Annotated in this window: 55 protein-coding genes and 1 pseudogene (1 of these 56 running past the window's edge); 29 read left to right on the top strand and 27 right to left on the bottom strand. The window is 70.4% G+C overall.

Annotation, left to right across the window (positions count from 1 at the left end; genetic code table 11):
• On the top strand, window positions 1-386 hold a 386-nt coding region (locus tag ACFPZ3_RS17735; protein WP_379515222.1), incomplete at its 5' end, for an SDR family oxidoreductase.
• Between the two features lie 7 nt (window positions 387-393).
• Here the strand turns inward: ACFPZ3_RS17735 and ACFPZ3_RS17740 are convergent.
• A complete protein-coding gene (locus ACFPZ3_RS17740; RefSeq protein WP_379515223.1) occupies window positions 394-1,797 on the bottom strand; it encodes an aldehyde dehydrogenase family protein in 1,404 nt (467 codons plus the stop codon).
• 98 nt (window positions 1,798-1,895) lie between these two features.
• Window positions 1,896-2,516: a mycothiol-dependent nitroreductase Rv2466c family protein gene (locus tag ACFPZ3_RS17745; RefSeq protein ID WP_379515224.1), complete on the bottom strand. Its 621-nt coding sequence runs from the start codon at window positions 2,514-2,516 to the stop codon at window positions 1,896-1,898.
• Between the two features lie 89 nt (window positions 2,517-2,605).
• Here ACFPZ3_RS17745 and pepN point away from each other — a divergent pair, with 89 nt between their 5' ends.
• The 3 genes from pepN to ACFPZ3_RS17760 all read left to right on the top strand — a co-directional run bounded on the left by pepN (window position 2,606) and on the right by ACFPZ3_RS17760 (window position 7,553).
• Complete coding sequence (gene pepN, locus ACFPZ3_RS17750; RefSeq protein WP_379515225.1) at window positions 2,606-5,170, top strand: aminopeptidase N; 2,565 nt, start codon at window positions 2,606-2,608, stop codon at window positions 5,168-5,170.
• An 82-nt stretch (window positions 5,171-5,252) separates the two neighbouring features.
• Complete coding sequence (locus ACFPZ3_RS17755; RefSeq protein WP_379515226.1) at window positions 5,253-6,539, top strand: serine/threonine-protein kinase; 1,287 nt, start codon at window positions 5,253-5,255, stop codon at window positions 6,537-6,539.
• Window positions 6,540-6,602: 63 nt separating this feature from the next.
• Window positions 6,603-7,553, top strand: a complete 951-nt coding sequence (locus tag ACFPZ3_RS17760) for a hypothetical protein (RefSeq protein WP_379515227.1) — start codon at window positions 6,603-6,605, stop codon at window positions 7,551-7,553.
• Window positions 7,554-7,605: 52 nt separating this feature from the next.
• On the opposite strand, the gene ACFPZ3_RS17765 is transcribed toward ACFPZ3_RS17760, so the two are convergent.
• Together ACFPZ3_RS17765 and ACFPZ3_RS17770 are read right to left on the bottom strand one after the other, a co-directional pair.
• Window positions 7,606-7,968: a TPM domain-containing protein gene (locus ACFPZ3_RS17765; protein WP_379515228.1), complete on the bottom strand. Its 363-nt coding sequence runs from the start codon at window positions 7,966-7,968 to the stop codon at window positions 7,606-7,608.
• A gap of 7 nt (window positions 7,969-7,975) precedes the next feature.
• Entirely contained in the window at window positions 7,976-8,266 is a 291-nt protein-coding gene (locus ACFPZ3_RS17770; RefSeq protein ID WP_379515229.1) for a hypothetical protein, read from the bottom strand.
• Window positions 8,267-8,459: 193 nt separating this feature from the next.
• Here ACFPZ3_RS17770 and ACFPZ3_RS17775 point away from each other — a divergent pair, with 193 nt between their 5' ends.
• Window positions 8,460-9,287 carry a nuclease-related domain-containing protein gene (locus tag ACFPZ3_RS17775; RefSeq protein ID WP_379515230.1) on the top strand — a complete coding sequence of 276 codons (828 nt, stop codon included), beginning with the start codon at window positions 8,460-8,462 and terminating at the stop codon, window positions 9,285-9,287.
• On the opposite strand, the gene ACFPZ3_RS17780 is transcribed toward ACFPZ3_RS17775, so the two are convergent.
• Window positions 9,272-9,973, bottom strand: coding sequence for a TetR/AcrR family transcriptional regulator (locus ACFPZ3_RS17780; protein WP_379515231.1), 702 nt, complete (start codon window positions 9,971-9,973; stop codon window positions 9,272-9,274). The genes ACFPZ3_RS17775 and ACFPZ3_RS17780 overlap by 16 nt on opposite strands.
• A gap of 69 nt (window positions 9,974-10,042) precedes the next feature.
• On the opposite strand from ACFPZ3_RS17780, the gene ACFPZ3_RS17785 reads away from it, so the two are divergent.
• The 3 genes from ACFPZ3_RS17785 (at window position 10,043) to ACFPZ3_RS17795 (ending at window position 13,705) form a co-directional block, all read left to right on the top strand.
• On the top strand, window positions 10,043-10,852 hold the full coding sequence (locus ACFPZ3_RS17785; protein ID WP_379515232.1) for a thioesterase family protein: 810 nt from the start codon (window positions 10,043-10,045) through the stop codon (window positions 10,850-10,852).
• Between the two features lie 140 nt (window positions 10,853-10,992).
• Window positions 10,993-12,831, top strand: coding sequence for a dihydroxy-acid dehydratase (ilvD, locus tag ACFPZ3_RS17790; protein WP_379515233.1), 1,839 nt, complete (start codon window positions 10,993-10,995; stop codon window positions 12,829-12,831).
• Window positions 12,832-13,204: 373 nt separating this feature from the next.
• Window positions 13,205-13,705 (top strand): helix-turn-helix transcriptional regulator, encoded by a 501-nt coding sequence (locus ACFPZ3_RS17795; RefSeq protein ID WP_379515234.1) that lies wholly within the window; start codon window positions 13,205-13,207, stop codon window positions 13,703-13,705.
• Between the two features lie 111 nt (window positions 13,706-13,816).
• On the opposite strand, the gene ACFPZ3_RS17800 is transcribed toward ACFPZ3_RS17795, so the two are convergent.
• The 3 genes from ACFPZ3_RS17800 to ACFPZ3_RS17810 are packed head-to-tail and all read right to left on the bottom strand — an operon-like array spanning window position 13,817 to window position 15,444.
• Window positions 13,817-14,026, bottom strand: coding sequence for an FmdB family zinc ribbon protein (locus tag ACFPZ3_RS17800; RefSeq protein WP_379515235.1), 210 nt, complete (start codon window positions 14,024-14,026; stop codon window positions 13,817-13,819).
• Between the two features lie 40 nt (window positions 14,027-14,066).
• Window positions 14,067-14,891 carry a GNAT family N-acetyltransferase gene (locus tag ACFPZ3_RS17805; RefSeq protein WP_379515236.1) on the bottom strand — a complete coding sequence of 275 codons (825 nt, stop codon included), beginning with the start codon at window positions 14,889-14,891 and terminating at the stop codon, window positions 14,067-14,069.
• 46 nt (window positions 14,892-14,937) lie between these two features.
• Window positions 14,938-15,444 (bottom strand): HNH endonuclease, encoded by a 507-nt coding sequence (locus ACFPZ3_RS17810; RefSeq protein ID WP_043640342.1) that lies wholly within the window; start codon window positions 15,442-15,444, stop codon window positions 14,938-14,940.
• 283 nt (window positions 15,445-15,727) lie between these two features.
• On the opposite strand from ACFPZ3_RS17810, the gene ACFPZ3_RS17815 reads away from it, so the two are divergent.
• The 4 genes from ACFPZ3_RS17815 (at window position 15,728) to ACFPZ3_RS17830 (ending at window position 19,964) form a co-directional block, all read left to right on the top strand.
• Window positions 15,728-17,785, top strand: coding sequence for a prolyl oligopeptidase family serine peptidase (locus tag ACFPZ3_RS17815; RefSeq protein ID WP_379515237.1), 2,058 nt, complete (start codon window positions 15,728-15,730; stop codon window positions 17,783-17,785).
• An 8-nt stretch (window positions 17,786-17,793) separates the two neighbouring features.
• Window positions 17,794-18,594, top strand: a complete 801-nt coding sequence (locus ACFPZ3_RS17820; protein ID WP_379515238.1) for a helix-turn-helix domain-containing protein — start codon at window positions 17,794-17,796, stop codon at window positions 18,592-18,594.
• On the top strand, window positions 18,591-18,941 hold the full coding sequence (locus tag ACFPZ3_RS17825) for a VOC family protein (RefSeq protein ID WP_379515239.1): 351 nt from the start codon (window positions 18,591-18,593) through the stop codon (window positions 18,939-18,941). Before ACFPZ3_RS17820 ends, ACFPZ3_RS17825 begins: the two co-directional genes overlap by 4 nt.
• A 69-nt stretch (window positions 18,942-19,010) precedes the next feature.
• Window positions 19,011-19,964 carry a serine hydrolase domain-containing protein gene (locus ACFPZ3_RS17830; protein ID WP_379515240.1) on the top strand — a complete coding sequence of 318 codons (954 nt, stop codon included), beginning with the start codon at window positions 19,011-19,013 and terminating at the stop codon, window positions 19,962-19,964.
• A gap of 115 nt (window positions 19,965-20,079) precedes the next feature.
• Here ACFPZ3_RS17830 and ACFPZ3_RS17835 read toward each other — a convergent pair whose 3' ends face one another.
• Window positions 20,080-20,727: a TetR/AcrR family transcriptional regulator gene (locus tag ACFPZ3_RS17835; RefSeq protein WP_379515241.1), complete on the bottom strand. Its 648-nt coding sequence runs from the start codon at window positions 20,725-20,727 to the stop codon at window positions 20,080-20,082.
• Between the two features lie 96 nt (window positions 20,728-20,823).
• Between ACFPZ3_RS17835 and ACFPZ3_RS17840 the strand changes: the two genes are divergently transcribed.
• Window positions 20,824-21,807, top strand: a complete 984-nt coding sequence (locus tag ACFPZ3_RS17840; protein ID WP_379515242.1) for an NADP-dependent oxidoreductase — start codon at window positions 20,824-20,826, stop codon at window positions 21,805-21,807.
• On the opposite strand, the gene purU is transcribed toward ACFPZ3_RS17840, so the two are convergent.
• Window positions 21,791-22,645, bottom strand: a complete 855-nt coding sequence (gene purU, locus ACFPZ3_RS17845; RefSeq protein ID WP_379515243.1) for a formyltetrahydrofolate deformylase — start codon at window positions 22,643-22,645, stop codon at window positions 21,791-21,793. The two genes, ACFPZ3_RS17840 and purU, sit on opposite strands and share 17 nt — an antisense overlap.
• Window positions 22,646-23,421: 776 nt before the next feature.
• Here purU and ACFPZ3_RS17850 point away from each other — a divergent pair.
• Window positions 23,422-23,700, top strand: a pseudogene (locus ACFPZ3_RS17850) (inorganic phosphate transporter); the annotation flags it as partial.
• 163 nt (window positions 23,701-23,863) lie between these two features.
• Window positions 23,864-24,496 carry a DUF47 domain-containing protein gene (locus tag ACFPZ3_RS17855; protein ID WP_379515244.1) on the top strand — a complete coding sequence of 211 codons (633 nt, stop codon included), beginning with the start codon at window positions 23,864-23,866 and terminating at the stop codon, window positions 24,494-24,496.
• Window positions 24,497-24,507: 11 nt separating this feature from the next.
• Here ACFPZ3_RS17855 and ACFPZ3_RS17860 read toward each other — a convergent pair whose 3' ends face one another.
• Window positions 24,508-25,467 carry an SDR family NAD(P)-dependent oxidoreductase gene (locus ACFPZ3_RS17860; RefSeq protein WP_379515245.1) on the bottom strand — a complete coding sequence of 320 codons (960 nt, stop codon included), beginning with the start codon at window positions 25,465-25,467 and terminating at the stop codon, window positions 24,508-24,510.
• 64 nt (window positions 25,468-25,531) lie between these two features.
• Window positions 25,532-26,413: an LLM class F420-dependent oxidoreductase gene (locus ACFPZ3_RS17865; protein ID WP_379515246.1), complete on the bottom strand. Its 882-nt coding sequence runs from the start codon at window positions 26,411-26,413 to the stop codon at window positions 25,532-25,534.
• Between the two features lie 33 nt (window positions 26,414-26,446).
• Between ACFPZ3_RS17865 and ACFPZ3_RS17870 the strand changes: the two genes are divergently transcribed.
• Complete coding sequence (locus ACFPZ3_RS17870; protein WP_379515247.1) at window positions 26,447-26,821, top strand: ArsR/SmtB family transcription factor; 375 nt, start codon at window positions 26,447-26,449, stop codon at window positions 26,819-26,821.
• Window positions 26,808-27,260 carry an NUDIX domain-containing protein gene (locus tag ACFPZ3_RS17875; protein ID WP_379515248.1) on the top strand — a complete coding sequence of 151 codons (453 nt, stop codon included), beginning with the start codon at window positions 26,808-26,810 and terminating at the stop codon, window positions 27,258-27,260. The genes ACFPZ3_RS17870 and ACFPZ3_RS17875 overlap by 14 nt, the downstream gene beginning before the upstream one ends.
• Here the strand turns inward: ACFPZ3_RS17875 and ACFPZ3_RS17880 are convergent.
• The 3 genes from ACFPZ3_RS17880 to ACFPZ3_RS17890 form a co-directional block, all read right to left on the bottom strand.
• Window positions 27,241-27,987: an MBL fold metallo-hydrolase gene (locus ACFPZ3_RS17880; protein WP_379515249.1), complete on the bottom strand. Its 747-nt coding sequence runs from the start codon at window positions 27,985-27,987 to the stop codon at window positions 27,241-27,243. The two genes, ACFPZ3_RS17875 and ACFPZ3_RS17880, sit on opposite strands and share 20 nt — an antisense overlap.
• Window positions 27,984-28,757, bottom strand: coding sequence for a hypothetical protein (locus ACFPZ3_RS17885; protein WP_379515250.1), 774 nt, complete (start codon window positions 28,755-28,757; stop codon window positions 27,984-27,986). The genes ACFPZ3_RS17880 and ACFPZ3_RS17885 overlap by 4 nt, the downstream gene beginning before the upstream one ends.
• 114 nt (window positions 28,758-28,871) lie before the next feature.
• On the bottom strand, window positions 28,872-30,017 hold the full coding sequence (locus ACFPZ3_RS17890; RefSeq protein WP_379515251.1) for a pyridoxal phosphate-dependent aminotransferase: 1,146 nt from the start codon (window positions 30,015-30,017) through the stop codon (window positions 28,872-28,874).
• Between the two features lie 82 nt (window positions 30,018-30,099).
• On the opposite strand from ACFPZ3_RS17890, the gene ACFPZ3_RS17895 reads away from it, so the two are divergent.
• On the top strand, window positions 30,100-30,552 hold the full coding sequence (locus ACFPZ3_RS17895) for a hypothetical protein (protein ID WP_379515252.1): 453 nt from the start codon (window positions 30,100-30,102) through the stop codon (window positions 30,550-30,552).
• 10 nt (window positions 30,553-30,562) lie between these two features.
• Here ACFPZ3_RS17895 and ACFPZ3_RS17900 read toward each other — a convergent pair whose 3' ends face one another.
• From ACFPZ3_RS17900 to ACFPZ3_RS17915, 4 genes are all read right to left on the bottom strand, one after another.
• Window positions 30,563-32,251 (bottom strand): tetratricopeptide repeat protein, encoded by a 1,689-nt coding sequence (locus ACFPZ3_RS17900; RefSeq protein ID WP_379515253.1) that lies wholly within the window; start codon window positions 32,249-32,251, stop codon window positions 30,563-30,565.
• A 201-nt stretch (window positions 32,252-32,452) separates the two neighbouring features.
• Window positions 32,453-33,706 (bottom strand): DMT family transporter, encoded by a 1,254-nt coding sequence (locus tag ACFPZ3_RS17905; RefSeq protein WP_379515254.1) that lies wholly within the window; start codon window positions 33,704-33,706, stop codon window positions 32,453-32,455.
• 301 nt (window positions 33,707-34,007) lie between these two features.
• Window positions 34,008-34,490 (bottom strand): GNAT family N-acetyltransferase, encoded by a 483-nt coding sequence (locus ACFPZ3_RS17910; protein ID WP_379515255.1) that lies wholly within the window; start codon window positions 34,488-34,490, stop codon window positions 34,008-34,010.
• Entirely contained in the window at window positions 34,487-36,040 is a 1,554-nt protein-coding gene (locus tag ACFPZ3_RS17915) for an XRE family transcriptional regulator (RefSeq protein WP_379515256.1), read from the bottom strand. Before ACFPZ3_RS17915 ends, ACFPZ3_RS17910 begins: the two co-directional genes overlap by 4 nt.
• Window positions 36,041-36,313: 273 nt before the next feature.
• On the opposite strand from ACFPZ3_RS17915, the gene ACFPZ3_RS17920 reads away from it, so the two are divergent.
• From ACFPZ3_RS17920 to ACFPZ3_RS17935, 4 genes are all read left to right on the top strand, one after another.
• Window positions 36,314-36,598: a hypothetical protein gene (locus ACFPZ3_RS17920; RefSeq protein WP_379515257.1), complete on the top strand. Its 285-nt coding sequence runs from the start codon at window positions 36,314-36,316 to the stop codon at window positions 36,596-36,598.
• A gap of 558 nt (window positions 36,599-37,156) precedes the next feature.
• Window positions 37,157-38,020: a mechanosensitive ion channel family protein gene (locus ACFPZ3_RS17925; RefSeq protein ID WP_379515258.1), complete on the top strand. Its 864-nt coding sequence runs from the start codon at window positions 37,157-37,159 to the stop codon at window positions 38,018-38,020.
• A 10-nt stretch (window positions 38,021-38,030) separates the two neighbouring features.
• Window positions 38,031-38,411, top strand: a complete 381-nt coding sequence (locus ACFPZ3_RS17930) for a globin (RefSeq protein WP_379515259.1) — start codon at window positions 38,031-38,033, stop codon at window positions 38,409-38,411.
• Between the two features lie 18 nt (window positions 38,412-38,429).
• On the top strand, window positions 38,430-39,935 hold the full coding sequence (locus tag ACFPZ3_RS17935) for a glycoside hydrolase family 13 protein (RefSeq protein WP_379515260.1): 1,506 nt from the start codon (window positions 38,430-38,432) through the stop codon (window positions 39,933-39,935).
• On the opposite strand, the gene ACFPZ3_RS17940 is transcribed toward ACFPZ3_RS17935, so the two are convergent.
• Genes ACFPZ3_RS17940 through ACFPZ3_RS17950 form a run of 3 tightly spaced genes read right to left on the bottom strand, consistent with a single transcriptional unit; the run spans window position 39,930 to window position 42,960 of the window.
• Entirely contained in the window at window positions 39,930-41,093 is a 1,164-nt protein-coding gene (locus ACFPZ3_RS17940; RefSeq protein ID WP_379515261.1) for an MFS transporter, read from the bottom strand. The genes ACFPZ3_RS17935 and ACFPZ3_RS17940 overlap by 6 nt on opposite strands.
• Window positions 41,090-41,518 (bottom strand): acyl-CoA thioesterase, encoded by a 429-nt coding sequence (locus ACFPZ3_RS17945; RefSeq protein WP_379515262.1) that lies wholly within the window; start codon window positions 41,516-41,518, stop codon window positions 41,090-41,092. The genes ACFPZ3_RS17940 and ACFPZ3_RS17945 overlap by 4 nt, the downstream gene beginning before the upstream one ends.
• 14 nt (window positions 41,519-41,532) lie before the next feature.
• Window positions 41,533-42,960, bottom strand: a complete 1,428-nt coding sequence (locus ACFPZ3_RS17950; RefSeq protein ID WP_379515263.1) for an MFS transporter — start codon at window positions 42,958-42,960, stop codon at window positions 41,533-41,535.
• Window positions 42,961-43,046: 86 nt separating this feature from the next.
• Between ACFPZ3_RS17950 and ACFPZ3_RS17955 the strand changes: the two genes are divergently transcribed.
• Window positions 43,047-43,946: an SDR family oxidoreductase gene (locus tag ACFPZ3_RS17955; protein WP_379515264.1), complete on the top strand. Its 900-nt coding sequence runs from the start codon at window positions 43,047-43,049 to the stop codon at window positions 43,944-43,946.
• 1 nt (window position 43,947) lies between these two features.
• Window positions 43,948-44,766 (top strand): MaoC family dehydratase, encoded by an 819-nt coding sequence (locus ACFPZ3_RS17960; protein ID WP_379515265.1) that lies wholly within the window; start codon window positions 43,948-43,950, stop codon window positions 44,764-44,766.
• 217 nt (window positions 44,767-44,983) lie between these two features.
• Here the strand turns inward: ACFPZ3_RS17960 and ACFPZ3_RS17965 are convergent, their stop codons facing one another.
• Window positions 44,984-45,592, bottom strand: a complete 609-nt coding sequence (locus ACFPZ3_RS17965) for a TetR/AcrR family transcriptional regulator (protein ID WP_379515266.1) — start codon at window positions 45,590-45,592, stop codon at window positions 44,984-44,986.
• Between the two features lie 107 nt (window positions 45,593-45,699).
• Between ACFPZ3_RS17965 and ACFPZ3_RS17970 the strand changes: the two genes are divergently transcribed.
• Both ACFPZ3_RS17970 and ACFPZ3_RS17975 read left to right on the top strand, forming a co-directional pair.
• Window positions 45,700-46,854, top strand: a complete 1,155-nt coding sequence (locus ACFPZ3_RS17970) for an acyl-CoA dehydrogenase family protein (protein ID WP_379515267.1) — start codon at window positions 45,700-45,702, stop codon at window positions 46,852-46,854.
• Window positions 46,855-46,858: 4 nt separating this feature from the next.
• On the top strand, window positions 46,859-48,940 hold the full coding sequence (locus tag ACFPZ3_RS17975) for an acetate--CoA ligase family protein (RefSeq protein WP_379515268.1): 2,082 nt from the start codon (window positions 46,859-46,861) through the stop codon (window positions 48,938-48,940).
• A 55-nt stretch (window positions 48,941-48,995) separates the two neighbouring features.
• On the opposite strand, the gene ACFPZ3_RS17980 is transcribed toward ACFPZ3_RS17975, so the two are convergent.
• From ACFPZ3_RS17980 to ACFPZ3_RS17995, 4 genes are all read right to left on the bottom strand, one after another.
• A complete protein-coding gene (locus ACFPZ3_RS17980) occupies window positions 48,996-49,247 on the bottom strand; it encodes an SCO4226 family nickel-binding protein (protein ID WP_379515269.1) in 252 nt (83 codons plus the stop codon).
• Between the two features lie 62 nt (window positions 49,248-49,309).
• Window positions 49,310-50,437, bottom strand: a complete 1,128-nt coding sequence (locus ACFPZ3_RS17985; protein WP_379515270.1) for a thiolase C-terminal domain-containing protein — start codon at window positions 50,435-50,437, stop codon at window positions 49,310-49,312.
• The gene (locus ACFPZ3_RS17990; protein WP_379515271.1) at window positions 50,434-50,841 is read right to left on the bottom strand and encodes a Zn-ribbon domain-containing OB-fold protein; all 408 of its coding nucleotides are present in this window, start codon (window positions 50,839-50,841) and stop codon (window positions 50,434-50,436) included. The genes ACFPZ3_RS17985 and ACFPZ3_RS17990 overlap by 4 nt, the downstream gene beginning before the upstream one ends.
• Before the next feature lie 56 nt (window positions 50,842-50,897).
• Window positions 50,898-51,410, bottom strand: a complete 513-nt coding sequence (locus ACFPZ3_RS17995; RefSeq protein ID WP_379515272.1) for a VOC family protein — start codon at window positions 51,408-51,410, stop codon at window positions 50,898-50,900.
• A 154-nt stretch (window positions 51,411-51,564) separates the two neighbouring features.
• Between ACFPZ3_RS17995 and ACFPZ3_RS18000 the strand changes: the two genes are divergently transcribed.
• The 3 genes in view from ACFPZ3_RS18000 to ACFPZ3_RS18010 are tightly spaced (at most 3 nt apart) and all read left to right on the top strand, a layout consistent with a single transcriptional unit that may run on beyond the window.
• Window positions 51,565-52,881 (top strand): MFS transporter, encoded by a 1,317-nt coding sequence (locus ACFPZ3_RS18000; RefSeq protein ID WP_379515273.1) that lies wholly within the window; start codon window positions 51,565-51,567, stop codon window positions 52,879-52,881.
• On the top strand, window positions 52,878-53,825 hold the full coding sequence (locus tag ACFPZ3_RS18005; RefSeq protein WP_379515274.1) for a ribonucleotide-diphosphate reductase subunit beta: 948 nt from the start codon (window positions 52,878-52,880) through the stop codon (window positions 53,823-53,825). Before ACFPZ3_RS18000 ends, ACFPZ3_RS18005 begins: the two co-directional genes overlap by 4 nt.
• Before the next feature lie 3 nt (window positions 53,826-53,828).
• A protein-coding gene (locus ACFPZ3_RS18010) for a hypothetical protein (RefSeq protein WP_379515275.1) crosses the window boundary here: on the top strand, window positions 53,829-54,203 show its 5' portion. 27 nt of this gene lie beyond the right edge of the window; only the first 375 of its 402 coding nucleotides appear in the window; it begins with the start codon at window positions 53,829-53,831; its stop codon lies off the right edge, out of view.

Below are 54,203 nucleotides of genomic sequence, written 5' to 3' on the forward strand. Positions count from 1 at the left end.
TCCTGGCCATCCAGTGGGCGGGGCGGGTGATGCGCGACGGCGGGCGGATCGTCAACGTCTCCTCGCTCAACACGCAGGTGCCCGCACCGACCCTGGCGCTCTACTGCGCCAGCAAGGCGGCGATGGAGCAGTTCGCCAAGGTGGCCGCGCGCGAGCTGGGCGGGCGCGGCATCACGGCGAACACGGTGTCGTCAGGCGCCACGGACACCGACATGTTGCGCGGCGCCAACCCGCCGGAGGCGCTGGAGCTGATCCCGGCCTACACCGCGCTGGGGCGGCTCGGCAGGCCCGACGACATCGCGGCCGTGGTCGCACTGCTGGCCAGGCCCGACGCGCGCTGGGTCACCGGGCAGAACGTTCTGGCCACCGGCGGGCTGTTCGTCTAGGGGCGGGCTAGAGCTGCAGCGACTTGACCTCGAGGAACTCCTCCAGGCCCTGCTCGCCCAGCTCGCGGCCCACGCCCGACTGCTTGTAGCCGCCGAACGGCGCCAGCGGGTTGAACCTGCCGCCGTTGACCGACACCTGGCCGGTGCGCAGCCGGCGGGCGACCGCGACCGCGTGTTCCTCGGTGCCCGCCCAGACGGCGCCGGCCAGGCCGTATTTGGTGCCGTTGGCGATCTCGACGGCCTTGTCCTCCGTCGTGTACGGGATCAGCGACAGGACCGGCCCGAAGATCTCCTCCTGCTCGATCGTCATGCCCGGCTCCACGCCCGCGAACACCGTGGGCTCGACGTAGTAGCCGCGCTCGTGCGGCCGCTCGGTGCCGCCCGTCACCAGCCGGGCCCCCTCCTCCTGGCCCCGGTTGACGTAGCGGATCACGCGGTCGCGCTGCGCCGCGGACACCAGCGGGCCGACCTTGGTGGCCTGGTCGAAGGGGTCGCCGACGCGGTAGCCGCGCGCCACCTCGACGGCCAGGCGCACGGCCTCGTCGTACTGGTCGCGCTGGACGATCATGCGGCTCCACGCCGAGCAGGTCTGTCCCGCGTTGACGAAGCAGTTGGCCACGCCGACCTTGACGGCCAGGGCCAGGTCGGCGTCGGGCAGGATGATGTTGGCGGACTTGCCGCCCAGCTCCAGTGCGACCCGCTTGACCGACTCGGCGGCGAGGGCGGCCACCCTGCGGCCCGCCGCGGTGGAGCCGGTGAAGGAGACCATGTCCACCTCCGGGTGGGCGGCCATGGCCTCGCCGACGACCGGCCCCCGGCCGCTGACCAGGTTGAACACTCCCGGCGGCAGGCCCACCTCGTCGAAGATCTCCGCCAGCGCGTACGCGGCCAGCGGCGCCACCTCGCTCGGCTTGAGCACCACGGTGCATCCGGCGGCCAGCGCGGGGGCGACCTTGCACACGATCTGGTGCAGCGGGTAGTTCCACGGCGTGATCGCCGCGACCACCCCGATCGGCTCCTTGACCACCAGCGAGTTGCCCACGCGCGACTCGCGCGGGTAGCTGCCGGCGAGCTCGGCGTAGGAGGCCAGGACGGTCGCCGGCATGAGAGTCTGCACCCTGAGGGCGAAGGCCAGCGGCGCCCCCATGTCGGTGGCGATGATCTTGGCCACCTCGTCGGATCGCTGTTTCAGCAGTTCGGCCGCGTCGGCGAGCAGCTTGCCGCGCTCGGCCGCGGGTGTACGCGACCATTCGGGAAAGGCCGTTCTGGCAGCGTTCGCCGCCGCCTCGACATCGTCGGGAGAGCCCGCGGGCACCCGGTCGATGATCTCCTCGGTTGCCGGGTTGACGACCTCGACGGGTTCGTCCGATGCCGATGCGGTCCAGGAGCCGCCGATGTACAGCTGACGCATGGCCCCATCCTTACAGCGACCCGGGCGACAATGCGAGGGCTCATCCTGACTGCGGGATGAGCCCTTTACACCGCCGCCGGCATTCTTCCCCCGGGGTGTCAGTCGAACTGGGGGCGCTTGGTACGGGTGCGCTTCAGTTCGAAGAAGTCGTCGAACTGGGTGACGGCCAGCACGCCGTCCCAGAGTCTGCCCGCGTCCTCGCCCCTGAGGATCTTGGTGATCACGGGCCCGAAGAAGGCGTTGTCGCCGACGCGGATGACCGGGGTGCCGACCTCCTGGCCGACGAGTCCGATGCCCTCGTCGTGCGAGGCGCGGATGGCGGCGTCGTAGTCCTCGGAGGTCATGGCCTCGGCCAGGCCGCGGTCGAGCCCGGCGTCGTCGAGCGCGCCCTCGATGACCTCGCGCAGCCGCTCCGGCTGCTTGCCGAGTCCCTGGTTGTGCAGGCGCGTGCCGATCCCGGTGTAGAGCTGCCCGATGACGTGCTCGCCGTGCTTGGCGGCGGCCGCGGCGATCACCCTGACCGACCCCATGTTCCTGGCGGCGCGTTCTAGGTAGTCGGCCGATACATCTTTCTCCTCATTGAGGAAGTAGAGCGACATCTGCCGCCAGCGAGGCAGGATGTCACGTACTTTCTCCACTTCGAGCAGCCATCGTGACGTTACCCACGCGAACGGACAGGCAGGATCGAACCACAGGTCCACGGGAATCTTCTCTGTCATGTCAGCCCGTAACCTGAGGTGGTTCGGGTCCTATTCCCGGCATGGCAGGATACGGACAACCCCGACGAAGTGGTGAAAAGGAGCGCAACTTGGCAGGCAACCTGACCCGGGACGAGGCTCGTGAGCGCGCCCGGCTGTTGAAGGTCGAGTCGTACGAGGTCGCACTGGACCTCACGGAGGGAGACGAGCGCTTCGAGAGCGTCACGACGGTCCGCTTCACCAGCACTAGCCCGGGCGCGTCCACGTTCATCGACCTGCACGGCGCCGAGGTCCGCAAGGCCACGCTCAACGGCGAGCCCCTCGACGTGGCGACCTACGACGCCGAGAAGGGGCGCCTCCCGCTGCCCTCGCTCGCCGAGAGCAACGAACTCGTCGTGGACGCCGACTGCGGCTACATGCGGACGGGCGAGGGCCTGCACCGCTTCGTCGACCCCGTGGACCAGAAGGTCTACCTGCACAGCCAGTTCGAGACGGCCGACGCGCACCGCATGTACACCTGCTTCGACCAGCCCGACCTCAAGGCCACGTTCCAGCTCACGGTGCTGGCCCCGGCCGACTGGGAGGTCGTCTCCAACGCCGCCGCCTCCAGCGCGGAGGAGCTGCCTGAGCAGGCGGGCAAGCACGGCACGCTGTCGGCGGCCAGGCGGTGGGAGTTCCCGCCAACGCCGGTCCTGTCCACCTACATCACCGCGCTGGTGGCCGGGCCGTACCACAAGGTGACCTCCGAGCACGACGGCATCCCGCTGGGCATCTACTGCCGGGCCTCGCTGGCCGGGCACCTCGACGCCGACAACATCCTGGAGGTCACCCGGCAGGGCTTCGACTTCTTCCACCGGGTGTTCGGGGTGCGCTACCCGTTCGGGAAGTACGACCAGCTCTTCGTGCCCGAGTTCAACGCCGGCGCGATGGAGAACGCGGGCTGCGTGACGTTCCTGGAGGACTACGTCTTCCGCTCCCGGGTCACCGACGCGGCGGTCGAGCGGCGCGCCGAGACGATCCTGCACGAGATGGCGCACATGTGGTTCGGCGACCTCGTCACCATGCGCTGGTGGGACGACCTGTGGCTGAACGAGTCGTTCGCCACCTACATGTCCGTGCTCGCCCAGGCCGAGGCCACCCGGTGGGCCGGCGGCGCGTGGACCACGTTCGCGAACGTCGAGAAGGCCTGGGCCTACCGCCAGGACCAGCTCCCCTCCACGCACCCCATCGCCGCCGACATCCCCGACATGCAGGCGGTCGAGGTCAACTTCGACGGCATCACCTACGCCAAGGGCGCCTCGGTGCTCAAGCAGCTCGTGGCCTACGTCGGCCTGGACAACTTCCTGGCCGGCGTACGCGACTACTTCGCCGAGCACTCCTGGGGCAACACCGAGCTGAAGGACCTGCTCAACGCCCTGGAGCGGACCTCCGGCCGCGACCTGTCCTCCTGGTCGAAGGAGTGGCTGGAGACCGCCTGGGTCAACACGCTGCGCCCCGGGTTCGAGGTGTCCGGCGGCCGCTTCACCAAGTTCGAGGTGCTGCAGGAGGCCCCGGCCGACTACCCGACGCTGCGCTCGCACCGGATCGCGATCGGCCTGTACACGCTGGCCGACGGCAAGCTGACCAGGACGAAGCGGGTCGAGCTGGATGTGGTCGGCGCCCGTACGAACGTGGCCCAGCTCATCGGCGAGGAGCGGCCCGACCTGGTGCTGCTCAACGACGACGACCTGACCTACGCCAAGATCCGGCTCGACGAGAACTCGCTGCGGACGCTGGTCGACGGCGGCATCGCCGTCTTCACCGAGTCCCTGCCGCGCGCCCTGTGCTGGTCGGCGGCCTGGGACATGACCCGCGACGGCGAGATGTCCACGCGCGACTACGTCAAGCTGGTCATCTCCGGCGTGGGCACGGTCGGCGACCTCACGGTCCTGCAGGCGGTGCTGCGGCAGGCGCGCCAGGCCATGCAGCAGTACGCCGACCCGGCCTGGCGGCCCGAGGGCCTGGCCCTGCTGGCCGCCAAGCTGCGCTCGCTGTTCGACTCGGCCACGCCCGGCTCCGACCACCAGCTCGCCTTCCTGCAGGCGTTCGCCCCGGTGGCCGCCTCCGAGGAGGACCTCGGCCTGCTGGAGCGCATCCTCGACGGCTCCTCCGTGCCCGAGGGCCTGACCGTGGACACCGACCTGCGCTGGTCGCTCGTGCACGCGCTGATCTCCGCCGGCCGGCTGACCGAGGCCGCCGTCGACGCCGAGCTGGAGCGCGACCCCACGGCGACCGGTGAGCGCTCGGCCGCGCAGTGCCGGGCCGCGGTCCCGACGGCCGAGGCCAAGGCGGCGGCGTGGGAGCGGATCGTGGGCGGCAAGCTGGCCAACCACATTGCCCGTACCACGACCGGCGGCTTCCAGGACGCGCGCCATCCCGAGCTGCTGGAGCCGTTCCGGGAGAAATACTTCGCCGAAGTGGGGCGGATCTACCGGGACTGGACGTTCGACCAGGCTTCGACGTTCGCCGTAGGGTGCTTCCCCTCGTTGCTGATCGAGCCCGCGACCGTTCAGGCGGCGCACGACTTCCTCATGACCGCGCAGCCGCCGCAGGCGCTGCGCCGCCTGATCCTGGAGGGCGCCGACGGCGTCAGCCGGGCCCTGCGCAACAGGGAGAAAGACGCCGCCTCGGGCTGATCCAGGCGCCGGTAGGCCCTCTGGGCCTACCGGCTGCCCTGACATGACGATGGCATCCCGGACGCGGTGTTAGCCTCGAAACGTGCTAGGCGCGGGGACCACCCTCAACGACCGCTACGTGCTCGGCGGCCGCCTCGGTGGCGGCGGCATGGGCGAGGTTTGGCGAGCCGACGACACGGTCCTCGCGCGTACGGTGGCGGTCAAGGTGCTCATGCCCGCCCTGTCCGAGAACCCGACGTTCACCCAGCGCTTCCAGAACGAAGCCAGGGCCATGGCCACGCTCCGGCATCCCGGCATCGTCGACGTCTACGACTACGGCACCTGCGAGGTCGGCGGCCGCCAGGTGAGCTTCCTGGTCATGGAATACGTCGAGGGCGAGTCCCTCGACCGCGTCCTGCGACGGGGGCCGCTCGGCTCCGAGGCCACGATGCGGCTGGTCGCGGAGGTGGCCGACGCGCTGGCCGCCGCGCACGCGCAGGGCATCGTGCACCGCGACGTCAAACCGGCCAACCTCATGGTCAGGCCCGACGGCAGCGTGGTGCTCACCGACTTCGGCATCGCCCACTCGGCCTCGGCCGGTCAGCTGACGGCCACGGGGTCGATGTTGTGCTCGGCCGGCTACTGCGCTCCCGAGATGGCCACCGCCAGCGACGTGACGCCCGCGGTGGACGTCTACGCGCTGGGCGTGGTGGCGTACGAGAGTTTGAGCGGGCATCTGCCGTTCCAGGGCGACACTCCCGTACAGATCATCTTCAAGCACCTCAACTCCCCCATCCCTCGCCTGCCCGCCGACGTGCCGGCGGGTCCGCGGCAGGTGGTGGAGCGGGCGCTGGAGAAGGCGCCCGACGCGCGCTGGCAGTCGGCCCCGCTGATGGCCGAGGCCGCCCGCAGCGCCCTGGCCTCACCGAACACGCTTCCCGCGCCGCGGCAGCGGCGGCGGCGCGTGACGCGGGCGGCGCTGACCATCGTGGCCGCCGTGGTCGTGTCCGTGGCCGTCGCGGGCTTCGTCTGGATGCGTTCGCCGACCGAGGTCACCAGCGACGAGGTGCAACAGACTCCGGCGGGCGGCACCACGTTCGATGTCACGCCCACGTCGCCGCCGGTCGCGCGCGAGCTTCAGCCGCCGCCGGCCAAGCACACCTCCAGCCCGCGGCCGTCCCGCTCCATTCCCGTGGTGACGAGGACGCCCACCGCGACGGCCACCACCTCCCCGTCGCGCCCGCCGACGACGCCGCCTCCCACGCCGACCACCTCGGAGCCGGAGCCGACGCCGGAGCCGACCACGCCGGGGCCTGAGGAGCCGACCTCCGAGCCCACGATCAGCCGTCCGCCCGGCGAGATCCAGTGCATCCGCGCCCCGTGCCCGTGACCGCCCTTTCAACGCCGTCGCCTCGTGTCCGTCATCGCCTGCTGATCGTGAGAAAGTCATCGCGTGGACTCGACTCGTGACCTGTTCATCGCCCTGGCCCGCCGTTATGCCTTCGCCGACCTCGGCGCGCTCGCGCCCGCCGCGGAGATCGCGGAGGTGTGCGAGTTCGGGCACCGGCTGCTCTCGCTCGACGCCGAGGACTTCGCGGCCGAGGCCCGGGTGGTGCCCGCCGACCTCCGGCGGCGCGCGCGAGCCTGCCACATGCCGCAGACCCCGCGCGAGCAGCCGCGCGGCGCGCTCGAGTCGCTGCGTCCCGCGTACGGGCTGCTGCTGGAGGTGATCGCCGTACGGTGGCACCGCCGCGAGCTCAGCCCGATGATCGCCGCGGTGCACATCGCCAGCGAATACCTGCCGTTGCTGGCCTTCGAGCCACATCTCGGTCACGCCGGCGACCCCGCCAGGTGGCCGGCCGGACTGAGCGCGGCCGGGAGCCGGTTCGGGGTGATCGGGGATCGGGAGTGCGATCACACCAAGTCCGAGCAGTCGGCCACCAACCGCACGTTGCGCGTGTCGGCGGAGCCTTCTGAGGGCTGGCGGGCGTACTTCGACCGGCAGCACAGCCAGGTGGCCGGCGCTGTGGGCGTCTGCGTGGCCACCTGCCGCAACCCGTGCGCGGCCATGGACTGGATCGCTCCCGAGCCGCGCGCCGACCTGCAGTCACGGGCGCGCACGGCCCTGGCCTTCGCGGAAACCCCCCTCGTACGCCTGCGCCACGCGGCCCCCGTCGGGCACGGGTTCGGGGTGCCGTCGCCTGAGGAGGTGCTCGACGCCTGGGAGCGCAGCCGGGCGGCGCTCGACAAGAACGCGGTCGGAACGTCGGCCACGAAGGACGACGGCTTCCCGCTGCCCGGCCTGCCGTCGCTGTTCTCGGCCATCGCGGACGCGCCGATCGAACCGGCGACCCTGCTGAACGGCGTCAGCCAGCACGTCGTCCGCCTCCTCGAAGCGAACTGACCCCGGCCACGTCGTCCGGCTCCTTGACGCGAACCGACCTGGCCGCTCCGCGTCAGCGGCGGGCGGTGGCCTGTTCGCCGAGGGCGGCGATGCCGTACAGCAGGCCGCCGATCAGGTCGCCCACGCTGAACGCCGTGGCCATCGACATCGCGGTCATGCGGCAGGCGCCGTCGGGAAGCCGGCTCCTGGCGCTCTCGCCGGTGACGATCTCCATCCCACGACCGGCAGGGTCGACGAAGAGCACCACGGCCGAGTCGGACTCCTCGCCCAGGGCGGCGTGCAGGCGCTCGGCGAAGTGCCGCCGCCCGCCCACCGGCTCCCCGAGGAACACACCGAACCGCAGCCCGCTGCGCCGCTCGGCGGTGTGCAGAGCCTGCCTGACGTCGTCGGCCTGAGCGGCCGTCAGTCCTCGCATGGTCACCTCACCATCCCGCCGAAGCCCCGCCGACACGGCGGCCCGGCTCGGCGGTCTCGGCCGCGGCCACCCAGTCGTGTTCGGGCACCTCGGCCCAGTGCGCCACCCTGTCGGCCAGTACGAGACCGGACGTGCTCACCCCCCGCTCGCTCCTGGAGGGACCGCCCAGCCACACCGGACCTGATTCGATCCGGCGTTGCGCACCGCGCCCCGGCAGCATGACGAGCAGGCTGATCAGCACGAACAGCCCCATGGACACCCCGATGAGAAAGAGCAGAATCTCCGCCGCGCTGTTCACACCAAGACCGTAATCCTCGGGGGCGGGTCCGGCCAGACCCGATGCGAAGGGTAAGATCGTTTCTCGACTTCTCTAGAGAAGAGAAGTTAAGACATACCCTGAAAACGTGCGTGGAACACGATGAGCTGGGCCATAAAACTATGGACACGGCAACACTAGGAATCGATCGAATCCCCGGGCTACGGTGAGTTACGTGGACTCCGACAACCAGCGTGAAGACGGTCACAACGCGTCACCCATCTGGGTGAGCGACCGACCAGAAAGTGAGCAGACCGCCGCCGCGAAGCCTTCGGCGCCCACCACCACGTACGCGCCGATAGAGCGCGCGTCCGTGCGTAGCCTGCTGCAACAGCCCCGTTTCCGCCGACTGCGCAACCGCGCGATCGTGGCGGTGCTCGTCGGGCTGGCGGTGGGCTTCCTTGTAGGTGACTGGCGGGTGGGTGTGACCGCGGGCGTGATCGCGGGCGTTCTCGAGGCGGTCTATCGCGCGCGCTCCAGTTCGTCCGTGCCGGCATGGCGGCGGACGTCCGTGGCGGAGCGCCGCACCGAGGCTCAGCTGCGCAAGCTTGAGCGCAGCGGCTACCGTACGCTGCACGCCAGGGCGATCCCGGGCAGTGAGGCCCAGATCGACCACCTCGTGGTGGGCCCGACCGGCGTGTACGCGGTCGACTCCGAGAAGTGGGACCGGCGCCTGCCCGTACGCGTGCAGATGGGCAAGAAGCTCTTCCACGGTCCGTTCGACATGAAACCCCGCCTCACCGAGGCGAAGTGGGAGGCGTCGCAGGCCAGCGAGCTGATCAGCGAGACGTTCGGCCGCGAGGTCGCGGTCGTGCCGTCGCTGGCCATCTACGGCCCGCCGGTGCCATGGAAGATCATGACCATTCGCGGCGTGGACGTCTACCAGGGCGACCGGGCGCGCAAGTGGATCACCAAGCGGGAGCGGGCGCTGACGAACGCCGAGATCGACCGGATCTACGACATCGCCGGCCAGGTGCTCCCCGCCCGCTACGGCGAAGGCTGACTCTCACCTCCGCCGGCCGCCAGCCTCGCGCCGAAGTCGTCGAGGCAGGCGGCCAGTTCCGTGCTCGGCGGCAGGCGGTGCGGCAGCCGCGAGTACATCGCCGCGCCGAACCCGGCCTGCCTGACGATGTGGTCGAGCAGCGCCTCCCTGTCGCGCGGCCACGGGAACGACGGCTGGGCGATCAGCAGGGAGACATAGCCGTGCACGGCCGACCAGAGGCCGAGCGCGACCTCCTCGGGATCGCCTTCGAACATGCGGGCCTCCACGCAGGCCGACACGGCGTTCACCATGTGACGGAACGCCGCCGCGGCGGCCGGGGGCACGCCGGGCCCCGCTGACGGGCGCATCATCAGCACCCGATACTGCACGGGGTGGTCGAGGGCGAAACGTGCGTACGCGCGGGCGCACCGGCCCAGGGCGAGGAACGGGTCGCCGCCGAGGTTGTCGGTGAACAGCCGGCGCAGTTCGTCCCACACCCGCATGCAGACGGCCTCGACGAGCGCCTCCTTGTCGGTGAAGTGCAGGTAGACGGAGGGTGTGGACACTCCGGCCCGCATGGCCACCGCGCGCAGCGTGAGCGCGTCCTCGCTGCCCGTCTCGGCGAGCAGGCTCTCGGCCGCGCGCAGGATCTCCTCGCGCAGCAGCGCTCCCTCACCGCGCCTGGCGCGTACGCGTCTGGTGCTCATGGTTCTCAGGTTGACGCCGTCAAGTTAACGGTGTCAAGCTGAGCTTCGCTGCGGAAGGGATTGCGAAATATGGGGAATTTTCGGGAAGCAACCGCATTGACCGCGCACGGCGACGACGAGTTCGGCGCCATGCTGGATCCGCAGTGGAGCGTCGGCACGCGGCTGCACGGCGGCTATCTCCTCGCCGTCCTGGGCAGGGCCGCCTGCGAGAGCACGGCGGGCGCGGGGCATCCGCACGTGACGGCCGTCAGCGGCACGTTCGTCGAGCCGCCGGAGCCTGGCGCGGCCGTCGCGCGCGTCGAGACGCTGCGGGTGGGCAGGAGCGTGGCCCAGGTCAGGGCCGTGCTGACGCAGGAGGGCCGCACCCGCGTCGAGGCGCACGTCACGCTGGGCCTGCTCGACGACGCGGACCCGTGGTGGTCCGCCCACGAGCCGGTGCATCTCCCGCCCGAGCAGGAGTGCTTCCTGGCCCCCACCGATCCCCCTGGCGGGGGCATGGAGGTGCCGCTGATGGCCGTGGTCGAGGAGCGCATCGACCCCGAGCACCTGTCGTTCGCCTTCGGGGCGCCCGCCAAGCGCGGCGTGATCGCGACCTGGCAGCGGCTGGCCGACGGCTCCGACTGGGACCCGCTGAGCCTGCTGGTGGCGCTCGACCCGGTGCCGCCGGTCACGTTCGACCTGGGGCTGTCGGGGTGGGTGCCGACGATCCAGCTCTCGGCGTACATCCGCAGGCTGCCCGCCCCTGGGCCGGTCCGGGTGCGGCTCGCGGCCACGGACGTCGGCGGGGACCGGATCGACGAGGTGGCCCACGTATGGGACGACAAGGGCCGCCTGGTGGCCCAGGCGACCCAGCTCGCCGCCGTCCGCCTGCCCGCCTAGCCTCGTCTTCCCCCTATCGTGGGAAGAGGCTTCGTTTGCGGCACGATCCGGTAACCAACTGTCCGACGTGTGGACAGTCGTCTCAGTCACCGGGCGATGGCCGTAACATGTGAAGACTCGCCAACGATGGGAGATGCCCAATGCCCGCCCTCAGGTCACGTACAGTCACCCACGGCAGGAATATGGCCGGTGCCCGGGCCCTGCTCCGGGCGACCGGCGTAGCCGGGAGCGATTTCGGCAAGCCCATTATCGCGGTGGCCAACAGCTTCACCCAGTTCGTCCCTGGTCATGTGCATCTCCGGGATGTCGGCGACGTCGTGTCCGCCGCGATCAGGGAGGCGGGGGCGATCCCCCGCGAGTTCAACACGATCGCGGTCGACGACGGCATCGCGATGGGCCACGGCGGAATGTTGTACTCACTGCCGTCGCGCGAGCTGATCGCCGACGCCGTCGAGTACATGGTCAACGCCCACTGCGCCGACGCGATGATCTGCGTGTCCAACTGTGACAAGATCACGCCGGGCATGTTGCTCGCCGCGTTCCGGCTGAACATCCCGACGGTCTTCGTCTCCGGCGGGCCCATGGAGGCCGGCAAGACGCCGGGCAAGAAGCTCGACCTGATCGACCCGATGATCGCCTCCGCCGACGACTCCGTCTCCGACGCCGACCTGCTGACGATGGAGGAGAACGCCTGCCCGACCTGCGGCTCCTGCTCCGGCATGTTCACCGCCAACTCGATGAACTGCCTGGCCGAGGCCATCGGCCTGGCGCTGCCCGGCAACGGCACGATCCTGGCCACGCACAAGTCGCGCGAGCAGTTGTTCGAGGACGCCGGCCGGCAGCTCGTGGAGATCACCCGCCGCTACTACGAGGAGGGCGACGAGTCGGTGCTGCCGCGCTCGATCGCCACCCGTGAGGCGTTCGAGAACGCGATGACGCTCGACGTGGCGATGGGCGGCTCGACCAACACGATCCTGCACATCCTGGCCGCCGCCCGCGAGGCCGAGGTCGACTTCGGGCTCAAGGAGATCAACGAGATCTCGCTGCGGGTGCCGTGCCTGTGCAAGGTGGCGCCTGCGACCGACAAGTACCACGTCGAGGACGTCCACCGCGCCGGTGGCATCCCGGCCATCCTGGGCGAGCTCGACCGGGCGGGGCTGCTGCACCGCGACGTGCCCACCGTGAACGGCGGCACCCTGGGCGACCTGCTGGCCGCCTGGGACGTGCGCTCGCAGTCGGTCAAGCCCGAGTCCGTGGAGCTGTGGCACGCGGCGCCCGGCAACATCCGTACGGTCAAGCCGTACTCACAGAACAACCGCTGGGACACCCTCGACCTCGACCGCGCGGCCGGGTGCATCCGCGATCTGGAGCACGCCTACACCGTGGACGGCGGCCTGGCCGTCCTCTACGGCAACATCTCGCGTGACGGCTCGGTGGTGAAGACCGCCGGGGTGGACGAGTCGATCTGGAAGTTCACCGGGCCGGCCGTGGTGTTCGAGTCGCAGGAACAGGCCGTCGACGGCATCCTCGCCGGGCAGGTCAAGGCCGGCGACGTGGTCGTGATCCGCTACGAGGGCCCCAAGGGCGGGCCCGGCATGCAGGAGATGCTCTACCCGACGTCCTTCCTCAAGGGCAGGGGGCTGGGCAAGGTCTGCGCGCTGGTCACCGACGGGCGTTTCTCCGGCGGCACCTCCGGGCTGTCGATCGGGCACGCCTCGCCTGAGGCGGCCGAGGGCGGGGCGATCGCGCTGGTCGAGGATGGCGACCTCATCGACATCGACATCCCCAACCGGACCCTGGAGCTGCGGGTGCCCGAGGCCGAACTGGCCACCCGGCGCGAGCGGCTGCTGACCGAGCTGGGCGGCTACCGGCCGCGCGACCGTAACCGGCCGGTGAGCGTGGCGCTGCAGGCGTACGCGGCGATGACGACGTCCGCCTCGACGGGCGCCTCGCGCGACCTCTCGCAGCTCTCCCGCTGACCCGCTGCTCCTCTGTGAGGGAGCGGAGCGTCTCACCGCTCCCTCACAAACCCCGGCCTCCCTCACAGCCGGGCTGAAGTCTGGGAGGGAAGCGTCTCGCTGCTCCCCTCGCAGCCGGCTGAGGTCTGGGAGGGAAGCGCAGGTCGTGCTCCCTCGTCAACCTTTCTGCTGTACGGCTGCGCCAAGCAGGCCGCCACCCGCCGTACGTCGGCTGAGGACCTTCCAGGAACACGGCCTCTGAACCCTTCAGTGGCGCGCCACCGCAACGGAGCGTCCTGTGGGCCTCCTAAGTGGTTCAGAGGCCGCCCGCCGGTGGGGTATCCGTACGGACAGGTTTTCGAAAAATGTCGGTGGTCATCCCTAAAATAAGGGTATGACGACAGTCGTGAAGCACGATACTCGCCCGCTGACGACCGCCGAGATCGCCGCCCTCGCCCTCTCCCTCGCTCACCTCGGAGCGGGCCCGCAGGCCGTCACCGCAAGGCGTGGCCTGCAGCACGCGTTCGAGCACCTGGAGCTCGACGACGACGTCATCGCCACCACGCTGGCGACCCTCACCGAGCCGCTGCCCGTGGACGTGGCCTCCCGTGCCAGGCTCATGGCCGATGCCATCACCAGCCGACTCATGATCCGTCTGCACTACCGCGACGCCTCGGGCACCGTCACCGCTCGCGACGTCGAGCCGGTGACGTGCCTGGTGCACCGCGAATACTGGTATCTCGTCGGCGTGTGCAGGATGCGCCGGGCTATCAGGGCGTTCAGGTTCGACCGGATCATCGCGGTCGAGCCCACGCTCACGCCGTCCCGGCCGCACCTGGCCGACCGGTTCCTGCCGTTCCAGCGTCGCAAGCGGCGGGCCATCACGGCCGCGTAAACCTCCCCGGGGCGATCGGGGCGGCGGGTGGCAGGCTCCCGCGCATGCGTGTCAGGGAGCTCACGCCCTTCGCCGCCCTGCTCGCTGTCTCAGCCCGCCCGGCCGGCCTGATCAGGACGCGCAGCAGCCTCCGCCGCAGCAACCACCGCCGCCGCCGGTCTGGGGGGCGGCCGCGCCGCCCGTCATGGAGACCGTGGACAGCAGTTTCACCGTGTCGTCGTGACCCTCAGGGCAGGCCGCCGGATCGTCGGAGGCCGACATCGGGCGGGAGACCTCGAACGTGGAGCCGCAAGCGCGGCAGCGGAAGTCGTATCGCGGCATGGGCCAATAGTAGCCCTGCCAGGCGTAACTGCAGAGTCCGCTAGCTGCGACGACCCGCTGAACGCGGCCCGTCGTAGGTGACGTGGGTGTAGTCGGAGACGGGCTCGTAGCCGATTGCCTGGTAGATGGCGTTGCTGGTGGGGTTGCCCAGGTCGGTGAAGAGCACGACCTGCTCGCAGCGCTCCGTCAGGCCGATGCGGCTGGCGTACGCGGTGACGGCGGCGCCGTAGCCGCGTCTGCGGCGTGACGGCGGAGTGTAGACGGGACCGATGCGGCAGACGCCGCCGCACGCCGGGGAGAGCGCGGCGAGCGACACCGGGGCCCCGTCCGCCTCCCACACGAACAACTCCCGCCCCGCCAGCCGCTGCGCGACCCGCTCGGCCACGTCCCCCTCGCCCATGGCCACCTCGTCGCCGAACGCGTGGTACCAGCTCACCAGCAGCGGGAAGTCGCCGGGGACGGCCGGCCTGCCCTGTCCTGGAACGTCGGGGACGGCGAGCGTGCCGAGCCGGTAGAGACGCTCCGAGACCACCCGATCGGGTGTGCCGAGCAGCCGGATGCCCTCGGCGGTCACCTCGGTGGGGCCCACGAACATGGGCAGGTCGCCGTTCAGCTCCGCCACCAGGGAGGCGACCGCCTCGACCGGTACGGCGAACAGGCCCATGGGATGCGGCGGCGTGTGGAAGACAGCCCCGCGAACCTCACCGTCCACACTCCACCAGCCGAAGACGGGGTCCTTCGCCGGCATGCCCGCCCGCAGGTTGGCCAGGATGGTCAGTGGAACGGTGTTGCGCACCGGGTCGCCGAGCAGGAAGGGCTCGGCGACCGCGGCGTACGCCTCAACGTCTGAGGTGAAGGTCCACATGCCTGCTCATGCTGTCAGGCAGTGCCCTTCCGCTCAACGCCGTTTCTCAGGCCGCTGCCTCGAGGTAGGGCGCCCATTGCGGGTCACCCACGAGCGAGGCGCCGATGAGCCGCCAGTGGGCGCCCCGTGGCACCGCGGGGCTGACGCGAAGCGTCCACCCCAGCTCCTCCAGGTATTTGTCGGCCTTGCGGTGATTGCAAGTGGTGCAGGAGGCGACGCAGTTCTCCCAGGTGTGCGTGCCGCCCCTGGACCGGGGGATGACGTGGTCGATGGTCTCCGCCTTCTGCCCGCAGTAGGCGCAGCGGTAGTCGTCGCGCCGCATGAGGGCGGCCCTGGTCAGGGGGATGCGGGACCGGTAGGGGATGCGGACATATCTGCGGAGCCTGATCACCGACGGCACGTCGAGCGTGCGACTGGCGGAGCGCAGCACGGCGCCCCTTCCGTCGCGGTGCACGACGTCGGCCTTCTCGCGCAGCACCAGCACGACGGCGCGGTGCAGCGAAAGGGTGGTCAGTGGCTCGTAGGTGGCATTGAGCAGCAGGACCTGGCGCATCATCCGGCCTCTTCCTGCTGCGCGCGTATCAAAGGGGACATGCCGTGGCATGTCCCGCCTGTCGGCCCCTCCTGGGGCACTTGTGCTTCCGTCACGTGGACCTCCGCCGGACGGTCCAGCGGATGGTCACCACGGCACCGTCCTGTCACCAAGTCTGGCGTTTGCACCGTGGTCCCCGCCACCCCAAATACTTCCAGCCGGAATGACCAGAGGGACTCACGGTACGTTTTATGCCCGCTCGACCAGCGCTTTACGCATCTCCGTTGGCAGTAGGGTTCCGTGCATGACGCGAGAGCCGTACCCGACCGCACGCCGCGAAGACATCGCCGACATCCTGCACGAGACGCCCGTTCCCGACCCCTACAGGTGGCTTGAGGACCCCGACAGCCCCGAGACCAAGGGGTGGCTGCTCGCCCAGGCCGAGTTGTTCGGCAGGGAGCAGGGGACGCGGCGGTTCAAGAGCCGCATCGCCGAGCTGCTCAGGTCCGGCTCCGTGGGCGTCCCGGCGTGGCGCGGCGGACGGCACTTCTTCTCGCGCCGCACGCCCGACCAGGAGCACGCCGTCTACTACGTGGTCGAGCCTGACGGCACGGAGCGGGCGCTCATCGATCCGATGGCGATCGATCCCTCCGGTCTCACCACGCTCGACGCGGTGCAGCCGGACAAGGAGGGGCGGCTGCTGGCGTACCAGATCTCGATGGGCGGGGACGAGGAGTCGGTCCTTTACCTCATCGACGTCGCCACGGGCGCGCGGATCGAGGGGCCGATCGATCGGTGCCGTTACTCCCCCATTGCCTGGCTGCCCGGCGGGGAGGCGTTCTACTACGTACGCAGGCTGCCGAGCACCGAGGTGCCCGAGAACGAGAAGCAGTTCCACCGCCGCGTCTACCTGCACCGCGTCGGCACCTCCACCGAGGACGACGTGATGATCTTCGGCGACGGCCTGAAGATGACCAACTACTACGGCGTCTCGGTCTCGCGTGACGGCCGCTGGCTGCAGGTGTCCGCCCACGAGGGCACCGCGCCGCGCAACGACCTGTGGGTGGCCGACCTGACCGAGTCGCCGATCGAGCGGCCCGAGCTGCGGGTCGTGCAGGAGGGCGTGGACGCGCAGACCGGGCTGGTCTTCGGTCGCGACGGCAGACTGTACGTCCACACCGACCGCGACGCGTCCAGGGCCCGCGTGTGCGTCACCGATCCCGCGGAGCCCGGCTTCGAGAGCTGGCGTGACCTGATCCCCGAGGACTCCGAGGCGGTGCTGTCCGACTTCGCGATCCTCGACGACCTGGAGCGCCCGATCATGCTGGTGGGCTGGACCCGCCACGCGATCAGCGAGATCACCATCCACGACCTGGAGACCGGCGAACGCCTCGGCGAGGTGCCGACGCCGGGGCTCGGCACGATCGGCGGGCTCGCCGAGCGGCCCGAGGGCGGCCACGAGGCGTGGTTCGGCTACACCGACAACACCACCCCGCCCACCATCCAGCGCTACGACGCCAGTACGGGCGAGACGACGCTCTGGGCCGCCTCCCCCGGCGCGGTCGAGGTGCCCGAGGTCCGCACCGAGCAGGTGGTCTACCGCTCCAAGGACGGCACGGACGTCCGCATGCTGATCATCTCTCCCGCCGCCGAGGCCCAGGGCCCGCGCCCCACCGTCCTGTACGGCTACGGCGGCTTCGGCCTGTCCATGACCCCCGGCTACTCTGCCTCGATCCTGGCCTGGGTGGAGGCGGGCGGCGTCTACGCCATCGCCAACCTGCGCGGCGGCGGTGAGGAGGGCGAGGAGTGGCACCGCGCGGGAATGCTGGCTCACAAGCAGAACGTCTTCGACGACTTCCACTCGGCGGCCGAGCACCTCATCGCCACCGGCGTCACCACGGCCGCCCAGCTCGGCATCTCCGGCGGCTCCAACGGCGGCCTGCTGGTGGGGGCCGCGCTGACGCAGCGTCCCGAGCTGTACGCCGCCGTGGTCTGCTCCGCGCCGCTGCTCGACATGATCAGGTACGAGAAGTTCGGGCTCGGGGCCACCTGGAACGTCGAGTACGGCACGGTGGAGGATGCCGAGCAGTTCGGCTGGTTGTGGAGCTATTCGCCCTATCACCACGTCCAGGAGTCGGTGCCATACCCCGCGACGCTCTTCACCGTCTTCCAGTCCGACACGCGCGTGCACCCGCTGCACGCGTGGAAGATGTGCGCGGCGCTGCAGCACGCCTCGACGGCCGACCGGCCGGTGTTGCTGCGTAACGAGGCCGAGGTCGGGCACGGCGCGCGGTCGGTGAGCAGGACGGTGGACCTGTCGGCCGACACCTTGACCTTCCTCGCGCGGCATACCGGCCTATAGTCGAACACATGAGCGCGCTGGGGCTGGCCATGGTGGAGGCCGCCCCCAGCGCTGCCCTGCGGCCTTACGTGACGCGGCTGTGCGCCTACCGTGAGCACTACGCGGCGCCGGTGACGCGCTCGGAGATGGCGATGCCGGGAGCGGTGCTCATTCTCGCGTTCGGCACGCCGATGGAGGCCGACGGGCGGCCGGTCACGGCGTTCGGCGGGGGGCTGACCGATCGCTTCACCGTCACCCGCTCGGCGGGGCCGACGGAGGGCGTGGAGGTGTTCCTGACACCGTTCGGGGCACGGCGGCTGTACGCGCTACCGATGCGGCACCTGGCCAACCGGCTGGTGTCCACCAGCGACCTGCTCGGGCCGTGGGGGGATCTGCTCGTGGAGCGGCTGGCCGAGACGCCGTCGTGGCCCGAGCGGCTGGCGCTGGCGGACCGGCTGTTGAGCGAGCGGATCGTGGCCGGGCCCTCGGTGGGGCCCGAGGTGCCGTGGGCGTGGGCGCGGCTGCTGGAGTCGGGTGGCCGGCTGGGCGTGTCCGCGCTGGCGGAGTCGCTGGGGTGGAGCCACCGTCATCTCGTGGCCCGTTTTCACGACCAGGTCGGGTTGCCGCCGAAGGCCGCGGCGCGGATCATCCGGTTCGGGCGGGCCGTGCGGCTGGTGGGGTCCGGCATGGCGCTCGCCGAGGTGGCGGCGGAATGCGGCTTCTACGATCAGGCGCACATGAACAGGGAGTTCAGGGTGCTGGGCGACACCACACCGGGTCAGATTTATCCAAGACCCGAGGTCGCCGGCGCGGCAACCTGGGCCTCATGACACGAACCGTTTACGCACTCGCCCGCTACCAGGACTGCCAGGCCGCGATCGACTTCCTGACCGGCGCGTTCGGGTTCCGGGTGCACGAGGCGTCCAAGGACGGCGAAGGCGTCGTCAATCATGCCGAACTGTTCGTCGGGGATGATCTCATCATGATCGGGCAGGGCAAGCCGGGAGGGCCGGGGATCTACGTCGCGGTCGAGGACGTCGACGCCCATCACGACCGCGCCAAGGCGGCGGGGGCGTCGATCGTCGTGGAGCTGGTGGATCAGCCGTACGGGTCACGGGAGTACGGGTGCGCGGACCCGGAGGGCAATCACTGGTACTTCGGGACGTACCGGCCTTAGCAACTTGAGTTGACTGATTTCCTGCTAGTCAACTACGGTTGCTTATAGCCGATCGTTGAGGAGGCAGGAATGAGACAGCGGGTGCTCGAAGAGATCGTGGCCCACGGGGGCGGTCCCGGCATCGTCGTCGACGCGACATCGTGGTTCGGCACGGCGGGCGTGGCCGACGTCGCGACCGGACGCGAGCGACGGGCGGGTGAGCACTTCCGCATCGGGAGCTTCACCAAGGCGTTCACCGGGTCCGTGGTGCTGTTACTGGTGGCCGAGGACGTGCTGGGCCTGGATGACACGGTGGCGAAGTGGTTGCCCGGTGTGGTGGAGGAGCATCTCGGCGGGGACGGCGAGCTGATCAGCGTCAGGCAGTTGCTCAATCACACCAGCGGGCTTCCCGACGTCTATCCCGGCCAGGAGCCGCCGCGGCCCGAGGAGCCGGGGAAGCGGTTCGTCTACTCCAAGGTCAACTACAACCTCGCGGGGATGATCGTCGAGAGTGCGACGGGCTCGACCCTGGCCGAGGAGATCGCGCGCCGGATCGCGGAGCCCCTGGGGCTGACGGGGACGTACCTGCCGGGTGAGGACCAGGGGCTCCGCGAGCCGCACGCCCGGCACTACTCCAAGTTCGACGAGGCCGGGCAGGACGCGGAGCTCCACGATGTGACCGAGGCGGATCTGAGCTGGGCCGGGGCCGCCGGTGGCATGGTCTCCACCACCTCTGACCTGCGCCGGTTCCTGGAGGCCCTGCTGGGCGGTCGCCTGCTCGCGGCCGCCCAGCAGGAGGAGATGTTCACGACCGTTTCGACCGAGGGGTCGGAGTGGGTGCCGAACACCAGGTACGGCCTCGGTGTCTACTCCCAGACGCTGGCCTCCGGGGTCACGCTCTGGGGCGGCGGGGGGTTCATCCAGGGGTCCATGACGTACGCCATGGGCGATCGCGAGGGCACCGACCTGCTGGTGTGCAACCTCAACGGTGACTGGAACGACTTCACGAAGACCTTCACCGCGCTCTTCGAGGCCACCTTGTGAGGGCCTATCCGTACGTGGGGCCCGCCTCGATCCTGGCCGCCGGTGGTGCTCCCGGGCGGGTGCTCCGGTCAGCCGAGGAGCTGGACGGGAGGGCAGAGCCGTTCACGTGGTCTGACTAGCCGCCCGGCGCCAGGGAGTGTGGGGCGGGGACCGGGAGCGGGTGGGCGGCCTCGGGGCGCAGGCCGTCGAAGATCATGCTCAGATAGCGGCGCCAGAGGCCGGGGGCCGCGTCGCCCAGCGGGACCGTCGCCTGGGTGACGGCGTTGATCAGCAGCACGATGTCGGGGCCCGTGACGTCGCCCCGGACGGAGCCGTCCTGCCTGGCGCGGGCCGTGAGCGCCTCGGCGACCGCGACGAGCCTGTCACCGGCGGCCCTGACCACCGGATCCTGACGGGTGGTGACGGTGATCGCCTGGCAGAAGGAGCGGTCGGACAGCTGCAGCTCGACGGCGGCGGCCATGAACTCCAGCAACGCCGCACCCCAGTCCGGCCGCCCCCCGTCCACGCCTTCGCCCAGCGCCGTGTCGCCGGCGTCCTGGCGTCCGAGCAGGGCTTCGCCGCTGGCGGCGAGGGTGTCGAGCTGGTCGCTGAAGATCGCGAGCAGGAGCTGCTCCTTGGTGGCGAAGTGCCGGAACACCGTGCCCTTGCCGATCCCCGCCCTGGCCGCGATGCGGGCGATCGAGACCTCCGTGCCGTGCTCGGCGAGCTCGGCCGCCGCCGCGTCCAGCAACAACCTCCTGTTGCGCGCGGCATCGGCCCTCATCGTCCCCACGAAAGTTGACCCTACCCTAACCGGACCGCATGGTCATATTATGCTGGACAACATGACCGGGCGGTCCGGTTAGAGGGAGGCTCTCGCATGAAGGCATTGACGGCGACGCGGTACGGCGGGGTCGAGGTTCTGGAGATGGCGGACGTACCGGTCCCGTTGCCCGGCCCCGGCCAGGTGCAGGTGCGGATCGCGGCGGCCGGCCTCAACCCCGCCGACCTCAGGCTGGTGAGCGGCGTGTTCAAGGAGTCGGCGCCCCTGACCTTCCCGCACGTCCCCGGCAGCGACTTCGCCGGTACGGTGACGCGCGTCGGCGAGGGCGTCGAGCGGTTCGCCACGGGTGACGAGGTCTTCGGGCTGGGCCTGGCACGGTCGGCCGGGAGCATGGCGAGCCTGCTGTGCTCACCGCCGCCGTTCACGACGGGGACGATGGCCGAGTACGCCGTCTTCGAGGCCGCGACCCCCGCCATGGCCCTCCTGCCCTCCGGCCTGCCCGCCGAGCACGCCGCCACCCTGCCCATGGCCGCCCTGACCGCGCTGCCCCTGCTGCGCGCCTGGGACTTCGGGCAGGGGATGAAGGTGCTGGTCGTCGGGGCGACCGGCGGGGTGGGCGGGGCCGTGGTGCCGTTGCTGGCGGCGCGGGGCGTCCATGTGATCGCCACCGCGATCCCGGAGGACGAGGCGTACGCACGCAGGCTCGGGGCCGCCGAAGTGATCGACTACCGTTCGGCCGAACTCGGCCCCGAGACCCTGCGCCGCCATCCCGGCGGCATCGACGCCCTGGTCAACCTGGCCCTGCCCGGGGATGCCCTGCCGGCCGTGGCTCCGGTCGTACGTCCTGGTGGGCGCCTGCTGAACATCGCCTTCCCCAGCCCCGGCCCGGCCACCGGCTTCGAGACCCTCTACACCGCGGCGCGGCCGGGCGACCTGGAGGAGGTGGGCGGGCTGGCCGTGAAGGGCGTCCTGCCTGACACCGTCGGCCGCCGCTACCGGCTGGAGGAGGCCGCGCGGGCCTACGCCGGTCTGGTGCGCGAGCACGTACCGGGCAAGATCGTCGTCACCGCGGGAAGATGATGGTCTTGTGCCCGTCGAGCAGCACCCGCTGCTCGGCATGCCATCTGACCGCCCTGGCCAGCGCCACGCACTCCACGTCGCGGCCCATCGCCACCAGGTCCTCAGGGGAGTGGCTGTGGTTGGCCCTGGCCACCTCCTGCTCGATGATCGGCCCCTCGTCCAGGTTGGCGGTCACGTAGTGGGCGGTCGCGCCGATCAGCTTGACCCCGCGGCTGTGGGCCTGGTGGTAGGGCTTGGCGCCCTTGAACGACGGCAGGAACGAGTGGTGGATGTTGATCGCCCGGCCCGCCAGCTTCTCGCAGAGCTCCTCGGAGAGCACCTGCATGTAGCGGGCGAGCACCACCAGGTCCACCTGATAGTGCTCCACCAGGGCCAGCACCTCGGCCTCCTGCTTCGGCTTGCTCTCCTGGGTGACCGGCAGGTGGTGATAGTCGATGCCGTTGGACTGGGTGAGCGGCCGCAGGTCGGGGTGGTTGGAGACGACGGCGACGATCTCGATGTCCAGGGCCTTCGACCGCACCCGGTAGAGCAGGTCGTTCAGGCAGTGGTCGAACTTGCTCACCATGATCAGCACGCGCGGCTTCCTGGCCACGTCGCGCAGCTTGAACTCCATGGCGAAGTCGGGCGCGAGCGCGGCGAAGGCGGCGTTGAGCTCGTCCTCGCTCAGGGGGCCCGCGAACTGCACGCGCATGAAGAAGCGCTGCCCCACCCTGTCGCCGAACTGCTGGCTCTCGATGATGTTGCACCCGTTCCCGGCGAGCAGGCCGGAGACGGCGGCCACCACACCTGGCCGGTCGGGGCAGGACAACGTCAGGATGTATTCGGCGGGGCTGATCATGCCTTCACTCTCGCGGGACTCGGGCTCAGCGGCTCATCTGGGCAGGTTACCGGTGGGCGGCCATGGTCGAGAGTACCTCTGGTCCATGCCTGGGGTCCCACGTCTCGGGTAGTTGTCGGAGGTGGCAGGCAGCACGGGGGAACGGCCGCTCCTTTCTCCTGAAGCCCCGGACGTAGTGCCCCACCGCAACCGCGCGGGGCGGGATGGAGCGCGTGCCCTTGGAAGCCGTTGTGCTGATCGTCGTCGCCGGTCTGTTCGCCGTCGTGTCCGGGATCAACGATGGTGGCGCCCTGCTCGCGACCGGGCTCAAGCTGCCGGCGATCCGCCCGGCGGTCGGGATCCTCGTGCTCGTCGCGCTCGTGGCGGTCGTGCCGCTCGTCACGCACCGGGTGGCGTTGACGTTCGTGACGCGGCTGGCCTCGTTCGACGAGCCGGGCGGAAAGATGGCGATGACGGTCGCCGTGCTCTCGGCGCTCGCCGTGGTGGCGGCGCTCAGCTCGAAGGGGCGCCCGACCAGCCTCACCCTGGCCATCGTGGGCGGCCTGACCGGGGCGGGGCTGGGCTGGGGACTGCCGGTCTCGCCCGGGTCGGTGGCGCTGGTGCTCGCGTTCGGGCTGGCGGCGCCGTTCGCCGGGGGGCTGGTGGCGTGGGTGCTCATCCGGGTGCTGGCCGCCACGACCTCGGCGGGGAAGCTGCGGCGCTGGCACTGGGCGGGGTTCCTGCTGCAGACCCTCGCGTACGCGGCCAACGACGCGCAGAAGATGCTGGCCGTGTTCATGATCGCTGTTGGGTTCTCGGGGGCGCCGCTGTCGTACACGGTGCCGGTGGCCGTCCTGTTCGGCCTCGGCACCCTGTACGGGCTGCCCAAAGCCGGTCGCACACTCAGCCGCGAGATCATCGTCTCCAGGCCACCGCACGGAGTCGCGGCGGAGCTGGCCGCGGGCACAGCGGTGATCGCGTGCGCGGCCGCGGGCATGCCGGTGAGCATGACGCAGACCATCGCGGGAGGGCTCATCGGCGCGGGGGTGGCGCAAGGAGGTGGGCGGGTTCGGTGGTATGCCGCTGGGAAGATCGTCGCCGCCTGGCTGCTGACGTTGCCCGCCAGTCTGGCGCTGGGCTGGGGGGTCGCGTTGGTGGTGAAGGGAATCGCGAGCGTGAGGCTGTTATGGCTGGGGCGACCGGCGTACGGGGCCGCTCCTCCCCGAAGGCGGCCGGAGCGTGAAGCGGCTGTGGCGGATCCGGGATCTCATGACGGGCCGCATGGACAGCGCGCTCTCGGAGGCGCTGCTCGGGCAGCTCGAAGCCACCAAGCAGGGCGCGTGGCTGGCCATGGCGATGATCGGCGGCGAGGTCGGCAGGACGGGCGCGCACGAGCGGATGCGTTCGATCGAGCACATGGGCGACGAGGAGCGCGCCCGCCTCATCGAGGAGCTCAAGACCGCCCTGGTCACGCCGATCGACCGGGAGGACCTCTTCCGGCTGTCCCGGTCGATCGACGACGTGCTGGACTCCCTGCGGGACTTCGTCCGCGAGTCCCACCTCTACCGGGTGCCTGAGCAGATCCGCTTCACTCCCCTGCTCGACCAGGTCATCGTCGGCATCGACGCCCTGGAGAACGCCGTCCGCGACCTCGCCTCCCGCCCGTCCGTGGTGACCCACGACGCTCTGGAGGCCAAGAAGGCGGGCGGGGCGATCCGGCGGATGTACCAGTACGAGATCTCCCGGATCTTCTCGGGGGAGATCACGGCGGACGCGATGAAGGAGCGGGAGCTGGTACGCCGTCTGGAGATCGTCGGCGTGGCCATCGGTGAGGCGGCCGACGCCATCGCGGACGGCGCGATGAAGCGGTAGACGGCGCTGGGTCAGCGGGCGAAGGCGTCGATGCCGGTGAGCTCCGCCGACAGGGTCCACAGACGGGCGGCCTGGTCGGGGTCGATGGCGTGGGCGCGTACGCCGGAGAGCGCGTCCGGGTCCGTGGAGGACTCGGCGATGTCGCAGTCCTCGCAGTAGACGCCGCCCATGCCCGCCAGCTGCGCTGAGGTCGCCGCCCACACCTGGGTGGCCGCGCCCTCCTCGGGCGTCTTGAAGCTGGTCTCCAGCTGGTTGCCGTCCTCGTCGATCCAGCCGGCCGCGACCATCTCCTCCTTGGGGAGGTGGCGCTGCAGCGGGGTGAGGATGCCGCCGGGGTGCAGCGCGAACGCGCGTACGCCGGCGTCCTGGGCGAGCTTGTCGAGGTGCACGGCGAAGAGCACGTTCGCGGACTTCGACTGCCCGTAGGCCTGCCACTTGTCGTACCCGTGCTCGAACTGCACGTCGTCCCAGCGGATGCCCGAGCGGCGGTGTCCTCCGGACGAGACGGCCACCACCCGGCCCCGGCCACGGGCGATGGCCGGCCACAGGAGGTTGACCAGCGCGTAGTGGCCCAGGTGGTTGGTGGCGAACTGCGCCTCCCAGCCGGGGCCGACGCGCGTCTCCGGGCAGGCCATGATGCCCGCGCTGTTGATGACGATCTCGGCGCTGCGGCCGGTGGCCAGGAAACGCTCGGCGAAGCCGCGTACGCTGTCGAGGTCGCCCAGGTCGAGCTCGTCCACCTCGACCCCGTCGAGGTCCCCGACCGCCTCCCGGGCGGTCTCGGCGCGGCGGGCGGGGACGACGACGTGGGCGCCGGCGCGGGCGAGCGCACGCGTGGTCTCCAGGCCGAGGCCCGAATAACCGCCGGTGACGATCGCCAGCTTCCCGGACAGGTCGATCCCGTGGAGCACGTCGTCCGCGGTGCTCCTGTAGCCGAAGCCCGATCCGATCTTGTGCTGTGGCGTGGTCATGGACCTACGGTACGAATTGGAGCGCACTCCAGGTCAAACGCCACTCCGTAACGCTCCTTCGTGGCTACAGGCCGAGCACGGGCGCGAGGCCGGTGAGCTGGGTGACGGCGTCGGCGAGGTCGGGGGCGTCCGGAGAGAGGGGCTGGATGACGACGTGGTCGGCGCCGGCGTCGAGGTGGGCGCGGATGCGTTCGGCGACGGTGATCGGGTCGCCCCAGGCCACGATGGCGTCCGTCAGGCGGTCGCTGCCCCCGTCGGCGAAGTCGGCGTCGGTGAAGCCGAGCGTGCGCAGGTTGTTGAGGTAGTTGGGCAGCGTCAGGTAGAAGGACATGTGGGTGCGGGCGATCTGGCGGGCGCGGGCCGGGTCGGACTCGAGGACGACCGCCTGCTCGGGGATGAGCAGCCGGTCGGGGCCGAGGATCTGGCGGGCCTGGGCGGTGTGCTCGGGCGGTACGAAGTAGGTGTGGGCGCCGTCGGCCCTGTCTCTCGACAGCTCCAGCATCTTGGGCCGCAGGGCGGCCAGGAGCCTCGGGCACTCGCCCTTGGGGAGGATGCGCCCGGCCTCGTCCATGGCGTCGAGGTAGGCGCGCATCGCGCTCAGCGGCTTGGCGTAGTCGTGGCCGCGGGTGCTGACCAGGGGGCCGTGGCTGACGCCGATGCCCAGGAGGAAACGGTCGGGGAAGGCGTCGGCCAGCGTGACGGCCGCCGCCGCCATGGCGGTGGCGTCCCTGACCCACAGGTTGGCGATGCCGGTGCCGACGGCCACGCGCTCGGTGGCCGCCAGCACGACGGCGGCGCTCGTGAACGGTTCCTTGCTGCCCCAGCCCTCGTTGACCCAGATCGAGCCGTAGCCCAGCGCCTCGACCTGGGCCGCCGCGCGTCGTACCTCCTCGGCCGGGGCCTTTGCGGTCATGGGATGCCACACTCCGACGCGTCCGATGTCCACGGTCGCTCTCCTCGGGTAGGATGTTCGATTGAGATGGAACATTACCCTCACGTTCGACCGCAGTCGAACAGGACACGCAACCTCACCCACACCTCTCCCCTCGAGGTCTCGCTCCAAGCCGCCCTCGACGCGCTCGGCGACCCGATCCGCCGCCGCATCGTGCGCGAACTCGCCGGCGTCCCCGACTGGGAGCGCGCCTGCGGCACGTTCAACCACCTGCCGGTCGCCAAGTCCACGCTCAGCCACCACTTCTCGGTCCTGCGCCGTGTCGGGCTGCTGGAGCAGCGCGACGAGGGGACGCGCCGGCTCAACCGCCTGCGGCGCGAGGAGTTCGACGGCCGCTTCCCCGGGCTCCTGGCACTCGTCATCGGCGAGACGCCGGAGGAGGGCTCCGATGGAGGTCACTGATGAGAGCAGTGATCGTCCCGCCGCGCGGGTGGTGTGCCTGGACCGGGACGGCAGGGTGCTGCTGATGCACTGGTACGACAGCGTCGACCAGGTGGAGATCTGGGAGCCCCCCGGCGGCGGGCTCGATCCCGGGGAGACGGCGCTGGAGGCGGCCAGGCGGGAGCTGACCGAGGAGACCGGGTTGCCGGGTGAGGCGGTGGCCGACCGGTCCGTCGAGGTCGAGCGGGACTTCCGGTGGCTGGGGGTTCGCTACGTGAAGCGGGAGCCGTTCTACCTGGCCACGTTCGGCGAGGCCCGGCCCGAGGTGGATCCCGGGGAGTTGACCGAGGAGGAGCGGGCCGCCTTCCGTGGCTATGTCTGGGCTGAGGAACCGCCCGAGGGTCTCGAACCGCCGGGGTTGTGGAAGGTCATCGAGCAACTCACGCGATCTCCACGCTGACGCCCGCCGTGGCGACCGACAGCTCACCGGTGTACGAGGCGGCGGCCGCCTCAAGGGCGGGGGCCGCGGGGGTGTCGGGCCACAGGTGGGTGAGGAGCAGGCGGGCCGCCCCGGCCGACGAGGCGGTGCGGCCGGCGTCGCGCGCGGTGGAGAGGTAGGGGGCGTCCTCCTCGGGGACCCGCTCCGGGTAGGTCGCCTCGGCCACCAGGAGGTCCGCGTCCTTGGCCAGGGCGAGGAGGTCGGCGGACGGCCCGGTGTCGCCGGTGTAGGCGAGCACCCGGCCGCGCGAACCCGTCAGCCGGAGGCCGGCGTTCGGCACGTGGTGCGGCAGGTCGAAGGTGTCCAGGTGGAACGGGCCGATCTGGTGTGATGTGCCGGGTGCGAGGTCGTGGGCGGTCAGGCTGCCCGCCAGCATGCGGGGCCGGTCCAGGGCCAGGACGGCGTCGAGGGCGCCGGGTGGGGCGTAGACCGGCAGCGGCGGCGCGGGGGCGTCGGCCAGGGCGCGGGCGCGCAGGAGAGGGTTGAGGTCGGCGCAGTGGTCGGGGTGGCCGTGCGTGACGAGGACGGCGTCCACCTCCGCGGCGCCCATACGTTCCAGGAGCCGTGGCAGGGTCGCGTATCCAGGGTCGATGAAGATCCGGAAGCCGTCCTCCTCCACGATGTAGCCGCTGCACGCCTGGCCGGCCGCCGGCCAGGCGCCGCAACCGCCCAGCACCGTGAACCTCATGAATGCCCCAGCTCCTCGCGCGTCGTCGCCATCAGGTCGCGCAGCAGCGCACCGGCCACCTTGTCGTGCTCCGCCTCCACCGACAACCCCTGGTTCACCCGGTCGCGGTAGACCTCGCGCTCGCGCGCGTCGGTGTAAGGCAGCGCTGTCATGGCCACGATCACGCCGGCTTTGGTGCCGCCGCGCGGCAGGACCGCCACGACGTGGGTGCGCAGGCAGGTCTCGTCGGGCGCGCCGTACCAGCCGGACTTGACCGCGGCCTGCGGGGAGCGCAGCGCCTCGCGGGCGCCGAACGCCTGCGTCTCGCTCACCTCCCCCATCCACCCGAGCACGGTCCCCGCCACCGGATCGCCCGCCGCGGCCGCCTGGGCGAGCACCGCGTACGCGGCGGCCACCTCGTCGGCCGCGACCTCGACGGAGCCGAACCTGGAGGGGTCGCCGTTCGGCGGCTCCCAGGCCACACCGGTGCGTTCGCGGAGGTCGTCGAGGATGACCCGGGGGCCGACGGAGAGCCACAGGTTGAGGGTGTCGGCGTTGGAGGAGATGACGACGGCGGGCTCGGCGTGGCGGCGCCATCGTTCTGTGTCGGGGATGCGGGCCGCGCTCACCCACGCGTACAGGGGCTTGAGCAGGGACGCGCAGCGCAGCCGGGTCAGGCCGGATCTGACGCTCACCGTGCGGGCGGGCGGGCCGCCATAGCCGCGCCTGATGCCCGCGGCCTGGACACTGGCGCTGTGGTCAAGGTCATTGAGCAGGTCGTTGAAGGCCACGAACTCCACCGTAGACCTACGGCGCCTCTCCCCCGCGCCGTTCGTGCCACTCGGCGCCCGGCGGCTTGGCCGCCCCCGTCGCACGCCGCCATCGAGTCACCGGCAAGAGCTCACTCACTCCAGCGCGGCCGCGAACCGGGTCCGCAGCTCGGCCAGACGCTTGACGGGCTCGTTGCTGAAGACCAGGCGAACGTAGCGGCGCGCGACCTCCTCCCCCCACGCCGTCATGGGCGTGGCGGCGACCCGGCCGCGTTCGAGGAGGCGGGCCGACAGGGCGGCGGCCGTCAGCCCCATGGCCTCGGCGTCCACCAGGCACGACCAGCCGCCGCCCGCGCGCACCAGCGGCAGGTCGCGCAGCTGCTCGGCGACCGTGTCGTGGCGGACCTGGTATTCCGCGACCGCCTCCGCCACGCCCGACGGCTCCCTGAGCGCGGCCGCGGCGCCGATCTGGTGAAAGCCGCTGGCCACTGTCGTGTTGTAGATGCCGGCCAGCATGATCCGGGACATGATGTCCGCCGGGCCCGCGACCCAGCCGATCCGCCAGCCGATCATGCGGTATTCCTTGGACATCGACCCGATGATGATCGTGCGTTCGGCCAGGCCCTCCACCCGGCACGGGTTGACGCGCGGGTGACCGTCGAAGACGATGCGCTCCATGGCGGCGTCGTAGATCAGGTACGCGCCGGTGCGGTCGCAGACCCGGGCCACCTCCGCCCAGTCGTCCCGGTCGAGGACCACGCCCGAGGGCATGGACGGGCTCATCAGCAGCAGGGCCGCCGCCTCGCGCACCCCGGCCAGCGCCTCGCGGTCCAGGCGCCAGTGGCCGGCCTCCACGCGCAGGGGCACCAGGTGCGGGCGGGCGCCCGACAGGCGTACCCGCTGGAACAGGCCCGCGTACGTGGGGTCGGTGAGCACCACCGGGTCTCCCGGCTCGGTGGTGGCCAGCAGCACGGGCATGACCGCCGACGTGCCGCCCGAGGTGATGGTGATCTGGCGCAGCGGGTCGTAGGCGACCCCGGTGCGCGTCCGGAGGTCGGCCGCCACCGCCTCGCACAACTCCGGCAGGCCGGTCAGCGGCAGCCAGCTGTTGCCCGTCCCGTCGGCCAGGGACTGCCTGGTCGCGGCGACCGCCACGGGTGGGGGCGGGACGTCGGTGTCGAGGTTCTCCAGGCGCAGCACGTCGGGGTCGTCTCCGGCCTGCGCCGCGACCGTGTCGAGGCCGATCGGCTGGACGTGGGCGAACCGGGAGTTGGGTCGCATGACAGCACCTCCGTCGAGGGGTTCCGTATACGGAACAGTCCTCTTCAGGTGATCGGCTGTCAAGGGATGGGAGCATTGGCGCATGCGGGGGCGAATGGGGCGGGCGGCCGTGGTGAGTGCCGCTCTGGGGGTGTTGTGGTGGGCCACCGTACGGCTGGCGTGGGCGGGTGTCGGTTGTGAGGATTGGGGCTGCCTGGCGCCGGCCGTCGGCCTCGTCGCGGTGATCAGCCTGGGGCTGCTGGCCGCGTCCGCGCTCGTGCTGGAGCGGGTGGGCGTGCGGCCGGGGCGGCGGGTGGCGCTTTCGGCGGCGGGCATGCTGGTGGCCTTCAGGCTCGCGGGCGAGGCGATGCCCTCCTGGACGTCGTCGTTCGCGCACGCGGTCACGGCGGGGGTCTCGTTCGCCGTGGCGGGGGCGCTGGCGGCGTTCGTGACGGAGGCCGGGGTGGCGCGGCGGTGGCGGGTCACGGCCGTGCTCGGGGTGGTGGCGCTGGTGCCGGTCGCGCTCATCACATCCTTGGCCAGGTACGGCCTCTGATCCCGCGGGATCATCCTCGGCGGTCGTCGGCGTCGGCTTCGGCGTGGCGGCCGAGGGCGCGCAGGGCGACGGCGCGGTTGGTGTACAGGTCGGCCTGAGGCTGCAGGTCGATGGCGCGCGTCAGGTCGGCGACCGCGCCCTCCAGGTCGCCCATGGCGTAGCGGAGGACGCCCCTGTTCCCCCAGGCCACCGCGAGGCCGGGGTCCTCGGTGACGGCCAGGTCCAGCGCCGCCTCCGCCTCCGCGTACCGGCCCGTGGCCGTCTCCAGCTGACCGAGCACCGTGAGCAGGTGCGGGTTCACGGGGTCCAGAGCCAGGCCCGACTCGACCGTGGCGGTGGCATCCGCGTCCCGGCCGGCGGCGGCCAGGAGGCCGGCGCGGTTGATGTAGGCGTCCAGGCTGGCGGGGTCGAGCTCGATCACCCGCCCCAGGTCGGCGAGCGCCCCCTCCATGTCACCCCGCACCGTACGCAGCTCCGCCCGGTTGTAGTACGCCTCGGGCAACGGCGGCCCGGCCACCATGGCCCGCTCGAAGTCGGCCAGCGCCTCCTCGTGCCGTCCCAGCTTGAACAGCAGGTTGCCCCGGTCCAGGTAGTAGTCGGGAAAGCCGGGATCGAGGGCGATCGCCGCCCCGTAGTCCTCCAGCGCCTCCTTGACGTGCCCGAGCCCGGCCAGCAACTGGGCCCTGTTTGCCAGCAGCACCATCCGGTGCAGCGGGTGGCGCTCCCCCAGCTCGCGCGCCAGCTCCATGGCGGAGTCCACCAGCGCGAGCGCGGCCTCGGGCCGGCCGTGCCGCAGCTCGATCAGGGCCAGGCCGTTGCGGTCGAAGCCCAGCTTGAACGCCCGCTCGAACGGGTCGGGCAGGAGGCCGGAGATGGCGATCGCCTCGTTGATCCAGGCCCTGGCCCTGACCAGGTCGCGGCGGGCTGGGTCGGGGTGGCGGGCGTCGAGCATGGCCGTGCCGTACGCGGCCGCGGCGTGCATCGCCGGATCCTGACTGGCCAGGCGTACCCGATCCCAGACGGCGCGGGCCTCGGCGGTGCGCCCGAGCCCGGCCAGCGCGGTCGCGGTGCGCTGCGCGAAGCGCCACCAGCGGGCGCCGCCCGCCTCCGTACCCGCCATGCCCCGCTCCCCCAGCTCCGCCGCGGCGTGCAGGAAGCCCTCCCGGGTGCACCGGTCGACGAGAGTCCACAGCTCGCCGGCGTCGCGGGCGTCGGGCGGGGACGATGGGCCGCCGGAGTACACGGTGATCGACAGGGTGACGGGCGGGATGCGCCGCATCATGACGTCGAGTAGCTCGGTGTCGGTGGGGTCGGCCGCGTCGCCGTTGCACACGGCGATCGCCAGCCCTGGCCGTACGACGTCACGCACGAACTCCGCCAGCCCGTTGGCCAGCCGCAGCGTACGGCGGGGCGCGGGCACGAGGATGCGCTCATCGTCGGGCAGGCCCGCGTCGATCGTGCCCCGGCCGGCCGGGACGATCCCGGCGAGTTCGGGCGCGGCTGCCAGGATCTCGATGTCATGGGCCGCGACCAGCTCAGGCGATGCCTCCGGCACCAGGTGCCCCAGCAGGGCGGCGGCGAAAGAGTAGGGGCCGCGCGGCGTGCGGTGTGCGTCGATCAACGGCGCCAGCAGCCGCGCGGCCCCCCATTGAGAGGGCGGTTCGCCCTGGACCTTGAGGTGGGACCTCGCCTCGGTCACCCCTTGTGAATGACGCTGGAGGTCACAGCTAGCCTTGCGGTTCCAGGCTTGCGGACGACGATGCGCTTCATGACGTACCTCTCCACTCGGGGTTTAATTCCCCATTATTGGGTCACCCCACCGAATATCAAGGTTTATCGCGATTAAGTGAGAGGCTAATGGATAAAAAGCACTTGCCTTTTGAATGGTGTATCTAACCTATTAGGACCGAAACCAACGGTGCAATCGTGTGGTACGCGCCTGCTTCGATTCCTCCATCAAGTCACACAGGCACCGCCCGAGCAGTGTGACCGACTGGCAGCACCCCGGCCCCGGCAGGCCCTTCGTCCGCACAATCCGCGTCGCCCGCTCGATCAGCCGCTCCAGGCTGGGCTCCGCACCCCCCTTGAGCGAGCGGGTCTGCCAGGGACACGACTCGGCGTCCAGGCAGGCGCCCTTGGCGATGTAAGGCGCGGGTTCGCCCAGGAGCTGTAACGGGTCCGTACGCTTGATCCGCTGGTCGGCCAGCACCTTGGCGGCCCGGCTCGCGAGGGCCAGCAGATGACGGCGGCCCGACGGCTTGACCGCGCCGGCGGTCCTGGACGGCAGGGCGAGCAGCATCGCCCCCGCCATGAGCCCGCCGCCGACGATCATGCCCCACCCCAGCCGCTCGTGGAACCAGATCACCGCGATCCCGGCCACCCAGAGGGGCTGCGAGGACATGAGGATCTGGCTCGGCACGGCCGGGACGTGCGCCTGGGCGCAGGAGCGGGCCAGGAAGCCCAGCGCGCACGCCACCACGGACAGGTGCGCCAGGATCATCCAGTCAGGCAGGCTCGTCGGCACGGAGATCCCGTCGCGCACGGCGACGCCGCCGGTGAGGATCCCAATGGTGAAGAGCTGGATCACGGTCAGCGGGTAGGCGGGAAACCCGGACGGGCGCTTGGACAGGTGCGCCAGCATGAGCGTGTGGCCCGAGTAGAGGGCGGCGGCGGTGAGCGTGACGACGAGGGCGAGCACCGAGATCTCGTGCTCCTCCACCCCGCGCAGCACCGTGAACACGATCATCCCGGCCAGCGCGAGCACGACCCCGGCCCAGATCCGCCGTCGCACCGGCTCCTTGTACAGCACGAGCGACAGGATCGGCGTGATCATCACGCTGCAGCCGACCGCGAACCCCGACACCGCGGACGGCAGATGGTCGAGCGCCAGCGCCTGACCGGCCTGCCCGACCCCGAACATGACCCCCAGCACGGCCCCGTTGACCCACGTGTCGCGCGACAACCCCCGCAGGCAGCCCGGCTTGAAGGCGAGCAGCGTCAGCGAGGCGAGGAGATAGCGCTCGGCGAGGAGGTCCTCCACCGGTAACCGCAGGATGAGATCTTTCATGAGAGGGAAGGCCGACCCCCAAGCGGCGCTGACGAACAACAGAAGCACGGCTCCCAGAAGGGGGCGGGGAGCGGACATGCCTGCCATAGGAAAAGCATGGCACTACTATTCGCAGCCGTTGATGTACAGGCAGCAGCCGGTGAGGCTTGTATACACCTCGGTGGTAAGAGCCTCACCCGCTGGTTCGTACATCCTTATCCGTGGATCCCGATATGGGTCTCAGTTCGACATATCGCTCATGTGGAATTGGGCGATTGATGTCCGGATTGGGAGGCCAGCGGGGCGTCACGAGCGGTGACGAGGAAGATCGGCGGCAGCGTCACGCCGAGAGTGTCCGGGGAGGGCCCCAGGAGGGGTTTGGGGCCGTGAGGGGATTGGCGATCCAGAGTCAGAGGACAGCCGGTGGGATCAGGCGTTTCTCTCCATAGACGACGACCAGATCACCTACTCGCGCCCTGGAGAGCTCACGCCATCCCTGACGCTCGTACAGCGCCAGAGCGGCCTCCTGGTTGAGCGTGGTGTCGCCTTTGACACTGTGGAACCCGAGCTCCAAAGCGCGCCGCTCCAACGCGATGAGCATGGCCGCGCCGAAGCCGCGACGCTGGAACTCGGGATGCACCCTCAACCGGCAGACCTCGGCCGTGCTCGTGTCGTAGGGTCTCAGCCCGCCCATCGCCACGACCCGCGAGGCCACCTCCCCGACCAGGAAGTCGCCGCCGCAGGCCAGGTAGATCTCCTGGATGCGAGGGAAGTCGTCGTCGTAGTAGACGCCGTCACCGGGAACCAGGCCCACCTCGGCGAGGCAGACCCGGTGGAGTGCGAGGATGGTGTCGAGATCCGACCACCGATAACGTCTGATCGTCAGCTTCATCCATCGCCCCCTTTCAGTTGGGGCACTCTGGGCCGGCGCAACGCGGCCTGATAGCCGTCCAGTCCTGGTGCGTGCGCGTCCCGCGCGATGATCGCCTGTTCGAGTTGCAGCGCGGGCCGCATGATGAGGTCGGTGAGGTATTCGTCGCCGACCATGTTGAGAGCCTTCGTGCCGATCACCACCGCCTCCTTGACATCGCCGTCGATCAGCCGGCACTGGGCCTGGTCGAGCCTGATCAGCGTCTGGTCGAGAATGTGGTCTTCGTACTTGCCCAGCGCCTGGTCGAGCACCACCTCGGCCTCGATCGTCTGACCGAGCTTGGTGAGCACGTCGCCCTGGTAGAAGTAGAGCTGTTTCTCGGTGTACCCAAAAGCGACGTCCTCCTGATCCTCGCTCTTCAGATGGGAGAAGGCGTTCCTGGCCCGCGCCAGGGCGCGCTTGGCCTGGTCGACGATCTCCTTCTTGCTCTCGCCGCCTCCCGACATCATGGCCAGCGCCCTGGCCTCGACCACCGGGGCCATGGCCTGCGCCGGGCACGACGTGGCGCCGGCCAGGTCGCGGCTCTTCTTGGCCAGTTGGAGCGCCTCGCGGGCGTCGCCGAAGTAGAGGGGGACGAGGGATTCGCGGGCGCAGATCCAGGCGCGCAGCGCGCGGTCACCGGTCTCGTCCGCCGCCGTGCGCCCGGTGCGGAAGAAGGAGCGGGCCTGGCGGTGGTCGCCGAGGTTGATCATGATCATGCCGCTCAGCCCGGAGAGCTGGGCAGCCATCCTGCAGAGGCGCTCCTGCAGGTCGATGGGCTGACGGCGGGACATCGCCGTGCGTACGGAGCTCAGTTCGAGCAGCACGTCGCACAGCAGCCGCAGCGGGGCCGTCGTCGTGTACTGGCGACCGAAGCTGACGGTCGCCTCCTCCCACTGGTCGAGCATCGCGGCGGACACCGTGGCCGAGACCAGCGTCTCGTCCATCCTGCGCCTGATGCCCTCGCACGCTCCCAGCACCGGCCCGTCGAGTTGCTGGGACAGGTTGGTGTCGGTGTTCAGAAGATTTAACAGGGTGCGCCGGAGGATGTTCTCGTCCTCCTCGGCGTCGGGCTCCGACTCCATCGGCTGGATCAGCAGCTCCCGCTCCGCCGGGCGCTCCTTGACCTCGGCGGCGGCGCCCAGCACCCCGGGCATCCGGTGGCCGTGGCCGCAGATGCAGGGCGCGTCGTAGCCGAGCGCCCCCGGCTCGACCCGGTAGACCGTGCACAGGTAGTGCAGGTATTCGGGCCCCGGGCGCTTGAGCCCGCTCTCGTACGCGGAGAGCAGGGTCTCCCCGATGCCGGGCATCGGTTTCGCGTCTCGCTCGAACAGGGCTCGCACCTGCTCGATCACGTCGGCCAGCGCGATCCCGTAAGACAGGCGATGCGCCTTGATACGGGTCGTGGTGAACTGGGCCGTGCACGCTTCGTGGATCTCATCAGCTATCTGAGCCGACGTGCGACCGGCGGCAAGGCCCCTGGCCCTGATCCGCCGGGCGATCTCCGTCTCCCTGTGCTGTCTGCCGGACATCCCGGCCCCTCTCACGCATGTCTCGACCGGTCCGCAACTGGTGACTTAGCGTAGCCTCCAAGTCGCTGTGCGCCTACCCATGACTATGAAGTAATGCCGAGTGGATGGGAAACGCCCGCAACCAGCCTACGGTTAAGGATCGTCCTCCCCGGGACTGTTTCTTACAACCCATGAGTGAGAAGCCACTCCCCGTGAGCACGACGGCTCGTTGCGCCCGCCCTTGACTTGGGCCATCTTTGGCCCACCAGCAACGATTCCCGAGGAGGACGAACGGTGGGGGACGACAACTTCGAGCACCTGGAGCGCCTGGTAGCGGAACTCGGCGCGCGCGGGTTGCTCGCACGAGTGGTCCAGACCCAGAACGGGCGCAGGTTCGTACGGGTCATCAACCCTAACGCCACGAGCCTGTCCGAGAACGTCACCTGTCGTTCGGCAGCCGTCTCGGACATGCCGGACTGGTGGTACTGCTGGTCCTGGGGCGAAAAGATGCACACGGCCGATGACCCGGCCGGTGCGGCGACGAAGGTCGCCCGCGTGCTCGCCGCCGTGGGGGAGTGACGACCGCGGTGAACCGGGTGGAGCGCAGCCACCACGGCTCACCGCAACCCACGGCGGCCTCTGGGGGCCGGCGGAGTGACCGGTGCGGAGGGCCTCTCGTCAACGAAGGAGCCCTGGTCGCTCCGCCGGTTCCGGCCACTGCGCGCACGACCGTACGGCGTCGCACGCCGTGCGCACGAAGCCGCCCGCCCGGTCCGCCGGGCGGGTGTTCGGGGGATCCCTCCCGGAACCGGCACGGGACATGCTTCCGGGTGTGTGTCCCGTTCCGGGCCGTCCGTCATAGGAGCGCTGGATCTCTCCCTCCGCGGCCCAGAGATCCGGCGACCCCGTCTTCCCCGGCGTGATGTGACGGCGGGCGGTTCGGTCGGCGGTATTTTGGATCGAAACGGTCCAAAGAGCGACCGAACCGCTTCCGGAGGGGGATCCACCATAGTGTTACTGCAGGTGTTGCCGTCGCCATCGCCCACGCCGTCGTCGGTCTTCGGCGATATCGAGAAGCTGACGACTCAGATGAGCGGGACCTGCGGCACAGACCCGATTTGCTCTAGCCTTGCCGGGATGTTTGACAACGCACCATGGGCAGGGCTCGTGGCCAGTGCGATCGCCATCGTCCTGATCCTCGTGCTGGCGATCGTTATCCGCAATCTCGCACACCGGCTGATCACGAGGATGGTGAACCGCGCGGCGACGGGTGGTTCCCTTACGAGCAGGTTCCGCAAGTCGGCGGTGCCCGAGGGCATCGACGCGCTGCTGCACGAGCGACGCAAGCAGCGGGCCGAGACGATGGGCTCCGTGCTCAAGCACATCGCGTCCATCGTGATCATCGGCACCGGCATCCTGACCGTGCTCGAACGGCTCACGATCCCGATCGCGCCGCTGCTGACCAGCGTCGGCATCCTCGGCGTGGCCATCGGCTTCGGCGCGCAGGAGCTCGTGAAGGACTTCATCGCGGGCATGTTCATGCTGCTGGAGGACCAGTACGGCGTCGGCGACGTGATCGACGCGGGCGCCGCAGTCGGCACGGTCGAGGCGGTCACGCTGCGCGTCACGAGGCTGCGCGACGTGGACGGCCGGGTCTGGTACGTCCGCAACGGCACGATCACCCGCATCGGCAACGAGTCGCAGGGCTGGTCGCGGGCCTTCATGGACGTGCCGGTGGCCTACGACGCCGACATCGTGGGCGTGCGGGTGCTGCTCGAGCACGTGGCCGAGGAGATCTGGGCCGACCCCGAGCTGCGCGAGTCCAAGATCGTGGAGCAGCCGCACGTCTACGGCGTGGAGCAGCTCTCCGACAGCTCGCTGGTCTTCCGCATCACCGCCAAGACGCTGCCGTCCGCGCAGGCGGAGGTGTCGAGGGATCTCAGGCTCCGGGTGAAGACGGCGCTGGACTCCGCGGGCATTCCGATGGTCGCCAGCGCTTAGGCTAGGAATCGTGACAGAGACCTCCTTCTACGACGCCGTCGGAGGCGAGGAGACCTTCCGGCGCCTCGTGCATCGCTTCTACGAGGGAGTCGCGGAAGATCCGCTCCTGCGGCCGCTCTACCCGGAGCCCGACCTGACGGGCGCCGAGGAGCGGCTGCGGGGCTTCCTGATCCAATATTGGGGCGGCCCCAACGACTACAGCCAGCAGCGCGGCCACCCGAGGCTGCGCATGCGGCACATGCCGTTCGTGATCGGCGAGCCGGAGCGTGACGCCTGGCTGCGGCACATGCGTGACGCGGTCGATTCGCTCGATCTGACGGAGGAGCAGGAGACCCGGCTCTGGGACTATCTGGTCTATGCCGCCCAGAGCTTGGTGAACTCACCCACGTAACGGGGCATGACTCGCCACATGGACATCCCCTGGTGGCGTGATGCAGTCGTCTACGAGATCTACGTTCGCAGCTTCGCCGACGCCTCGGGAGACGGCGTCGGCGATCTGGTAGGGGTGCGCGAGCGCCTGCCGTACCTTCAGCGGCTGGGCGTCGACGCGATCTGGCTGACGCCGTTCTACCCCTCCCCCATGGCCGACGGCGGCTACGACGTGGCCGACTATCGCGGCGTCGATCCGCTGTTCGGCACGCTCGCCGACTTCGAGGCGCTGGTCACCGCCGCGCACGAGCACGGGCTGCGGGTCATCGTGGACATCGTGCCCAACCACAGCTCCTCCGCGCATCCCTGGTTCCAGGCGGCGCTGAAGGGCGAGCACCGCGACCGCTACATCTTCCGCGACACCACCAACAACTGGCAGTCCACCTTCAGCGGGCCCGCCTGGACGCGGGTGGCGGACGGGCAGTACTACCTGCACCTGTTCGCGCCGGGTCAGCCCGACCTCAACTGGCGCAACCCCGAGGTGCGCGCGGAGTTCCTGGACATTCTGCGGTTCTGGCTGGACCGGGGCGTGGACGGGTTCCGCATCGACGTGGCCATGGGCCTGTACAAGGCGGAGGGTTTGCCCGACGTCAGCGACCAGTCGTTCAAGGCGGTCTCGCCGGTGTGGGGGCAGCCCGAGGTGCACGACGTCTACCGCGACTGGCGGCGGGTGCTGGACAGCTATCCGGGCGAGCGGATGGCCGTGGGCGAGGTCTGGACCGACAGCTCCGAGGACCTGGCCCTCTATCTTCGCCCCGACGAGTTGCACCAGAGCTTCAACTTCGCCTGGTTGCAGGCTCCCTGGTCGCCTACGGCGTTCAAGAAGGTGATCGACGACACGGTGTCCACGGTGCGGTCCGCGACGTGGGTGCTGTCCAACCACGACGTCGTACGCCACCGCACCCGCTACGACGCCGCCGATCCCGGCACGGGCCTGGCGCGGGCCAGGGCGGCGCTGCTCACGATGCTGGCCCTGCCCGGCTCCGCCTACCTCTACCAGGGCGAGGAGCTGGGGCTGCCGGAGGTGACCGACCTGCCGGACGAAGCCAGGCAGGACCCGGTCTTCCTCCAGTCGAAGGGCGAGCTGCCGGGGCGCGACGGGTGCCGGGTGCCGATCCCGTGGACGGTGGACCCGCCCTCGCACGGCTTCTCGCCGGGCGGGGCCGAGCCGTGGTTGCCGCAGCCGGAGACGTTCGCGGAGCTGAGCGTCGAGAAGCAGGAGGGGGTGGCGGACTCGACGCTGGAGTTCTACCGCCGGGCCCTGGCCTGCCGCCGTGAGCTGGCCGGGTCCATTCCTTACACGCTGGAGTGGCTGAAGTCTCCCGAGGGTGCGCTTTTCTTCACCCGCGGACCGCTGATCTGCGCGATCAACTGCGGTCTGCGCCCGGTGCGCCTGCCCGCGCACGACGAGGTGATCCTGTCGACCGGGGCGCTCAAGAGGGGGCTGCTGCCGCCCGACACGGCGGTGTGGCTGCGGCGGTCATAGCCCTCTCGGCCGTTCGCCGCGAAAGGGGATGACGGGCAGGGAGAGCACGGCGAACGCCAGGCCGCCCGCGAACCCCGCCCAGTAACCGGAGTTCAGGATCAGCGCCCCGGCCAGCGGCGTGACGGCCAGGGAGACGGTGTTCTGCACGGTGTTGTGGGTGCCGAGCACCTTGCCCGCCCAGCCGGGGCCGGCCAGTTCGCCCGCCGAGAGGTAGGCCAGGCCGTTGCCCGCCACGGTCATCACCGAGGCCAGGGCGAGCGTCGCGATCCCGAGCACGCTGCCGGTGAACGCGCCGGCGACCAGCAGCGCCAGCACGACCAGGTTCCAGAGGGTGAGCAGCAGCAGGGGCCGCATGCGCAGGCCGGTCCTGTCGGACCAGCGCCCGACCGCGATGCGTATCGCGGCCCCGCCGATCGCGGCCACCCCGAAGAGCTGACCGGCCGCGATGTCGTCCCAGCCGTAGGACTTGACCAGGCAGTCCACGCCGTACGTGCTGACCACGACCTGCGGCACCACGTGCAGGGCGCTGGTGGCGTGCACCCGCCAGAGCGCGGGCTGCCGGTACGGCGAGCGCTCCCGCTCCGCGCCCGCCCCGGCGATGGTGTGCGGCGGCTCGGCCAGGAAGAGCACGGCCAGGACGGCGGCCAGCAGGCTCACGCCGGAGCAGAGCAGCAGCACGCCCGGCAGCCCGTGGGCCCGCGCGATGGGCGGGAGCACGAAGGCGGCGACGGCCATGCCGAGGGTGAAGGAGACCTGGCGCAGGCCCATGGCGAGGCCGCGTTCAGGGGGCCGGAACCAGCGCAGCACGATGCGGCCGCCGCCGACCATCGCGGCCGAGCCCGCCGCGCCCGCCACGGCCAGCAGCGCGATCACCGCCCACGTGCTCTCCACGAAGGCGAGGGCGGCGAACAACACGGCCGCCAGCCCGACGCCGAGGCCCAGGACCAGCCGCTCGCCGTGCCGGTCTGCCAGGGCGCCCCAGGCGACGAGGGCGCACAGAATACCGAAAGCCGGGGCGTTCCCTATGAGACCGCCCACAGGCAGGGAGACGTTGAAATGTCGCAAAATTTCAGGCATGACCAGGGGCAGGCCGAACAGCCCTAAAGTGACGCTGGCGTGGGCGTTGACACCCAGCGCCAGCATCAGCCAGCGTCTCATTCCGCGTAGCGCTTGAGGTAGGCCAGTTCGCCCTCGTTGAGCCTGCGGGGGGCCGCCCGTTCGACGTCGTACGCGGCCAGGACGGACAGGGCGGTGACGTAGACCGCCTCGTCGTCGCGGATCTCGTACCGGAGGGTGAAACGCACCGACCGGATCTCCGTCACCCACGTCTCGACCCGGACGGGCTGCGCGCGGAAGCCGAGGGGACGGCGGTAGTCGATCTCGTGGCGGGTCACGACCAGGCCCTTGAACGGCTCGTCGCCCTCGTTGTACGGATCGATGTGGAACATGCCGAAGCGGGCGTCCTCCAGGTAGTCGAGGAAGCGGACGTTGTTCACGTGACCTTGGGAGTCGACGTCGCCGAATCTCACCGTTCGGAGATAGATGTGCCGTTCGGCCGGGGTGCGTTCAACCACGTCCGCCACCGTACCCGGCCGGGTCAGGTGGCCTTGCGGCGGGCCAGGCAGGCCAGCACGGTCAGGACCGAGATCGTGGCCATGGAACCGAGCGCCCAGCGGTAGCCGGTGACGAGCTGATCGACCGCACCACCCGGGAGCTGGGCGAGCGTGCCGTCGAAGACCCGCTGGTGCAGCGCGACGGGGAGCGGCGCCGTGATGATCGACAGGACCAGGCCGGTGCCCACGACGTTGCCGGTGTTCTGCAACATCAGGCGCATGGCGTTGACGATGCCGAGCCGGTTGGAGGGCAGGCCGTCCAGGATGGCGGTGTTGTTGGAGGGCATGAACACGCCCGAGCCGAGGCCGATGAGCACGAGTCCGGCGGCGACGGCCGCGTACGGCGTGTCGGCGGACATCACGGCGAACATGACCACCAGCCCGCACGTGGTCGTCGCGGCCCCGGCCACGGCCAGTGTGCGCGCGCTCAGCAGGCGCTGCAGGAAGCCCGAGGTCACCGAGGCGAACATGGCGGCGATGGCCAGCGGCAGCACCTTCAGCCCGGCCTGGACGGGATCGTCGCCGCGCACGGCCTGGAAGTAGAGCGCGACCAGGAAGACCATGCCCATGCGGGCGACGGCGTTGAGGAAGGAGGCCAGCGTGCCGAAGGCGAAGGTCGGATTCCTGAACAGGCCCAGGTCCACGACCGGGTGCGCCGCTCGCGACTCCCTGACCAGGAACAACGGCAGCCCCACGACGAAGGCTCCCAGCCCGCCCAGCACCACCGGGTGGCCCCAGCCGAGCCTGGTGAACTCCGACAGCGCGAGCAGCAGCCCGCCCAGCGTGACCAGGACGAGCAGGCTGCCCGGCGCGTCGTGCCCGCTCTCCGTCCTGTCCGGCGCGGGGCTGCGCAGGACGAGCGCTCCCCACAGGAGGCAGAGCAGGCCGATCGGCACGTTGAACCAGAACACCCAGCGCCAGCCCAGGCTCTCGGCCAGCACCCCGCCCAGCGTCGGCCCGATCAGCCCGGCGATCGAGAACGAGGCGATGTAGACGCCCATCCCCTCACCCAGGCGCTCGCGCGGGAAGGCGTCGCTGACCAGTGCGGCGCTGTTGGTGAGCAACATGGCGGCGCCCACGGCCTGCAACACCCGCATGCCCACGATCACCCAGGCGTTCGGCGCCATGCCCGCGAGTAATGCCGCCACCGTGTACGTCGCCAGCCCGACCAGGTACATCCTGCGCCTGCCGAACAGATCCGCCAACCGGCCGAACAGCACCATGAGGACGGTCGTGGTCAACTGGAAGCCCAGGAGGATCCAGCCCGCGGCCGTGGCGTCGGCCCCGGTGTGCCTGGCGATCTCCGGCAGCGCGACGTTGATCGCGCTGCCGCCGAGCCCGGTCAGCACGCTGGCCATGCTCACGACGGACAACGTCCGCCAGGCGTAGCTGGTGGGGGTGGTGGTGCTCATGGTCGCCGGCAAAGGCTCTGTCCTTTCTAGATTTTAATACTAGAATCCAATTCAAGTCGTCAGCCGGTCAAGGATCGAGGTGTCGGATGAGCGGGATAGTCGAAGGCCGCGTGGTGATCGTCACAGGTGCGGCCAGGGGCATCGGACGGGGACATGCGCTGGAGTTCGCCAGACAGGGCGCGAAGGTGGTGGTCAACGACCTGGGCGCGGAGGTGGACGGCACCGGCTCGTCGGGGGCGGCGGCCGAGGTCGTGGCAGAGATCGAGGCCATGGGCGGCCAGGCCGTCGTCAACGGGGAGGACGTCTCCGACTTCGACGGCGCCGAGCGGCTGATCCGCTCCGCCGTCGATCACTTCGGCGACCTGGACGTCCTGGTCAACAACGCGGGCATCCTGCGCGACCGGATGCTCGTCAACATGACCGCCGACGAGTGGGACGCCGTGATCAGGGTGCACCTGCGTGGCACGTTCGCGCCGCTGCGCCATGCCGCCGCGTACTGGCGGTCCAAGAGCAAGGCGGGCGAACGCGTCGATGCCCGGATCATCAACACGACCTCGTCCTCCGGCATCTACGGTAACCCGGGGCAAGGCAACTACGGCGCCGCGAAAGCGGGCATCGCGGGCCTGACGGTCATCGCCTCCAGGGAACTGGAGCGGTACGGCGTCACCGTGAACGCCGTCGCGCCCGCCGCACTGACCCGCATGACCGAGAACCTCATGCCCAAGGGCGGGACGGGCGCCGACCCCGACGACATCGCGCCGCTGGTCGTCTGGCTGGCCAGTCCTGAGGCTCGCGCGATCACCGGCCGGGTGTTCAACGTGCGGTCGGGCGTCATCAGCGTCGCCGAGGGCTGGCACGCCGGCCCCGGCGTGGACAAGGGCGGCCGGTGGGACCCGGCCGAGCTGGGCTCCGTCATCCCCGCCCTGGTCGAGAAGGCCGCGCCCAACGCCCTCACCAACGGCCGCATCCCCGGACGGGAGGACTGACATGCCGCTCGACCACACCGTGGTGGGCGTCGAGGGGGCCGCGCACGAGCGGACCTGGACCTCCAAGGACACCATGCTGTACGCCCTCGGCGTCGGAGCGGGCACCTCCGAGCTGGAGTTCACGACGGAGAAGGGGCAGCGGGTGCTGCCGACGTTCGCCGTCCTGGCCGCGCAGGCGCCGGGGCGGCAGCTCGGCGACTTCGACCGGGCCATGCTGGTCCACGCGGAACAGGGCTTCACCCTGCACCACGAACTGCCGGCGGCCGGTGGGGTGCGGACGACCTCCACGGTGACCGGGATCTACGACAAGGGCTCGGGCGCGCTCGTGACCTCCGAGGCCACGGCCGTGGACCTGGAGACGGGCACGCCCGTGATCTCCTCCCGGAGCTCGGTGTTCATCCGGGGCGAGGGCGGCTTCGGCGGCGATCGCGGGCCGCGCGACTCCTGGACGCCGCCGGATCGGGCGCCCGACCACAAGGTGACCTACTCCACGGATCCCGCCCAGGCGCTGCTCTACCGTCTCTCCGGGGACTACAACCCCCTGCACAGCGACCCCGCGTTCGCCGCCAGGGCCGGGTTCTCCCGTCCGATCCTGCACGGCCTGTGCACGTACGGGGTGACGGGGCGGGCGCTGCTGCACACTGTGGCCGGGTCGGACCCCGGGCGGTTCAAGGCGATGTCGGGGCGCTTCTCCAGCCCGGTGTTCCCCGGGGAGTCGCTCACGGTGTCGATCTGGGTGGACGGTTCCGACGTGCTGTTCAGAACGGCCAAGGACGACGGGACGGTGGTCCTGGACCGGGGCCGCGCCACGGTCGCCTGACCGCTCACGCGCGGTCCCGCCGCACCGTGACAGCGGGGCCGCGCGGCCCTGCTCCGTGACAGCGGGGCCGCGCGGCGCGGGAAACCACCGAGAGGGCCCACAGCGCGCTCCGTGACGGCGCCGCGCCACTGAAGGGTCAGCGGGCGTTTCCTGGAGGGCCCTCGGCCGGAGTGCGGCGGGTGGCAGGCCACGGCACCGCGTAAAGGATGGATGAAGTTCAGTCGTCGAGCGCGCGCAGCGGGTCGAGGCGGCGGATGAGGGTCATGGCGGCCTCGATGACCTCCTGGGCCTCCGCCTCGCTGTCGGAGGTGGCGACCTCGCGGGCGGCCTCGCCGATGATGCTGGTCAGCACCGCCACCGTGAAGCGGTCGAGGGGGTCGCCGCCGGCGCCCAGCAGGACGGCGTTCTGGCGGACCCACTCGCGGCCCCGCGTGCGGCGGTTGAGGTCGAAGCCCGGCGGCCCGTCCCCGTCGATGAACAGCCGGACCAGGTCGCGCCGCTCCCACGCCCCCGCGAGGTACGCCCGCGCCCCCGCGATGAGCAGCTCGACCGGGTCGGACACCCCGTCCTTCTTGGCCTTGGCCACGCTGGAGGCCGAGGCCTGCTCGTGGGCGACCTGGTGGTCCTCGTAGAGGGCGAGGAAGAGCTCGGTCTTGCCACCGAAGTGGTGGTAGAGGCTGCCGACGCTGGAACCGGCGCGGGCGACGACCTCGGAGACGTTGGCGTCGGCGAAGCCGTGCTCGCTGAAGACCTCGCGAGCCGCCTGCAGCATGCTTTTGCGGGTCTGGGCCGTACGGCTCCACTCCCACGAGGACTTGCGTGCCATACGAGCATTCTAGCCGCACGAATTCTAGAATCAGATTCTTGACACATGACCGTAACAGTTAGAACCTATTCCTAGAGAACGATTCTAGAAATGCCCAGGAGGCGGCTGTGGACTTCTCGCTCACCCCCGAGGAACGACAGATCCGCGACACTGTCCGGTCCTTCATCGAGAAGGAGGTCATGCCTCTGGAGCCGGAGGTCCTGCGCAACGAACGCGCGGGCCGCCCGGGGCTGACTCCCGACGTGCTGCGTGACCTGCGTGCCAAGGCCAGGAAGTCCGGCTTCTGGGGGATCAACACCCCCGAGGAGTACGGCGGCGCGGCGCTCGGCCCCATCATGTCCGCGATCATCGCCATGGAGATCGGCCGCACGTTCGTGCCCTTCTCCTTCGGCGGCAGTGCCGACAACATCCTGTACGCCGGCACCGACGAACAGAAGCAGCGTTACCTGCTCCCCACCATCGAGGGCGAGCGCCGCTCCTGCTTCGCCATCACCGAACCGGGCGCCGGCTCCGACGCCCGCAACATCCGCACCCGCGCCACCCAGGACGGCGCCGAGTGGATCATCAATGGCGAGAAGACGTTCATCACCGGCGGGAACGAGGCCGACTTCGTCATGGTGTTCGCCGTGACCGAGCCGCACGGCGTCACCTGCTTCCTGGTGGACCGGGACATGGGCTGGAAGTCCGAGCCCATCCACACCATGGGCGAGTGGGGCCCCGCGTCGCTGGTCTTCCAGGACGTACGGGTGCCGGAGGAGAACATCCTCGGCGAGCTCGGCAAGGGCTTCGAGCTGGCCATGCAGTGGATCGGGCAGGGCCGCTACATGATCCCCGCCCGCGCCATCGGGTCGGCCGAGCGCATGCTCGGCATGGCCGTCGAGTACGCCAAGATCCGCAAGTCCATGGGGCAGACCATCTCCAACTACCAGGCCATCCAATGGATGATCGCCGACTCCCAGGTGGAGATCGAGGCGGCGAAGTGGCTGACGTTGTACGCGGCCTGGCGGGTCTCGGCGGGCATGGACGCCCGGCACGCCTCCTCCATCGCCAAGCTCAACGGCGCGATCATGGCCAACCAGGTCGTCGACCGGGTGCTGCAGATCCACGGAGGTATGGGCTACACCAAGGAACTACCGATCGAGCGGTGGTACCGCGAGCTGCGCCTGCTGCGCATCTTCGAGGGCACCGACGAGATCCAGCGGCGTACGATCGCGCGCAACCTGATCAAGGGGCACGCTCGGCTCGGCCTCATTGGAGAGTGAACGGATGCCGGTCAGGGAACTGTTCAACCCTCGTTCCATCGCCCTGGTCGGGGCCACGGACAAGTCGGGGTGGTCGATCAGCACGCTGGCCAACCTGCGTGCCCACGGCTTCCCCGGGCCCGTCCACCTGGTGAACCCGCGCGGCGGCGTGGTGCACGGTTCGCCCGCCGTCCGGAGCCTGACGGAGATCTCCGAGCCGGTGGACCTGGCGTACGTCATGGTGCCGACCACGGCCGTGCTGGGTGTGTTGCGGGAGGGGGCCAAGCTGGGGATCCGGTGTTACGTGATCCTCACGGCCGGGTTCGGCGAGGTCGGGGAGGAGGGGGCCCGGCTGGAGGCGGAGATCTCGGCGTTCGCCGCGGAGAACGGGCTGACGATTCTCGGGCCGAACGGCAACGGCTACATCAACGCCGCCGCCGGCATCACCCCGTACGGGCTGCCCATTCCCCCGCCGCTGCTGCGCGGCGAGGTCGGCGTGGTGTTGCAGAGCGGCGCGCTGGCCAGCTCCGTGCTGGCCTTCGCGCAGGCCCGCAACGTGGGCGTCAGCCTGCTGACCTCCATGGGCAACGAGTCGGTCCTCACCGTCACCGACGTGATCGACTATCTGGTGGACGATCCGGCCACGAAGGTCATCGCGTTGTTCCTGGAGACCATCAGGAACCCGGCCGAGTTCGCCCGCGTGGCGCGGCGGGCGCTGGAGGCGGGCAAGCCGATCGTGGCGCTCAAGATCGGCCGGAGCAAGCTGGCCTCGCACACCGCGCAGGCGCACACCGGAGCACTGGTGGGCGACGACGACGTCATCGACGCCGCGCTGCGCCAGCTCGGCGTGGTCAGGGTGCGTTCGCTGGAGGACCTCATCATCACGGCGGGGCTGCTGGGCTCCACCGGGCCGCTGCCGGGGCGGCGGGTCGGGGTCGTCACCCCGTCCGGCGGGGCCTCGGAGATCATCGCCGACCGGGCCGAGGACGAGGGGCTCGAGCTGCCGCCGTTCGCGCCGGAGACGGTGGCGCGGCTGGCGGAGATCGTCCCGTCCTTCGGCACCGTGCAGAACCCGCTCGACGTCACCGGGTACGTCCTCATCGACCGCACCCTGCTCGGCCGGGCGCTGGAGGTGGTGACCGCCGACCCGGGCATCGACCTGATCATGTTGCTGTCGGAGCCGCCCAAGGTGGCGCCGCTCGACCCGGCCCCGGCCTTCGCCATGTACTCGGCCAGTGCCCAGCGCATCGCCGCCTCCCCCGTGCCGGTCGTGGTGGTGAGCAATGTGCTGACCGATGTGACCGAGTTCGGGCGGCGGGTGCAGCAGGAGACCGGGTTCCCGTACGTGGCGGGCGGGATCGAGCACGGGATGCACGCCATCGGCGCGGCCGTACGGTGGTCGGAGATGCGGGACAGGGCGCTGTCCAGGCCCGCCGCGCTCCCCCGCGCCGTCAGCCCGCCGCCGGGGGCACACGGTGTGTGGGCCGAGCACCGGGCCTCCGCGCTGCTGGCCTCGGCCGGGCTGCCGGTGGTGCCGTCGGAGCTGGCCCGTTCTGAGACGGACGCGGTCGCGGCGGCCGAGGGGTTCGGGTATCCGGTGGTGCTCAAGGTGGCGGCCGAGGGGCTCGGGCACAAGAGCGACATCGGCGGGGTCCGGCTCGGGCTGGCGGATGCCGAACAGGTGCGGCGGGCCTACCAGGAGGTGGTCGCCGCGGTGCCGTCGCTCGACGGCGTGCTCGTCCAGCCGCAGCGCGGTGGCGGGGTCGAGCTGCTGGTGGGCGTCGTACGCGATCCCGCCTGGGGGCTCACGCTGGCCGTGGGGCTCGGCGGGGTCTGGGTCGAGGTGCTGCGTGACACGGCGCTGCGGGTCCTGCCGGTGGACGCGGCGGAGATCCGTACGGCGTTGTCGGAGTTGCGCGGTACGGCGCTGCTGAACGGGATCAGGGGCGGCCAGGCGGCGGACCTGGACGCGGTGGCCGACGTCGTGGCCCGGATAGCCGCGTTCGCCGAGTCCCTGGGAGACGGGCTGGAGTCCCTTGAGATCAACCCGCTGCTGGTCGCGGGTTCGCGGGTGGAGGCCCTGGACGCGCTGGTGACCTGGCGCTAGGCGCGCGTCCGCGACGGATGGAGATGGGCGGCCCGCGGGCCGCCCATCTCATCGTTTACTCCACCTCGATCGGGAGCTCGTAGATCTCCGTCGTCGGGTGTCCCGCCTTCTCGTGTACGCGCAGCACCGCCTCCTTGGACGGCCCCGACGACAGGCAGAACACCTTGCCGGAGTCCGGGTCGAGCCAGGCGCGCTCGAAGTGCACTCCTTCGGCGTCCTCGATCGCCAGGTCACGCTCGTGCGCCTCCCGAAGCTGTTCCTCCGTGGCGCCGTGGAATCCGCTGTGCACGTCCATGAATTTCGGCATCGCGAACCCTCCTCCTGTCAGGTGTGCCCTTTCCCCCAGGAGGCGTTCCATCACGTTCCAGGTCAAGGCAGGCGGTTCGACAGGACCAGCGTCGCGGCGGAGGCGAACATGCCGCCGTTGCCCAGCACCACGCTCACCTCCACATCTGGCACCTGGGCCGCCGCCTCGCCGCGGAGCTGGCGCACCGACTCCTGGATGGCGAACATGCCGTACATCCCGGTGTGCGTGTACGACAGGCCGCCGCCGTTCGTGTTCAGCGGCAGGCGCCCGCCGGGTGAGGTGTGGCCCTCGGTGATGAACGCCCCCGCCTCGCCACGGCCGACGAAGCCCAGGTCCTCCAGGCCGTAGATCGGCACGTGGGCGAAGGCGTCGTACACCATGAGGTGGTCCACGTCCTCGTGGGTGATCTTGGCCTCGGCGAAGGCGGCCTCGCCCGACAGCCGGAAGCCCTTGGAGGTGGTGAAGTCCTCCATCTGGGAGATGATCGGCGAGTCGGCCGACTCCCCCGAGCCCAGCAGGTAGACCGGCGAGCGGCGGGCCACCTCCTCCGTGGTGACGATCAGCGCGCCGCCGCCGTCGGTCACCAGGCAACATTCCAGCAGGTGGAAGGGGTAGGCGACCAGGCGCGACGCCAGCACGTCCTCGACCGTGACGAGGTCCTGGTACATCGCCCTGGGGTTGAGGTGGGCCCAGCGCCGCTGCGCCACCGCGACCCCGGCGAGCTGCTCGTGCGTGAGCCCGGTCTCCTTCATGTAGCGCAGCGCCGTGATCGTGAACGACGTGGGCGGCCCCACCACCCCGTACGGCAGCTCGAACTGCCCCAGCAGGGAGTCCATCCCCATCCCGTACCGCCCGGCCCCGACCCGCGACTTGCCCGACTCCCCGTGAGTGATCAGCACGGTGCGGCACAGGCCGGCCTTGATGGCGGCGGCCGCGTGCCGCACGTGGAACAGGAACGACGACCCGCCCACACCCGTGCCGTCCAGCCAGGCGGGCGTGATCCCGAGGGCGTGGGCGATCTGGATCGGGCCCGGCGTGCCGACCGTGGCGACGCCGTCGATGTCGTGGATGCTCATGCCCGCGTCGGCCAGCGCGTTCCTGGCGGCCTCCAGGTGGAGTTGCAGGGTCGAGTGGCCGGGAAGGCGGCCCACCTCGTCGGTCTCGGCGGCGCCCGCGATCACCACGGTCATCGGGCACCTCCGGCCGGCTCGAACAGCGGCACGGAGACGTCCCCGCGCTGCTCGAACACCACCCGCAGCTCCATGTCCAGCGGCAGGTTCTCAGGCGTGTTGGCCACGCCCACGATGTTCGTCATCATGCGCACGCCCTCCTCCAGTTCCACGACGGCGATCGCGTACGGGCCCTCGTCCTCGAAACCGGGCGCGGGGCGGTGGTTGATGACGTAGGAGTACAGGGTCGCGCGACCGCTGGCGCGCACCCATTCGACCTGGTCGCCGCCGCAGCGGGGGCAGTTCGGCCGCGGGTAGAAGTAGTGCCGCGCGCACGTCTGGCAGCGCTGGATCCGCAGCTCGCCCGCGGCCGTGCCGTCCCAGAACGGTTGCGTCTCTGGCGTGGGCTTAGGTGCCGGCTTCATCGGCCTCCCCAATCCTAGTTCTAGAATTCCACTCTAGATCTAGGCTCTGCCAGGATTCAAGGGCTGGGGATGCCGTTGCCGTTCCGCCCGCGTCCTGCCAGCACCTCCTCCAGCGTCGAACGCACCTCGCCGGGGGCGCGGGGGCCCCGCTGGGCGAGCTGGATCAGCACGCCGTGCGCCTCCTTCGGGTGCAGGAACACCTCCTGCCAGCGGGAGTCGGCCCGGTTGAGCCCGTGCAGGCGGTAACCGCGGGCGGTCAGCCTGGCCACCGCCGCGTCCAGGTCGTTGACGTGGAAGTTCAGGTGGTGGACGCCACCCCTGCCCCTGCTGAGCTCGAAGAAGCTGTCGAAGAACGTGGATCCGGCCAGCGGTTCCATCAGTTCGACCTTGCCGCCGTTGGGATAGGTGAGCTGCAGAATCCGGTATCCGGCGCTCCGGTTGTCGCCGCCGCCGCCCAGGTGCCGGCCGCCGAGCAGGTCGCGGTAGATCGGCAGCAGATCCCTTATCCGGGGCGCGGCCACGGCCGTGTGGTCGAAAAGTACTTCGAGGCCGTCCAGTTCCAGGTCCACGCTTTGGGGCTCCTCACTATCGGGAATCCTAGAATTTCATTCTAGCCACTCACTCTTGACGACGACTCCTGTGAGGGGCAGCATCACAGAAATAGATTCTAGAGCTTGCTTCTAGAACAGCACGGGGGGTTCGGCCCGATCAGAAAGGCTGGCCATGAGGCTGTCCTACGTCCGAGAGCTCGACGAGTACCCGACCGGCGCACGACGCATGAAAATCCTGGCCATGGCCGTGCTGGCCATCCTCATCGGCTCCTACGAAGGGCAGATCGCGCCCGTCGTTCCGCTACTGCTCAAAGACCTCGACATGTCGCTCACCACCTACGGCGCGGTGTCCGGCGGGGCGGCGGTGGTCGGAGCGATCGCCTCCATCCTGGGCGGCCGGCTCACCGACCGGCTCGGCCGGGTGCGGCTGCTCATCCCGCTCATGGCGCTGACAGCCGTGTGCTGCTTCGCCATGACGCTCGTGCACAGCCCACGTGACCTGCTGATCGCCAGAATCGTGCTGGCGTTCGTGGACGGCGTGGCCATGGCCAGCACCGCACCGCTGATCCGCGACTTCTCGCCGCGTCTCGGGCGGGCCCAGGCGTTCGGCTTCTGGACCTGGGGCCCCGTCGGCGCGAACTTCCTGGCCGCGGCCGTCGCCGGCTGGACACTGCCGATCTTCGACAACTCGTGGCGCTCCCAGTTCGTCATCATGGGCTGCTTCTCGCTGGTCATCTCCATCGTCATCGCGCTCAACATCGCCGACCTCTCCCCCGAACTGCGCGCCAGGATCCAGCACACCGAGCGCAGCTCGGCCGACGTCGTGGACCTCACCCAGCCGGCGCGGATGCGCACGTTGTTCCGCCGGCGCAACATCTGGGCGCACGTCGTCGGGATCTCGTTGTGGCTGGTGCTCTACCTCACGCTGTCGCTGTTCGGGCAGACCATGCTGGTCGGGGCGCTGGGCATCAGCAGCGCGGAAGCCTCCACGATCATGGCGGCGTTCTGGAGCCTCAACCTCATCACCCTGATCGTGACCGGGCGGCTGTCCGACCGCACGCAGCTCAGGAAGCCGTTCTCGCTCGCCGGCACGGTCGCGGCCGTCATCGTCACTGCGTACCTGGCCGTCTCGCTCGGCCAGGAAGGCGTCTCCACCGGCACGCTCATGGTGATCGGCGCGCTGCTCGGCGGCTCGCTCGGCATCGCCTACGCCCCCTGGATGGCCAACTACTCCGAGGACGCCGAGGACGCCGACCCGCGCCTGCAGGGCACCGCGTGGGGGATGTTCGGGTTCCTCAGCAAGGGCATCGCCGTGATCGGGCTGCTGGTCATCCCGCGCGTGGTGGAGGCCACGAACTGGCAGACGTGGCTGTACGTCGCGCTGGGCTGCCTCGTCCTGTTCATCCCGGCGATCCTGCTGTTCAATGGGCCCTGGCGGCGCCCCGCCCGCACTCCCGCCCCGGTCGCCGCCGGAAAGGCGGAGGTATGACCGACCTGTCCAACGTCGCCGACTCCGATCTACGCGGCATCCGCGACCTCGACATTGACGACGTGCTGGCCTACGTGCACCGCGACCTCAAGCGACTGCCCAGCTTCACCGAGCTCTACAAGCGCTACCTGCGCCAGCGGTGGGATGTCTACGAGCTCGACTTCTCCCAGGACGTGATCGACTGGCGCGAGCGCATGACGCAGGAGGAGCGCGACGCCTTTGTCGGGATCTCCGCCGGCTTCCACCACGGGGAGCGGCAGGTGGAGGTGGAGCTGCCGGTCTTCATGATGGGCGGCTCCGAGGAGTCCAAGATCTACATGTCCAGCCAGATCGAGGACGAGGCCCGGCACACGGTGTTCTTCGACCGCTTCTACCGCGAGGTGGTCGGCATGCCGGGCGACTCGGTGCAGGAGGTGCTGGACGCGTCGTTCGAGCACGTGTCGGAGACGTTCGTGGGGCCGTTCGGGCTGCTGGCGTACCAGGCCGACGAACTGCGCAAGGATCCCGAGGACCCGGCCGCCAGGGTGCGCTACGGGACCACGTACTTCCTCTGGATCGAGGGTGTGCTGGCGCTGTCCGTGATGAAGATCACGCTGACCTACTGCAGGGAGCGGGGCTTCCTTCCCGGCTACTACACCGGGTTCACCGCCACGTGCCGCGACGAGGCCAGGCACGTGCAGTTCGGGATGCGGTTCCTGCGTGACTCCGTACAGGAGGATCCGCGGCTGCTGCTGCAGATCCACGAGACGTTGCGGACGATCCTGGCCATCAACGGCGCCACCAGCAGGCGGCTGGCGCTGGAGTCACTGGGGTGGTCACCGGAGGAGGTCAGACGGCTCATGATCCGTCAGCTCCACATGAAGCTGACCGACGTGGGCATCGCGCTCGCGCCGGATATCCAGGACATGGTCTCCCGTATCGAACCCGAGCTCGCCGGGGGCTGAGAGATGCGCTTCTTCACCGACGAATGGGCCGAGGCCGTGCGCGTCGCCGTGGACGCCGGGCCCGAGCAGGATGGCAAGCTGCCGTCCTACTGGCAGTGGATCGACCGGGCCCGCTCCGGCTACACCGCCACGTGGGCGCTGGGCGTGCGGGAGACGGGCGCGTACCTTCTGCTGGAGTGGAAGGACGGCAAGTGCGCGCAGGCGGAGATCACCGCTGATCCGAGCGCGGCCGACCACGTGCTGGCGGCCTCCGAGGCCACCTGGCGGGAGCTGCGGGAGGGCGCCGATCCCGGGCGGATCGTGATGTATCGGGGCCTGCGCCTCGAACGCGGAGACGTGCTGGGGTTCTTCCGGGTGATCTACTTCTTCGTGGAGTCC

The organism is Nonomuraea insulae (genome assembly GCF_042656245.1).

Coding starts and splice junctions, on each gene's coding strand:
- ACFPZ3_RS17955 (WP_379515264.1), top strand. CDS start 43,047: ATGAGCGGGATAGTCGAAGGCCGCGTGGTGATCGTCACAGGTGCGGCC.
- ACFPZ3_RS17950 (WP_379515263.1), bottom strand. CDS start 42,960: ATGAGCACCACCACCCCCACCAGCTACGCCTGGCGGACGTTGTCCGTC.
- ACFPZ3_RS17980 (WP_379515269.1), bottom strand. CDS start 49,247: ATGCCGAAATTCATGGACGTGCACAGCGGATTCCACGGCGCCACGGAG.
- ACFPZ3_RS17975 (WP_379515268.1), top strand. CDS start 46,859: ATGCCGGTCAGGGAACTGTTCAACCCTCGTTCCATCGCCCTGGTCGGG.
- ACFPZ3_RS17880 (WP_379515249.1), bottom strand. CDS start 27,987: ATGAGGTTCACGGTGCTGGGCGGTTGCGGCGCCTGGCCGGCGGCCGGC.
- ACFPZ3_RS18005 (WP_379515274.1), top strand. CDS start 52,878: ATGACCGACCTGTCCAACGTCGCCGACTCCGATCTACGCGGCATCCGC.
- ACFPZ3_RS17745 (WP_379515224.1), bottom strand. CDS start 2,516: ATGACAGAGAAGATTCCCGTGGACCTGTGGTTCGATCCTGCCTGTCCG.
- ACFPZ3_RS17910 (WP_379515255.1), bottom strand. CDS start 34,490: ATGAAGCTGACGATCAGACGTTATCGGTGGTCGGATCTCGACACCATC.
- ACFPZ3_RS17925 (WP_379515258.1), top strand. CDS start 37,157: ATGTTTGACAACGCACCATGGGCAGGGCTCGTGGCCAGTGCGATCGCC.
- ilvD (WP_379515233.1), top strand. CDS start 10,993: ATGCCCGCCCTCAGGTCACGTACAGTCACCCACGGCAGGAATATGGCC.
- ACFPZ3_RS17800 (WP_379515235.1), bottom strand. CDS start 14,026: ATGCCGCGATACGACTTCCGCTGCCGCGCTTGCGGCTCCACGTTCGAG.
- ACFPZ3_RS17985 (WP_379515270.1), bottom strand. CDS start 50,437: ATGACCGTGGTGATCGCGGGCGCCGCCGAGACCGACGAGGTGGGCCGC.
- ACFPZ3_RS17870 (WP_379515247.1), top strand. CDS start 26,447: ATGGAACATTACCCTCACGTTCGACCGCAGTCGAACAGGACACGCAAC.
- ACFPZ3_RS17960 (WP_379515265.1), top strand. CDS start 43,948: ATGCCGCTCGACCACACCGTGGTGGGCGTCGAGGGGGCCGCGCACGAG.
- ACFPZ3_RS17805 (WP_379515236.1), bottom strand. CDS start 14,891: ATGTGGACCTTCACCTCAGACGTTGAGGCGTACGCCGCGGTCGCCGAG.
- ACFPZ3_RS17965 (WP_379515266.1), bottom strand. CDS start 45,592: ATGGCACGCAAGTCCTCGTGGGAGTGGAGCCGTACGGCCCAGACCCGC.
- ACFPZ3_RS18000 (WP_379515273.1), top strand. CDS start 51,565: ATGAGGCTGTCCTACGTCCGAGAGCTCGACGAGTACCCGACCGGCGCA.
- ACFPZ3_RS17890 (WP_379515251.1), bottom strand. CDS start 30,017: ATGCGACCCAACTCCCGGTTCGCCCACGTCCAGCCGATCGGCCTCGAC.
- ACFPZ3_RS17915 (WP_379515256.1), bottom strand. CDS start 36,040: ATGTCCGGCAGACAGCACAGGGAGACGGAGATCGCCCGGCGGATCAGG.
- ACFPZ3_RS17810 (WP_043640342.1), bottom strand. CDS start 15,444: ATGCGCCAGGTCCTGCTGCTCAATGCCACCTACGAGCCACTGACCACC.
- ACFPZ3_RS17815 (WP_379515237.1), top strand. CDS start 15,728: ATGACGCGAGAGCCGTACCCGACCGCACGCCGCGAAGACATCGCCGAC.
- ACFPZ3_RS17785 (WP_379515232.1), top strand. CDS start 10,043: ATGGGGAATTTTCGGGAAGCAACCGCATTGACCGCGCACGGCGACGAC.
- ACFPZ3_RS17825 (WP_379515239.1), top strand. CDS start 18,591: ATGACACGAACCGTTTACGCACTCGCCCGCTACCAGGACTGCCAGGCC.
- ACFPZ3_RS17840 (WP_379515242.1), top strand. CDS start 20,824: ATGAAGGCATTGACGGCGACGCGGTACGGCGGGGTCGAGGTTCTGGAG.
- ACFPZ3_RS17905 (WP_379515254.1), bottom strand. CDS start 33,706: ATGGCAGGCATGTCCGCTCCCCGCCCCCTTCTGGGAGCCGTGCTTCTG.
- ACFPZ3_RS17835 (WP_379515241.1), bottom strand. CDS start 20,727: ATGAGGGCCGATGCCGCGCGCAACAGGAGGTTGTTGCTGGACGCGGCG.
- ACFPZ3_RS17765 (WP_379515228.1), bottom strand. CDS start 7,968: ATGCGAGGACTGACGGCCGCTCAGGCCGACGACGTCAGGCAGGCTCTG.
- ACFPZ3_RS17875 (WP_379515248.1), top strand. CDS start 26,808: ATGGAGGTCACTGATGAGAGCAGTGATCGTCCCGCCGCGCGGGTGGTG.
- ACFPZ3_RS17820 (WP_379515238.1), top strand. CDS start 17,794: ATGAGCGCGCTGGGGCTGGCCATGGTGGAGGCCGCCCCCAGCGCTGCC.
- ACFPZ3_RS17795 (WP_379515234.1), top strand. CDS start 13,205: ATGACGACAGTCGTGAAGCACGATACTCGCCCGCTGACGACCGCCGAG.
- purU (WP_379515243.1), bottom strand. CDS start 22,645: ATGATCAGCCCCGCCGAATACATCCTGACGTTGTCCTGCCCCGACCGG.
- ACFPZ3_RS17830 (WP_379515240.1), top strand. CDS start 19,011: ATGAGACAGCGGGTGCTCGAAGAGATCGTGGCCCACGGGGGCGGTCCC.
- ACFPZ3_RS17935 (WP_379515260.1), top strand. CDS start 38,430: ATGGACATCCCCTGGTGGCGTGATGCAGTCGTCTACGAGATCTACGTT.
- ACFPZ3_RS17895 (WP_379515252.1), top strand. CDS start 30,100: ATGCGGGGGCGAATGGGGCGGGCGGCCGTGGTGAGTGCCGCTCTGGGG.
- ACFPZ3_RS17860 (WP_379515245.1), bottom strand. CDS start 25,467: ATGACCACGCCACAGCACAAGATCGGATCGGGCTTCGGCTACAGGAGC.
- ACFPZ3_RS17740 (WP_379515223.1), bottom strand. CDS start 1,797: ATGCGTCAGCTGTACATCGGCGGCTCCTGGACCGCATCGGCATCGGAC.
- ACFPZ3_RS17780 (WP_379515231.1), bottom strand. CDS start 9,973: ATGAGCACCAGACGCGTACGCGCCAGGCGCGGTGAGGGAGCGCTGCTG.
- ACFPZ3_RS17940 (WP_379515261.1), bottom strand. CDS start 41,093: ATGAGACGCTGGCTGATGCTGGCGCTGGGTGTCAACGCCCACGCCAGC.
- ACFPZ3_RS17990 (WP_379515271.1), bottom strand. CDS start 50,841: ATGAAGCCGGCACCTAAGCCCACGCCAGAGACGCAACCGTTCTGGGAC.